Source organism: Oceanibaculum pacificum (assembly GCF_001618175.1).
GTDB lineage: Bacteria > Pseudomonadota > Alphaproteobacteria > Oceanibaculales > Oceanibaculaceae > Oceanibaculum > Oceanibaculum pacificum.
In genome coordinates, this window is the sequence record NZ_LPXN01000046.1 from 1 (window position 1) to 53,144 (window position 53,144).

48 protein-coding genes and 1 riboswitch are annotated in these 53,144 nt (G+C 67.4%); of the genes, 35 read left to right on the forward strand and 13 right to left on the reverse strand.

Annotated elements, in window-relative coordinates:
- Positions 1–168 precede the first annotated feature (168 nt).
- Positions 169–2,382: a ComEC/Rec2 family competence protein gene (locus AUP43_RS03785; RefSeq protein ID WP_084462539.1), complete on the forward strand. Its 2,214-nt coding sequence runs from the start codon at positions 169–171 to the stop codon at positions 2,380–2,382.
- Here AUP43_RS03785 and lexA read toward each other — a convergent pair.
- Entirely contained in the window at positions 2,379–3,113 is a 735-nt protein-coding gene (lexA, locus tag AUP43_RS03790; RefSeq protein ID WP_067552910.1) for a transcriptional repressor LexA, read from the reverse strand. The two genes, AUP43_RS03785 and lexA, sit on opposite strands and share 4 nt — an antisense overlap.
- Positions 3,114–3,402: 289 nt before the next feature.
- Here lexA and AUP43_RS03795 point away from each other — a divergent pair, with 289 nt between their 5' ends.
- The 3 genes from AUP43_RS03795 (at position 3,403) to AUP43_RS03805 (ending at position 5,730) form a co-directional block, all read left to right on the forward strand.
- Positions 3,403–3,951: a sigma-70 family RNA polymerase sigma factor gene (locus AUP43_RS03795; protein WP_067552912.1), complete on the forward strand. Its 549-nt coding sequence runs from the start codon at positions 3,403–3,405 to the stop codon at positions 3,949–3,951.
- Positions 3,948–4,679: an anti-sigma factor gene (locus AUP43_RS03800; RefSeq protein ID WP_067552914.1), complete on the forward strand. Its 732-nt coding sequence runs from the start codon at positions 3,948–3,950 to the stop codon at positions 4,677–4,679. Before AUP43_RS03795 ends, AUP43_RS03800 begins: the two co-directional genes overlap by 4 nt.
- Before the next feature lie 259 nt (positions 4,680–4,938).
- On the forward strand, positions 4,939–5,730 hold the full coding sequence (locus AUP43_RS03805) for a DUF4394 domain-containing protein (RefSeq protein ID WP_067552916.1): 792 nt from the start codon (positions 4,939–4,941) through the stop codon (positions 5,728–5,730).
- A 61-nt stretch (positions 5,731–5,791) separates the two neighbouring features.
- On the opposite strand, the gene AUP43_RS03810 is transcribed toward AUP43_RS03805, so the two are convergent.
- Together AUP43_RS03810 and AUP43_RS03815 are read right to left on the reverse strand one after the other, a co-directional pair.
- On the reverse strand, positions 5,792–6,049 hold the full coding sequence (locus AUP43_RS03810; RefSeq protein WP_067552918.1) for a DUF3297 family protein: 258 nt from the start codon (positions 6,047–6,049) through the stop codon (positions 5,792–5,794).
- Between the two features lie 64 nt (positions 6,050–6,113).
- Positions 6,114–7,460, reverse strand: a complete 1,347-nt coding sequence (locus AUP43_RS03815) for a hypothetical protein (protein ID WP_067552920.1) — start codon at positions 7,458–7,460, stop codon at positions 6,114–6,116.
- Between the two features lie 175 nt (positions 7,461–7,635).
- A riboswitch (SAM riboswitch) is annotated at positions 7,636–7,714 on the forward strand.
- A gap of 48 nt (positions 7,715–7,762) precedes the next feature.
- Here AUP43_RS03815 and metZ point away from each other — a divergent pair.
- The 3 genes from metZ to AUP43_RS03830 all read left to right on the forward strand — a co-directional run bounded on the left by metZ (position 7,763) and on the right by AUP43_RS03830 (position 10,461).
- Positions 7,763–8,953, forward strand: coding sequence for an O-succinylhomoserine sulfhydrylase (gene metZ / locus AUP43_RS03820; protein WP_067552922.1), 1,191 nt, complete (start codon positions 7,763–7,765; stop codon positions 8,951–8,953).
- A gap of 132 nt (positions 8,954–9,085) precedes the next feature.
- Positions 9,086–9,505 (forward strand): OsmC family protein, encoded by a 420-nt coding sequence (locus tag AUP43_RS03825; RefSeq protein ID WP_067552924.1) that lies wholly within the window; start codon positions 9,086–9,088, stop codon positions 9,503–9,505.
- Complete coding sequence (locus tag AUP43_RS03830) at positions 9,505–10,461, forward strand: ATP-grasp domain-containing protein (protein ID WP_067552926.1); 957 nt, start codon at positions 9,505–9,507, stop codon at positions 10,459–10,461. The genes AUP43_RS03825 and AUP43_RS03830 overlap by 1 nt, the downstream gene beginning before the upstream one ends.
- A 38-nt stretch (positions 10,462–10,499) precedes the next feature.
- On the opposite strand, the gene AUP43_RS03835 is transcribed toward AUP43_RS03830, so the two are convergent.
- Positions 10,500–11,267 carry a response regulator gene (locus AUP43_RS03835; RefSeq protein WP_198154816.1) on the reverse strand — a complete coding sequence of 256 codons (768 nt, stop codon included), beginning with the start codon at positions 11,265–11,267 and terminating at the stop codon, positions 10,500–10,502.
- An 85-nt stretch (positions 11,268–11,352) separates the two neighbouring features.
- Entirely contained in the window at positions 11,353–12,507 is a 1,155-nt protein-coding gene (locus AUP43_RS03840) for an NAD(P)/FAD-dependent oxidoreductase (RefSeq protein ID WP_067552930.1), read from the reverse strand.
- Between the two features lie 198 nt (positions 12,508–12,705).
- Between AUP43_RS03840 and AUP43_RS03845 the strand changes: the two genes are divergently transcribed.
- The 4 genes from AUP43_RS03845 to pseC all read left to right on the forward strand — a co-directional run bounded on the left by AUP43_RS03845 (position 12,706) and on the right by pseC (position 17,783).
- The gene (locus AUP43_RS03845; RefSeq protein ID WP_067552932.1) at positions 12,706–13,494 is read left to right on the forward strand and encodes a DUF1217 domain-containing protein; all 789 of its coding nucleotides are present in this window, start codon (positions 12,706–12,708) and stop codon (positions 13,492–13,494) included.
- Between the two features lie 3 nt (positions 13,495–13,497).
- Complete coding sequence (locus AUP43_RS03850; protein WP_067552934.1) at positions 13,498–15,207, forward strand: tetratricopeptide repeat protein; 1,710 nt, start codon at positions 13,498–13,500, stop codon at positions 15,205–15,207.
- Positions 15,208–15,483: 276 nt separating this feature from the next.
- Positions 15,484–16,554: a UDP-N-acetylglucosamine 4,6-dehydratase (inverting) gene (pseB, locus tag AUP43_RS03855; RefSeq protein WP_067552936.1), complete on the forward strand. Its 1,071-nt coding sequence runs from the start codon at positions 15,484–15,486 to the stop codon at positions 16,552–16,554.
- A complete protein-coding gene (gene pseC, locus AUP43_RS03860; RefSeq protein WP_067552938.1) occupies positions 16,551–17,783 on the forward strand; it encodes a UDP-4-amino-4,6-dideoxy-N-acetyl-beta-L-altrosamine transaminase in 1,233 nt (410 codons plus the stop codon). The genes pseB and pseC overlap by 4 nt, the downstream gene beginning before the upstream one ends.
- On the opposite strand, the gene AUP43_RS03865 is transcribed toward pseC, so the two are convergent.
- Entirely contained in the window at positions 17,770–21,060 is a 3,291-nt protein-coding gene (locus tag AUP43_RS03865; RefSeq protein WP_067552940.1) for a tetratricopeptide repeat protein, read from the reverse strand. The two genes, pseC and AUP43_RS03865, sit on opposite strands and share 14 nt — an antisense overlap.
- Positions 21,061–21,246: 186 nt before the next feature.
- Between AUP43_RS03865 and AUP43_RS03870 the strand changes: the two genes are divergently transcribed.
- From AUP43_RS03870 to AUP43_RS03960, 19 genes are all read left to right on the forward strand, one after another.
- A complete protein-coding gene (locus AUP43_RS03870; protein WP_067552942.1) occupies positions 21,247–22,290 on the forward strand; it encodes an N-acetylneuraminate synthase family protein in 1,044 nt (347 codons plus the stop codon).
- A gap of 7 nt (positions 22,291–22,297) precedes the next feature.
- On the forward strand, positions 22,298–23,131 hold the full coding sequence (locus AUP43_RS03875; protein ID WP_067552944.1) for an NAD-dependent epimerase/dehydratase family protein: 834 nt from the start codon (positions 22,298–22,300) through the stop codon (positions 23,129–23,131).
- Complete coding sequence (neuC, locus tag AUP43_RS03880; protein WP_067552946.1) at positions 23,128–24,348, forward strand: UDP-N-acetylglucosamine 2-epimerase; 1,221 nt, start codon at positions 23,128–23,130, stop codon at positions 24,346–24,348. Before AUP43_RS03875 ends, neuC begins: the two co-directional genes overlap by 4 nt.
- Positions 24,336–25,409: a nucleotidyltransferase family protein gene (locus AUP43_RS03885; RefSeq protein WP_067552948.1), complete on the forward strand. Its 1,074-nt coding sequence runs from the start codon at positions 24,336–24,338 to the stop codon at positions 25,407–25,409. Before neuC ends, AUP43_RS03885 begins: the two co-directional genes overlap by 13 nt.
- Before the next feature lie 18 nt (positions 25,410–25,427).
- Positions 25,428–26,426, forward strand: coding sequence for an SDR family NAD(P)-dependent oxidoreductase (locus AUP43_RS03890; RefSeq protein WP_232314866.1), 999 nt, complete (start codon positions 25,428–25,430; stop codon positions 26,424–26,426).
- Complete coding sequence (locus AUP43_RS03895; RefSeq protein WP_269746856.1) at positions 26,423–27,649, forward strand: class I SAM-dependent methyltransferase; 1,227 nt, start codon at positions 26,423–26,425, stop codon at positions 27,647–27,649. The genes AUP43_RS03890 and AUP43_RS03895 overlap by 4 nt, the downstream gene beginning before the upstream one ends.
- Positions 27,649–28,194: a dTDP-4-dehydrorhamnose 3,5-epimerase gene (gene rfbC, locus AUP43_RS03900; RefSeq protein WP_067552950.1), complete on the forward strand. Its 546-nt coding sequence runs from the start codon at positions 27,649–27,651 to the stop codon at positions 28,192–28,194. Before AUP43_RS03895 ends, rfbC begins: the two co-directional genes overlap by 1 nt.
- The gene (locus AUP43_RS03905) at positions 28,194–29,135 is read left to right on the forward strand and encodes a Gfo/Idh/MocA family oxidoreductase (protein ID WP_067552952.1); all 942 of its coding nucleotides are present in this window, start codon (positions 28,194–28,196) and stop codon (positions 29,133–29,135) included. Before rfbC ends, AUP43_RS03905 begins: the two co-directional genes overlap by 1 nt.
- A 28-nt stretch (positions 29,136–29,163) precedes the next feature.
- Entirely contained in the window at positions 29,164–30,120 is a 957-nt protein-coding gene (locus tag AUP43_RS03910; protein ID WP_067552954.1) for a Gfo/Idh/MocA family oxidoreductase, read from the forward strand.
- 12 nt (positions 30,121–30,132) lie between these two features.
- Positions 30,133–30,903 carry a glucose-1-phosphate cytidylyltransferase gene (gene rfbF, locus AUP43_RS03915; protein ID WP_067552956.1) on the forward strand — a complete coding sequence of 257 codons (771 nt, stop codon included), beginning with the start codon at positions 30,133–30,135 and terminating at the stop codon, positions 30,901–30,903.
- Entirely contained in the window at positions 30,900–31,742 is an 843-nt protein-coding gene (locus AUP43_RS03920) for an NAD-dependent epimerase/dehydratase family protein (RefSeq protein ID WP_067552958.1), read from the forward strand. Before rfbF ends, AUP43_RS03920 begins: the two co-directional genes overlap by 4 nt.
- Positions 31,743–31,835: 93 nt before the next feature.
- On the forward strand, positions 31,836–32,912 hold the full coding sequence (locus AUP43_RS03925) for a radical SAM protein (protein ID WP_067552961.1): 1,077 nt from the start codon (positions 31,836–31,838) through the stop codon (positions 32,910–32,912).
- A gap of 28 nt (positions 32,913–32,940) precedes the next feature.
- Complete coding sequence (locus AUP43_RS03930) at positions 32,941–34,173, forward strand: glycosyltransferase family 4 protein (RefSeq protein WP_067552963.1); 1,233 nt, start codon at positions 32,941–32,943, stop codon at positions 34,171–34,173.
- On the forward strand, positions 34,170–35,336 hold the full coding sequence (locus AUP43_RS03935) for a class I SAM-dependent methyltransferase (protein WP_067552965.1): 1,167 nt from the start codon (positions 34,170–34,172) through the stop codon (positions 35,334–35,336). Before AUP43_RS03930 ends, AUP43_RS03935 begins: the two co-directional genes overlap by 4 nt.
- 35 nt (positions 35,337–35,371) lie before the next feature.
- On the forward strand, positions 35,372–36,499 hold the full coding sequence (locus AUP43_RS03940) for an FkbM family methyltransferase (protein WP_067552967.1): 1,128 nt from the start codon (positions 35,372–35,374) through the stop codon (positions 36,497–36,499).
- Positions 36,492–37,685, forward strand: coding sequence for an FkbM family methyltransferase (locus tag AUP43_RS03945; RefSeq protein ID WP_067552969.1), 1,194 nt, complete (start codon positions 36,492–36,494; stop codon positions 37,683–37,685). Before AUP43_RS03940 ends, AUP43_RS03945 begins: the two co-directional genes overlap by 8 nt.
- Positions 37,675–38,487, forward strand: coding sequence for a cephalosporin hydroxylase family protein (locus AUP43_RS03950; protein WP_067552972.1), 813 nt, complete (start codon positions 37,675–37,677; stop codon positions 38,485–38,487). Before AUP43_RS03945 ends, AUP43_RS03950 begins: the two co-directional genes overlap by 11 nt.
- Position 38,488: 1 nt before the next feature.
- Positions 38,489–39,496: a TIGR00180 family glycosyltransferase gene (locus tag AUP43_RS03955; RefSeq protein ID WP_067552975.1), complete on the forward strand. Its 1,008-nt coding sequence runs from the start codon at positions 38,489–38,491 to the stop codon at positions 39,494–39,496.
- On the forward strand, positions 39,483–41,075 hold the full coding sequence (locus AUP43_RS03960; protein ID WP_067552977.1) for a glycosyltransferase family 29 protein: 1,593 nt from the start codon (positions 39,483–39,485) through the stop codon (positions 41,073–41,075). Before AUP43_RS03955 ends, AUP43_RS03960 begins: the two co-directional genes overlap by 14 nt.
- Here AUP43_RS03960 and AUP43_RS03965 read toward each other — a convergent pair.
- From AUP43_RS03965 to rfbG, 6 genes are read right to left on the reverse strand one after another with little or no spacing between them, the layout of a single operon-like run.
- Positions 41,052–41,945: a class I SAM-dependent methyltransferase gene (locus tag AUP43_RS03965; protein WP_067552979.1), complete on the reverse strand. Its 894-nt coding sequence runs from the start codon at positions 41,943–41,945 to the stop codon at positions 41,052–41,054. The two genes, AUP43_RS03960 and AUP43_RS03965, sit on opposite strands and share 24 nt — an antisense overlap.
- A 21-nt stretch (positions 41,946–41,966) precedes the next feature.
- A complete protein-coding gene (locus tag AUP43_RS03970; protein WP_067552981.1) occupies positions 41,967–42,755 on the reverse strand; it encodes an SDR family oxidoreductase in 789 nt (262 codons plus the stop codon).
- A complete protein-coding gene (locus tag AUP43_RS03975) occupies positions 42,752–43,471 on the reverse strand; it encodes an acylneuraminate cytidylyltransferase family protein (RefSeq protein WP_198154818.1) in 720 nt (239 codons plus the stop codon). Before AUP43_RS03975 ends, AUP43_RS03970 begins: the two co-directional genes overlap by 4 nt.
- The gene (locus AUP43_RS03980) at positions 43,468–44,457 is read right to left on the reverse strand and encodes a Gfo/Idh/MocA family protein (RefSeq protein WP_067552985.1); all 990 of its coding nucleotides are present in this window, start codon (positions 44,455–44,457) and stop codon (positions 43,468–43,470) included. Before AUP43_RS03980 ends, AUP43_RS03975 begins: the two co-directional genes overlap by 4 nt.
- Before the next feature lie 10 nt (positions 44,458–44,467).
- Complete coding sequence (locus AUP43_RS03985; RefSeq protein ID WP_084462551.1) at positions 44,468–45,238, reverse strand: sulfotransferase domain-containing protein; 771 nt, start codon at positions 45,236–45,238, stop codon at positions 44,468–44,470.
- A gap of 4 nt (positions 45,239–45,242) precedes the next feature.
- Positions 45,243–46,322 (reverse strand): CDP-glucose 4,6-dehydratase, encoded by a 1,080-nt coding sequence (rfbG, locus tag AUP43_RS03990; protein ID WP_084462552.1) that lies wholly within the window; start codon positions 46,320–46,322, stop codon positions 45,243–45,245.
- 139 nt (positions 46,323–46,461) lie between these two features.
- Here rfbG and aepX point away from each other — a divergent pair, with 139 nt between their 5' ends.
- The 3 genes from aepX to AUP43_RS04005 are packed head-to-tail and all read left to right on the forward strand — an operon-like array spanning position 46,462 to position 50,017.
- On the forward strand, positions 46,462–47,763 hold the full coding sequence (gene aepX / locus AUP43_RS03995; RefSeq protein ID WP_067553003.1) for a phosphoenolpyruvate mutase: 1,302 nt from the start codon (positions 46,462–46,464) through the stop codon (positions 47,761–47,763).
- On the forward strand, positions 47,760–48,896 hold the full coding sequence (gene aepY / locus AUP43_RS04000; protein ID WP_067552989.1) for a phosphonopyruvate decarboxylase: 1,137 nt from the start codon (positions 47,760–47,762) through the stop codon (positions 48,894–48,896). Before aepX ends, aepY begins: the two co-directional genes overlap by 4 nt.
- Positions 48,893–50,017: a phosphonoacetaldehyde reductase gene (locus AUP43_RS04005; RefSeq protein ID WP_067552991.1), complete on the forward strand. Its 1,125-nt coding sequence runs from the start codon at positions 48,893–48,895 to the stop codon at positions 50,015–50,017. The genes aepY and AUP43_RS04005 overlap by 4 nt, the downstream gene beginning before the upstream one ends.
- A 1-nt stretch (position 50,018) precedes the next feature.
- Here AUP43_RS04005 and AUP43_RS04010 read toward each other — a convergent pair whose 3' ends face one another.
- A complete protein-coding gene (locus AUP43_RS04010; RefSeq protein ID WP_067552993.1) occupies positions 50,019–50,924 on the reverse strand; it encodes a nucleoside-diphosphate sugar epimerase/dehydratase in 906 nt (301 codons plus the stop codon).
- A 96-nt stretch (positions 50,925–51,020) separates the two neighbouring features.
- Between AUP43_RS04010 and AUP43_RS04015 the strand changes: the two genes are divergently transcribed.
- Positions 51,021–51,962, forward strand: coding sequence for a PseG/SpsG family protein (locus tag AUP43_RS04015; RefSeq protein ID WP_067552995.1), 942 nt, complete (start codon positions 51,021–51,023; stop codon positions 51,960–51,962).
- The gene (gene pseI / locus AUP43_RS04020) at positions 51,959–53,005 is read left to right on the forward strand and encodes a pseudaminic acid synthase (RefSeq protein WP_322096366.1); all 1,047 of its coding nucleotides are present in this window, start codon (positions 51,959–51,961) and stop codon (positions 53,003–53,005) included. The genes AUP43_RS04015 and pseI overlap by 4 nt, the downstream gene beginning before the upstream one ends.
- Positions 53,006–53,144 lie beyond the last annotated feature (139 nt).

Genomic DNA, 53,144 nt, shown 5'->3' on the forward strand with positions numbered 1-53,144 from the left:
CTAAGCTCCTTCGTCGCTAAGCCTCGCCAACCCTCTCCCCTTCCGGGGCGAGGGATTCTCCTACTTTTTCTTTTTCTTTTTTCTTCTACGTGAACCTAAAGCGCCAGGGGCGGGGCGGGCTGGCGGGCGAGGAGCCCTCTTCGCGCATGTTTTGCTTATGGAGGATGCATGGCCCGTGCGGCTGGGCTAGGCTTCGCCCGTGGGTTGCGGGGTGGGTTGCGGGGCGGGGCGATGCGGCAGGAAGCGGCCATCGGGGCGGGCGAAGGGCGGGGGGTTGCGCGCCCGCTCGCCTGGCTGGCCGGCGAATTCCTGGCGGAGCGCAGCCGCTGGCCGCTCTGGCTGCCGGTGCTGCTGGGGCTGGGCATCGGCGGCTATTTCCTGCTGCCGATGGAGCCGCCGGTCTGGCTGGGCGCGGCGCTGCTGCCGCCCTTCCTGGGGCTGGCGATCCTGGCGGGGCAGGGCAGCGCGCTGCGTCTGCTGGGGATAGCGCTGGTCGCAGTGGCGCTGGGCTTCGCGGCGGCGCAGCTGCGCACGGCGACCATCGGCACGCCGCTGCTGGAAAAGCGCATCGGGCCGGCGGCGGTGCAGGGGCGCGTGATCGAGATCGAGGCGCGCGCCGGCGATTGGCGGCTGACGCTGGACCGCCCGGTGCTGGCCCGCCTGTCGCCGGAGCAGACGCCCCGGCGCATCCGCTTCACCGCCCGCGCGGCGCCCGATGATCTGCGGCTGGGCGATATTGTCCGGGTGCGCGCGGTGCTGCGCCCGCCGCCGGGACCGGCCGCGCCCGGCGCGTTCGATTTCCAGCGCCACGCTTTCTTCGAGGGCATTGGCGGCGTCGGCTACGCGGTCGGCCGGGTCGAGCGGGTGGCCGGCGAGGCCTCGGTGCGGGCCGATTTCTGGATCGCGATGGACGAGCTGCGCCGGCTTGTCACCGGCCGCATCCGCGCCGCCGTGCCGGGGGAGGCGGGGGCGGTGGCCGCCGCCCTGGTCACCGGCGACCGGGCGGCGATCTCCGAGGAGACGCTGGAGGCGATGCGCGGCTCCGGCCTGTCGCATCTGCTGTCGATCTCCGGCCTGCATATGACGCTGGTGGCCGGCACGGTGTTCTTCTGCGTGCGCTTCCTGCTGGCGCTGACGCCGCTGGCGCTCAGCCGGCCGATCAAGAAATGGGCGGCGCTGGCCGCCATCCTGGCCGCTTTCTTCTATCTGCTGCTGTCCGGCGCCACGGTGCCGACGCAGCGCTCCTTCGTGATGACCGGGCTGGTGTTCGCCGCCGTGCTGATCGACCGGGTGGCGATCTCCTTCCGGCTGATCGCCTGGGCGGCCGCCATCGTCATGCTGATCATGCCCGAGGCGCTGCTCGGCCCCAGCTTCCAGATGTCGTTCGCCGCCGTGCTGATGCTGATCGCCTTCTACGAGGCCAACCGCGACCGGCTGGCGAGCCAGCGGCGCGCCGGACCGCTGCGCTGGATCTGGCTCTATGCGCTGGGGCTGGCGATCACCTCGGTGCTGGCGACCATCGGCACCACGCCCTACAGCGCCTATCACTTCAACCAGGTGGCGGTCTATGGCACGGCGGCGAACATGGTCGCGGTGCCGCTGACCGGCATCTGGGTCATGCCGCTGGGCGTGCTGGCGCTGCTGCTGATGCCGCTGGGGCTGGAAGGCTGGGCGCTGACGCCGATGGGCTGGGGCATCGAGGCGATCATCGAGACCGGCCGCGTCGTGGCCGCCTGGCCCGGCGCGGTGCTGGCGGTGCCGGCCATGCCGGATCTGGCGCTGGCGGCGCTCAGCCTGGGCGGGCTGTGGCTGCTGTTGTGGCGGCGGCCCTGGCGGCACGCGGCGGTGCCGGCGATCATCCTGGCGATGGCCTCGCCCTGGCTGGTCGAGCGGCCGGCGCTGCTGGTCGATGACGAGGGCAAGCTGGCGGCGATCCGCGCCGGCCCGGCGCGCGATGCGCCGCTGCTCTTCACCTCCGGCGTCGCGGCGCGATTCACCGGCGATGTCTGGTTGCGGCGCGAAACGCAGGAGCGACGCCGGTTGCTGCCGCGCTCCGGAATGGGGGTGGATGAGGGCATCGCCTGCGACCGGCTGGGCTGCATCGTCCGGCGCGACGGGCTGACCCTGGCCCTCGCGCGCGACGCGGCGGCCCTGCCGGAGGATTGCCGGATCGCCGATCTGATGGTGTCGCTGGTGCCGGTGCGGCGGCGCTGCCCATCGGCCCGCGCGGTGATCGACCGGTTCGATCTGTGGCGCGATGGCGCCCATGCGGTCTATATCGACCTTGGCGGCGGGCCGCAGGGCATCAGGCTGGACAGCGTGCGCGCCCGGCGCGGCGACCGGCCCTGGACGCCGGTGCGGCCGGCCTCGCGCCGCCGCTAGTAGCGGCGCATCAGGCCGATCAGCTTGCCCTGCACCTTCACCCGCTCAGGCCCGAAGATGCGGGTCTCGTAGGCCGGGTTGGCCGGCTCCAGCGCGATCGAGCCGCCCTTGCGGCGGAAGCGCTTCAGCGTCGCCTCGGCCTCGTCGACCAGGGCGACCACAATGGTGCCGTTCTCGGCCGTCTCGCAGCGCTGGATGATGATGGTGTCGCCATCCTGGATGCCGGCCTCGATCATCGAATCGCCTTCGACCTCCAGCGCGTAATGATCGCCCTTGCCGAGCAGCGCCATCGGCACCTGGATCGAGGCGTAATCGTCGCGCAGCGCCTCGATCGGCGTGCCGGCGGCGATCTTGCCGTAGAGCGGCAGCGGCATCGCGCCGGCATCCTCGTCGCTGTCGCGGGTCGTCCTGGCCGGCGCGCCGGTCAGGGCGGGGGCGAAATTGCCCTTGATGACGTTGGGCTGGAAGCCGCCAGGCTCGGCCCCGGCTTCCGGGCGGGATTTGCGCGCCGCGACTTCCTCGGGCAGGCGCAGCACTTCCAGCGCCCGCGCCCGGTGCGGCAGGCGGCGGATGAAGCCGCGCTCCTCCAGGCCGGTGATCAGCCGATGAATGCCGGATTTGGATTTCAGCCCCAGCGCCTCCTTCATCTCGTCGAAGGAGGGCGACACGCCACTGTCGTTCAGCCGCTTGTTGATGAAGGTCAGCAGCTCGAACTGTTTGCGTGTCAGCATGCCGGGTATCCTCCGCTTGCGCGCCGGTGAGGCGCTGTGTTCCCCCTGCCGCCGCAAGGTCTGGGCATCTTCCCGGCGGTGGAAACAAGATATGGAACAAAACAAAAACCGATGCTGATGTTTTAGTTTTGTTCCTGTCCGGGGTCAAGCCGTAACTGCTCGCCTGGCGATAAAATCGCGGGCGTGGTCATCCAAGCTGCTGTTTCGCGGTTATTTCCGTTAAGCTGCCGGCATCCATCGTGTCGCCGTCGGCGCGCGAGACGTCCGAAGGAGGCCCCGAGGGACCCCCATGCCGAATCCCTTTGCCGATCACGAGGCGGCGCTGGCCGCGTGCGCGCGCGGCGATGGCGGCGCGTTGCGCGCACTGTACGACGCGGAATCCGGCAGCATGCTGGGGCTGGCGATGCGGCTGGTCCGGCGGCGCGATGTCGCGCAGGACGTGGTGCAGGATGCTTTCGTGATGATCTGGCGCAACGCCAACCGTTTCGACCCGCAGAAGGGCTCGGCCCGCGCCTGGATGTTCGCCATCCTGCGCTACCGGGCGCTGAACGCGCTGCGCAAATCCTCGCGCGAGGTCGAGCTGGACGAGGGCGCTGCGGAGGCGGTGCCCGACGATGCGCCCGACCCGCAGCAGGCGCTCGGCCAGATGCAGGAGAGCGCCGCGCTGCGCCGCTGCCTGGAAGGGCTGGACGAGCCGCGCCGCAAGCCGATCCTGCTGGCCTATCTGGACGGGCTGACGCATATCCAGATCGCCGACCGGCTGGCCGCCCCGCTGGGCACCATCAAGAGCCGCATCCGCCTGGCGCTGCGCGATCTGCAGGAGTGCCTGCAATCATGATTCCCCCCGAAATCCTGTCCGACCCGAAGGAACGCCGGGCGCTGATCGGCGAATATGCGCTGGGCCTGCTGGACGAGGCCGAGGCCGCCGAGGTGCAGGCGCTGATCGACAGCGACGCGGCGGCGGAGCGCGACTATCTGTTCTGGTCGCGGCACTTCCTGGCGCTGGCCGATATCGTGCCGGCGCAGCAGCCGGCGGCGGAGCTGTGGGCCCGCATCGAGGCGGAGACCGGGCTCGCCGCACGCAAGGCGGCGGCATCGCCCGCGCTGACCGAGCGGCTGTGGAACAGCCTGGGCCTGTGGCGCATCGCCGCCATCGGCGCGCTGGCGGCGGCGCTGCTGGTGTTCGTCACGCCGATCTTCGACCGCGCGCCGCCCACCGGCGGCTATGTCGCCGTGCTGCAGCAGCCGGGCGAGAGCGCGCGGCCGGGCTGGATCGTGCGCGTCGCCGCCGATGGCGGGCTGAGCCTGTCGCCGCTGGTCGACACCGCGGTGCCGGCCGACCGCTCGGTGCAGTTCTGGACGCTGGTCGACCCGGCCCAGGGGCCGCGCTCGCTGGGCCTGGTGCAGCCGGGCGGCACGGTGGAAATCCCGGCCGACCGGATTGGCCCGGTCATCCCCGGCCAGCTGTTCGAGCTGACGCTGGAGCCCCAGGGCGGCTCCCCCGGCAGCCGGCCGACCGGTCCGGTCCTGTTCATCGGCCGCGCGGTGCAGGTCGCCTCGAACTGATTTCCGATTTGCCGGCTTTCCTTTCGAGCCGTCGCTGACGCGCCTCGGCGATCTTCCGCGCCTCGACGCATTGGGCCGCGCAAAAAAAATCGCATCCGCCGTCATCCGTCCGCCTGGCAGCCGGGTAGTCAGTATGCAGGGCCGCGCACGATCCCCCTTTCGACCGCGCGGCACGGGGAGGCGCAGGGCGGATAGGCCCCCTTATCCGCCCGTCTTTCCCGGTCCTGCATGGAATTGAACCGCAAACGGGAGAACGAACATGAAGAAGCTCACCCTGGGCGCCCTCGCCGCCGCCGCCCTGCTGTCCAGCACCGCCATCGCCAGCGCCGCCAGCGTCGTCGCCCTGACCGAAGACGGCTCGCTCGTCACCATGAACACCGAATCCCGCATGGCCGCCAAGACCGTGAAGGTCAGCGGCGCGTCGGGCAAGCTGGTCGGCATCGATGTGCGCCCGGCCAACGGCCTGCTGTACGGCGTCGACACCACCGGCGGCATCTATGTGATCGACCTGGACAGCGGTTCGGCCAAGATGGTCTCCAAGCTGGACAAGACCTTCCCGGCCGCCGGCAAGGCGACGGTCGACTTCAACCCGGCCGCCGACCGGCTGCGGCTGATGTCCAGCGACGGCACCAATTTCCGCGTCAATGTCGATACCGGCGCGGTCACGCTCGACGGTTCCACCGCCTACGCCAAGGACGGGCCGATGATGGGCAAGAAGGCCACCATCGCGGCTGGCGCCTACACCAACTCGGTCAGCCCGAAGCCGGAGAAGACGGCGCTCTACACCGTCAGCGCCGAGACCGACATGCTGTATCTGCAGAGCCCGCCGAATGACGGCATCCAGCAGCCGGTCGGCAAGCTGGGCGCGGATATCGGCACCGATGTCGGCTTCGACATCATCGCCGACGGCAAGGGCGGCAACATGGCCGTGCTGTACGCCATGGATGCGCTGCACGAGGTCGATATGACCACCGGCGCGGTGAAGACCATCGGCAAGGTGCAGGGCGTGTCCGGCAAGCTGGTCGATTTCGCCTTCCTGCCGGCGATGTAATCCCGTCTTCGCCGGTACGGGCGAGCGGTCGGGCCGTTCCTTCGGGGACGGCCCGTTTCGTTTATGCGCCCTCGGAATCGCCCGCCGGTTCCCGCAGATAGGGCTCGACCGGCCCTTGCAGCTTCACCGTCATCGGCTTGCCGAACCGGTCTTTCGCCGTGCCGGCGGCCACGCGCACCCAGCCCTCGGACACGCAATATTCCTCGACATTGGTTTTCTCCACCCCCTTGAAGCGGATGCCGACGCCGCGCTCCAGCAGGGCGGCGTCATAATAGGGGCTGCTCGGATCGTTCGACAGGCGGTCGGGGAGGTCGGTCATGGTGATGGCCCTTGCTTGCAACGCGGTGGGCCTGTCCTAGCGAGGATCGGCGACGCCCGCAAGCCTAGACCAGCAGCAGCACCCCCGCCGAGAACCCCGCTGACAGCGCCAGCATGAAGCGCAGATTGCGACCGAAGGCGAGGCGGCGGGCCGGCACCTCGAACAGCTTGGCGCAGATCAGAAACGAGATCGAGCCCATCGAGGCGATGGCGCCGAACGACCAGCCGATCAGGGCGGCCAGCGCCAGCAGCGTCATATGCGTGGCGTCCGGCATGGCGGGGCCGAACAGGGTCAGCAGCACCGTGGTCGGCACCACCATGTGCAGCCCCATCGAGCTTACCCCGGCGATGCCGACCAGGGTGGCGACGATCATCGCCTCCGGCCCCAGGACCGGCGCCAGACGTCGGATGGCCTCAGTGATCTCCGGCGTTGCCGTCACGCCGGCGGCGAAGCACAGGGCGGCGACGAACACGGCGGTCTCGCCATCGGTGCCGGCGGCGGTCTGGCGGATCATCCGCGCCATGACCAGCCCGCGCCCGGCCAGCGCCGGGCCGGACAGCGCGGCGATGCCGGCCAGCACCAGGGCCGAGGCCGGCACCACCAGCGTCGCCGATTGCACCGTGGTCAGCCCCAGCGCGAAGATCGCCGTGATGTTCACCGCCACGATCAGCGTCACCGGCAGCATCACTCCGGCGAAGGCGCGCCAGAAGCTGGCCGGCAGATGGCGCGGCAGCCGGCATTGGCCGAGGGCGTGGGTCGCCAGGATCATCAGCACCGCCAGCGCCAGCCCGGCGCCCATCTGCACCGGCAGGTCGAGCAGCGGCAGGCAGGAGGCGACCATCCCCATCGCCACCGTGAAGGGCGAGAACAGGTTGGCGTGCGCCATGCCGCGCATGGTCCAGGAAGCGCCCTCCAGCCGGGCGGCGGGGTCTTCCTCGCGGGTGACGAAGGGGGCGATGACGCTGATCGCGCCGATGCCCAGCGGCAGCGAGAACAGGGTGGAGAGAATTTGCAGCGCGCCGTTCTTGGCCTGCGGCCGCAACGCGATAAAACCGTCCTGCACGCGGGCCAGCAGCGGTTCGGTCAGCACGATGGTGCGCAGCAGATGCAGGCAGGTAACGAAGGCGGTGAAGCGCGCCGCCTTTTCCAGCGCCGCCATGCCGTCGCCCCAGGCCCCGCTGCGCCAGAGCAGCAGGAACCCGGTCCCGCCGAACACGATGGCCGCCAGCCGCGGCACCCCGCCGCGCGAAACCGCGCCCCACAGCGCCAGCAGCAGCGCCACCGCCCCGGCCAGCGTGCCGGCCGCGCGCCAGCCGCTCGCCACCTCCAGCGCCGCCAGCGCCCAGAGCAGCAGCATGATCCCGGCAACCGCCGCATCGACCCAGGCGGGCCGCCTTGCCGTCTCAGCCATGAAGCCCGCGCATCGCCTGTTCCTCGTTTCCCTTTGTGCGCATGATACCGGCGTTCCGGCCGCTGTCGGCTGCGATTTGCTCAACCCCCTCGCGCGACCGGGTGGGGGAGGGGCCTGCCGCGCGCCATTTCTGAGAGGGCGCCCATCCGCTTGACACCCCGATGCGGCGCTCCTACCGTCGCCTCGTGGTGATTTGAGCCGACCGGCTTGCGGCCACTTTAAAGAAATCGCTAAAAGGTCGGTGTCTCCGCCGGAGCCCTGACCTTGGCATGGTTGGGGTTTTTTCGTTTCTGGAGTGGGCGATGGCGGATCACAAGGGCAAGGGCTGGAAGCCGCAGACGCAGCTGGTGCGGGGCGGGCAGGTGCGCAGCCCGTTCCAGGAAACGTCGGAGGCGCTGTATCTGACCTCCGGCTTCGTCTATGGCTCGGCCGAGGAAGCCGAGGAGGCGTTCAAGAACGAAGGCTCGCGCCACGTCTACTCGCGCTATTCCAACCCCACCGTCTCGATGTTCGAGGAAAGGCTGCGCCTGCTGGAAGGGGCGGAGACCTGCCGCGCCACGGCCAGCGGCATGGCGGCGGTCGCGGCCTCGCTGCTGTGCTTCCTGAAGGCAGGCGACCGGGTGGTTTCCTCGCGGGTGCTGTTCGGCTCCTGCCACTGGATCGTCTCCACCCTGCTGCCGCGCTACGGCATCGAGACGGTGCTGGTCGATGGCGGCGATCTGGATGCCTGGCGCGAGGCGCTGAAGCCGGGCGCACAGGCGGTGTTCTTCGAAACGCCGTCGAACCCGATCCTCGGGCTGGTCGATATCGCCGCCGTGTCGGAGCTGGCGCATGCGGCGGGTGCCCGCGTTATCATCGACAATGTGTTCGCCACCCCGATGCTGCAACGCCCGCTGGAGCTGGGGGCGGACATCGTCGTCTATTCCGCGACCAAGCATATCGACGGCCAGGGCCGCTGCATGGGCGGCGCCATCCTGGGGTCGGCCGAGTGGCACAAGGAATTCCTCTGGCCGTTCTACAAGCATACCGGCCCGTCGATGAGCCCGTTCAACGCCTGGGTGCTGCTGAAAGGGCTGGAGACGCTGGATCTGCGCGTGCAGCGACATTGCGCCAACGCGCTGACCGTCGCCAAGGCGCTGGAAGCGCATGAGAAGGTGGGGCGCGTGCTGTATCCCGGCCTGCCCAGCCACCCGCAGCACGATCTTGCGGTCCGGCAGATGGCCGGCGGCGGCAATCTTGTCGCCTTCACCGTGCCGGGCGGCAAGGAAGGGGCGTTCCGCTTTTTGAATGGCTTGTCGCTGGTCGATATCTCGAACAATCTAGGCGACACCAAGAGCCTGATCACCCATCCGGCGACAACCACCCACCGCGCCGTGCCGGCCGCCCAGCGCGCTGAATTCGGCATTGAGGAGGGGCTGGTGCGCATCTCGGTCGGGCTGGAGGATGTCGACGATATCGTCGGCGACCTGAAAGTGGCGTTGGAGGGGGTGTAAGCGGCTACCCCCCACCCCAACCCTCCCCCGCAAGGGGGGAGGGAGCGCGGTTGCGCCCTATACTCCCTCCCCTTGACGGGGGGAGGGTTGGGGGGCGTGGGGCCGCTCGCGATATCGGTAAGGAAAAAGGGCATGAAAGCGCGCGTAAAATGGGTCGAAGGCATGGCCTTCCTGGGCGAGAGCGGCACCGGCCATGCCGTGGTGATGGATGGCGCGCCTGAATATGGCGGCAAGAATCTCGGGCCCCGACCGATGGAGATGCTGCTGCTGGGGCTGGGCGGCTGCACCGCTTTCGACGTGGTGCTGATCCTGAAGAAGGGCCGTCACGCGGTCGAGGATTGCCAGGTCGAGATGGAGGCCGAGCGCGCCGAAACCGACCCCAAGGTCTTCACCAGGATCCACATGCGCTATCTGGTGAAGGGCCGGGGGCTGAAGCCGGAAGCGGTCGAGCGCGCCGTCGGCTTGTCGGTCGAGAAATACTGCTCGGCCACACATATCCTGAACAAGACCGCCGAGATCACCCACGACATCGTCATTGAGGAAACCGCGTGATGGCGCATATCCACATCCTCTACGAGAATGCCGACTGGCTGGCCCCGCTGGCCGAGACCTTCGATGCCCGGGGCCTGCCCTGGCACGGCTGGGACATGGCGGATGGCGCGTTCGACATTTCCGCCCCGCCGCCGGACGGCGTGTTCTTCAGCCGCATGAGCGCCTCGGCCCATACCCGCGACCACCGCTTCTCGACCGACCTGACCGCCGGGGTGCTGACCTGGCTGGAGCGCCATGGCCGCTATGTCGTGAACGGGGTGCGGGCGCTCGACCTCGAACTTTCCAAGGCGCGGCAATATGCGGCGCTGGAGAAGGCCGGCATCCGCACCCCGCGCACGCTGATCGTGCTCGGCCGGCACAGGCTGTTGGAGGCGGCCCAACAAGCCTTCGGCGACGGCCCGTTCATCTTGAAGCCGAATCGCGGCGGCAAGGGTCTCGGCGTTCAATTATTCAATAGTTTAAATGGGCTTCAGGCTTATATTGAGAGCCCGCTGTATGATGAGCCGGTCGATGGCATCCATCTGCTGCAGCAATATGTGAAGGCGCCGGAGCCCTACATCATCCGCGCCGAATTCATCGGCGGGCGTTTCCTCTATGCCGTGCGGGTTGATACCAGCGACGGGTTCGAACTGTGCCCGGCCGATGCCTGCCCCATCGGCGACGCCTTCTGCCCGGTGGGCGAGGAAGCCGCCCGACCGAAATTCGAGATCATCCCCGGCATCGATCCGGCGCAGAAAGCCGCCTATGAGCGGTTGCTGGAAGCTGCCGGCATCGACGTCGCGGGGATCGAGTACGTGCTTGACGCCGAGGGTGTGGCCTTCACCTACGACGTCAACACCAACACCAATTACAACACGGACGCGGAGGCCAAGGCCGGCATCTCCGGCCGCGCCACCCTCGCCGACTTTCTCGGCGGCGCGCTGGCCCGGCTGTACCCGCCCCAGGCGGCGGAGTAGCGGTAGGCAGGAGAATTCCCTGCGCAGCCACGACGAGACTAGGCTGCGCGGGTGCCGACGATACGGTCGACGGTCTGGCCGATCTCGCGCAGGTTCAGCGGCTTCAGATACAGCTCAACCACGCTGCGGCGCAGGCGCGACCAGGTCAGTTCGCTGATCGGGTTGCCGGTGACGACGATGACCGGCGGGCGGTTGGACGCGCTCTTCAACTCGGCGATCAGGCTTTCGCCGTCCAGCATCGGCATGTCGAGATCGGTGATGACGATGTCGGCAGGGTCGCCGCGCAGCCGCTCCAGCGCGTGCCGGCCGTTGGGCACGGCGGTCACGCGGTAGCCGCGCCAGGCCATGAAGCGCGACAGAATCTCCGCCGTCGCCGGCTCGTCCTCGACAATCATGACATGCGGCTCGCGCAGCGCCCGGTGGCGCGGGCCGGCGGTCAGCACGGCGCGGATCGTGGCGGCGAGGCCGGCGGCGTCCTGCTGCTCCAGCAGCAGGCACCGGTCGGCGCCGATGCGCAGCGCCCGGCCGGCTTCGTCGCCCTCCATCATCGGCAGCACGGCGAGCAGCGCCGCGGGCCCGGCCAGCCGGCGAAGCGTCGGGATCGCGCCGACATCCAGGTCGGTGCCTTCCCGGGTATCGATGATGATGGCGTCGCACGCGGCCGCGCCCAATATATGGGCTCCGGTGGCGATGCTGTCGGCGGTATGGACGACGAAATCCGCCGTTTCGCCGAGCATCTCGGTCAGCGTGGCCCGCCGGCTGGCGAGCGCGCCGATGACGAGAATGGAAGAGCGCGGGGTGGTCACAATCATTGTCCTTGGGCCGGCGTCCGTAGCGACGCGATTTCCCAGGACGTTACGCGCAAAAGATTGAGAATTAGTTGCTTACACTTCAGTCAGTTGCCGGATTGGCCTGGCGCGCCAGGCCGGGCCGGTCCGGCGACAGCGCCGCCGCGGTGACGCCGAAACCCGCGATATCCGCCGGCACCGCTGCGTCGACGATCAGCCCGGCGGCCAGCTTGCCCATTGCCGGCGCGGTCTGGATGCCGTAGCCGCCCTGGCCGGCCAGCCAGAAGAAGCCGGGGGCCTCGGGCGCGAAGCCGGCCACCATCGTCCTGTCGGCCACGAAGCTGCGCAACCCGGCCCAGCGCGAGGCCAGCCGGCGAATCTGGAAGATCGTCGCCTGCTCGATGCGGTCGACGGCGATGGCGATGTCCATCTCCTCCGGCTGCGCATCGCAGGGCGGGGAGGGTATCTCGTCCGCCGGGCTGCCCATGATGCGGCCGGATTCCGGCCGGAAATACCAGTCCTCGGCAATATCGATCACCGCCGGCAGGACATGCACGTCGATGCCGTCCGGCGCGTCGAAGGTGAAGGCGGTGCGCCGCTTCGGCGCCAGCCCGACCGGGCGCGCGCCGGCCAGCGCCGCGATCTCATCGGCCCAGGCCCCGGCGGCGTTCACCACCACGCCGGCGGCGAAGCTGCCGGCCGCCGTCTCGACCCGCCAGCCATCGCCCTCGCGCGCCAGGCCGGTTATGCCGGCATCGGTGACGATCCGCCCGCCCCGGGCGCGGATGCCGCGCAGATAGCCCTGGTGGATCGCATTCACATCCATGTCGCGCTCGCCGGGGTTGAGGAAGCCGCCGGCGGCGTAGCCGGGGCGCATCACCGGGGCGATGCGCAGCACCTCCTCGGCACTCAGCCGCGTGATCTCCGGCAGGGTTGCGCGGGTCTCCTCGAAGGCGGCGTCCAGCATCTCCATCTGGTCCGGCCGCGCCACCATCAGCGCGCCGCGCGGGGCCAGCAGCGGCGTATCGGCGAAGCCCTCCGGCGGGCTCTCGAAGAAGCCTCGGCTGGCGCGGGTCAGCGCGCGGATCGCCGCATTGCCATAGCCTTCCGCGAACAAGGCGGCCGACCGCCCGGTGGTGTGATAGCCGGGCTGGCTCTCCTTTTCCGCCAGCACAACCGTGCCGTGCCGGGCCAGCTCATAGCCGGCCGACGCCCCGGCGATGCCGGCGCCGATGACCAGAAAATCGCAGCGTTCCATGGAAACCCCTGTTGAGTCAGCCGGATAGAGGGCAGTTCTTGCCGACCCGTGGGAGGAAATTGCCGCCTGCGGCCGGTCGCCGTCAACCCCAGGCCCGCGCAAAGCGGGGCGGAGGCTAGCTTGAGCGCCGGACGCCGCCCTTGGCCCCATCCTTGCTTGAGTGGTGGGAAATCGGTCAATCACGCGAAGGACGGCGACATGCAGATCAATTCGGGAATGCCGGCGCTGCTGGTTTTCAAGAGCCTGCAAAAAACCGGCGAGGCGCAGGAACAGCAATTCGCCAACCAGCCGATGGTGAAGCGGGAGGTCGAGTATTTCCTGAAGAAGGCCAAGGAGGTCGAGTCGGTCGACGATTTCTTCAAGGATCCGCGCCTGCTGAAGGTGGCGCTGGGCGCTTATGGGCTGGAAGGCGACGCGAATTACACCGCGCGCACCAAGGCGATCATGACCGAGGATCCGGACAGCAAGGACTCGCTGGTCAATAAGCTGGCCGAGCCGCGCTACAAGGAGATCGCCAAAGCGTTCGATTTCTTCAAGTCGGGCACCGCCAATCTGCAGAGCGACGAGTTCCTGCAGGGCGTGGCCGATAAATACCTGACCAACGAATTCGAGAAGAGCCTGGGCGGCGGCAATGATGCGCTGCGCGAGGCCGCCTATTTCCGCCGCAAGGTCGCCGAGGTGGCGTCCGAGGACGATCTCTACAAGCTGATGGGCGACAAGGTGCTGCGCTCGGTCATCACCGACACGCTGCGCATCCCGAAGGAGATCGTGAATCAGGGCATCGAGCGTCAGGCCAAGGTGATCGGGGCCAAGGTGAAGCCGGAGGATTTCAAGGATCCGGAATTCGTCGACAAGTTCCTGGAGCGCTTCCTGGCCCAGAAGGATGCCGAGGCGCAGATGTCCGGCATGGGCGGCATCAACATGAACACCCCCGGCGCTCTCGCCTTGCAGCTTCTGCAGGGCGGCAATTTGAACATTCTGGTGTAGACCATGACCGCTTTACCGCTGCCCAGTCACGCGCAATCCCCGCTCTCCACCGCCATTGGCTGGCACCGTGCCGGCAAGCTGAAGGAGGCGGCGGGCATCTACCGGCTGCTGCTGGCGGAAACCCCGGACGATCCCGATATCCTGCATCTGCTGGGCATGGTCGGCCAGCAGCTCGGCCATTTCGATTTTGCCGTGCGCCATATCGTGCGCGCGATCGAGCAGGACCCGTCCAACGCGCTGTATCACGGCAGCCTGGGGCTGGTGTTCCTGGCGCAGCAGGATTACCCGCATGCGGTGATGGCGCTGGGCAACGCGGCGCGGTTGCAGCCGGAGCAGGCGGATTATCTCGCCAATCTGGCCCATGCGCTGGAGAAGGCCGGCGCCGGGGAGGATGCGCTGCGGGCCTATGCCGCGCTGCTGCGCGTGCGCCCCAGCCAGGCCGAGGCCTGCCTCAATGTGGCAAACGCCCTGCCGGCCGGCGCGCAGCGCGACCGGCTGTACCGGCTTGCCCTGGCGTTGAATCCGGCCAATGCGGCCAATCACTACAATGCCGGCCGCAATGCGCGGGAGACCGCGCGCTATGATGAGGCCGAGCGTTACTATCGCCGCGCCCTGGCCATCGATCCGGCGCTGGGCGCGGCGCATGCCAATCTGGCCATGCTGCTGCCGAACCGCCATGCCAGCGGCCGGCTGACGCATTACACCGCCGCCATGGCGCTCGATCCGGCGCATTCCGGCATCCGCACCGATTGCGCGCTGACGCTGCTGGGCCAGGGCGATCTGCCGCGCGGCTGGGCGCTGCACGAGGAGCGGCTGGCGAAAGCCGGCCTGCCGGAGGATCGCGCCACCGGCCGCCCGCGCTGGTATGGCGAACCGCTGGTCGGCAAGACCCTGCTGGTCTGGCGCGAGCAGGGCATCGGCGACCAGATGATGTTCGCCTCCTGCCTGCCGGACCTGATCCGCCATGCCGAAGGCTGCCGCATCCTGCTGGAATGCGATGCCCGGCTGGCGCCGCTGTTCCAGCGTTCCTTCCCGGAAATCGAGGTGATCCAGCCCAGCCAGGTCGCCGCGCTGGCCGAGGCCGTCGATTTCCAGATTCCCATCGGCAGCCTGCCGCTGCATTTCCGCTGGCGGCTGAGCGATTTTCCGCATCATGCCGGCTATCTCAGCCCGGCCCCGGAGCGCCGCGCGGCGATGGCTGGGGCGCTGGCCGGCCTGCCGGGGGAAGTGAAGATCGGCCTGTGCTGGCGCAGCATCCGGCCCGGCCGCAAGACGCTGACGACCGAGCTGGAGGCGCTGGCCCCGATGTTCGACGCCCCGGGCCTGGATTTCGTCAATCTGCAATATGGCGATTGCGACGCCGAGATCGCCGCCGCCGAACGCGACCGGGGCATCCGGCTGCATCGCGTCGAGGGGCTGGATTTGACGCAGGATCTGGATGGGGTGGCGGCGCTGATCGCCTCGCTCGATCTGGTCGTCACCGTCGGCACTTCGGTGGGCGAGATGGCGGGCGCGCTGGGCGTGCCCTGCTGGCGTCTCGGCCGGCCGCACGAATGGACGCTGCTGGGCACCGGGGAGCGGCCCTGGTTCCCCTCCATGCGGTTGTTCTCCCTGCCGCGCCCGCAGCCGCTCGCAGCCCTGGTGCCGGAAATCCGCGATGCCCTGGCCGGATTCAAGCGCGACTGCCGCAGTTTCCGCCTCGGCCAGCGGTAGTGTCCCAGTTTGAACCCGGCCTTTCCTGTTCGTCCTCATGTCATTGCCGGGCTTGGCCCGGCAATCCAGGGGCCGCGTTCCGTGACGTTACAGGCAGGGCACCGCTCCTGGACCCCCGGGTCAAGCCCGGGGGTGACAGACAGCAAGACAGGCCGATCCCGCATGGCGGGATTACAAACTGAGACACTGCTCGGCCAGCGGTGTGCGTGACGCCCGGCGGGCCGGCTGTTATGATTCCGTGAAGGGGACAGTTCACATGAAGGTCAGGGGCGCGGGATGAACCTTACAACGCCATCCGAAGGAACCTTTGGCGGCCCTCTGCCGGACGGCTACCGGGAATTCCTGGACCCGACGATGGATCTGAACGGCAAGGTCATCCTGGTGACCGGCGGCACCGGCTCGTTCGGCAAGCATTTCCTGCAAACCGTGGTGCAGCGCTACAAGCCGAAGCGGCTGATCGTCTTCTCGCGCGACGAGATGAAGCAGTACGAGCTGGCGCAGACCCTGCCGACCGACAAATACCCCTTCATGCGCTATTTCATTGGCGATGTGCGCAATGCCGACCGGCTGGAAATGGCGATGCGCGAGGTGGATTACGTGATCCATGCGGCGGCGATGAAGCATGTCTCCATCGCCGAATATAATCCGTTCGAATGCATCCACACCAATGTGATGGGGGCGGAGAACGTGGTCCGCGCGGCGATCCATAACAAGGTGAAGCGGGTCATCGCGCTGTCGACCGACAAGGCCGCCAACCCGGTGAATCTCTATGGCGCCAGCAAGCTGGCCTCGGACAAGATTTTCACCGCCGCCAACAATCTGTCCGGCTCCAGCGGCTGCCGTTTCGCCGTGGTGCGCTACGGCAATGTGGTGGGCTCGCGCGGCAGCGTGCTGACCTATTTCCAGAAGCTGATCGAAGAGGGGGCGGATCATCTGCCGATCACCGATCCGCGCATGACGCGCTTCTGGATCACCTTGCAGCAGGGGGTGAATTTCGTGCTGTCCTGCATGCAGATCATGCGCGGCGGCGAGATTTTCGTGCCGAAGATTCCCAGCATGCTGATGACCGAATTCGCGCTGTCCCTGGCCCCGCATCTGCCGCACAAGCTGATCGGCATCCGGCCGGGCGAGAAAATCCACGAGATCATGATTTCGTCCGACGACAGCCGCACCACCATCGATCTGGGCGACCGCTACGTCATCCAGCCGGCTTTCGCCTGGTTCAGCCGGACCAGCTACAAGGAGGCGACGCCGGTGGCGGAGGATTTCGTCTATTCCAGCGAGAATAATACCGAATGGCTCGGCCGGCACGATTTCGGCTTCTACCTGAAGGAAGCCGCCCGGTGACCCAAAAGGCCGGCAGCCCTGTCGGCTTTCTGCCCTATGGCCGCCAGAGCATCGAGGAGGACGACATCGCCGCCGTTGTGGCGGCGTTGCGCGGCGAGTATCTGACCACCGGGCCGGAGGTCGAGCGCTTCGAGGCGGCGCTGTGCGGCGTCACCGGGGCGGCCCACGCCGTCGTCTGCGCCAACGGCACGGCGGCCTTGCATATGGCGGCGCTGGCGCTGGGGCTGGGGCCGGGCGACTGGATCGTCGCGCCGAGCGTCACCTTTCTGGCGACCGCCAGTGCCGCGCGCTATGTCGGCGCCGAGGTCGCCTTCGCCGATGTCGACCCCGATACCGGGCTGATGCGCGCGGCCGATATGGCGGCCGCCCTGGCGCGCATTCCGGCGGACGGCCGGGCGCGGGCGGTGTTCAATGTGCATCTGGCCGGACTGGTCGGCGATGTGGAGGGCATTCACGCGCTGGCCCGTCGCCACGGGCTGGCGGTGGTGGACGATGCCGCCCATGCGCTGGGCACGCGCTACCGCGATCCCTCGGGCGGCTGGAACCGGGTGGGGGAGGGCGCGCATGCCGATATGACCAGCTTCTCCTTCCATCCGGTAAAGACCGTGACGATGGGCGAGGGCGGGGCGGTCACCACCAACGATGCGGCGCTGGCCAAGCAATTGCGGCTGGCCCGGAATCACGGCATGAGCCGCGATCCGCTGGATTTCCAGCAGGCCGATCTGGCGCTGGCCGCCGATGGCGCGCCGAACCCCTGGTATTACGAAATGGCCGCGCCGGGCTTCAATTACCGGGCGACCGATATTCAATGCGCATTGGGCCGCAGCCAGTTGGCGAAGCTGGATCGGTTCGTCGCCCAGCGCCGCGATCTGGCGGCGTCCTACGACCGCAAGCTGGCCAATCTGCTGCCATCCGTCCGGCCCATCGCCCGCCGCGACACGCAGGAGGCGGGCTTGCACCTGTATCCGGTGCTGATCGATTTCGCGGCACTCGGCCTGGACCGCGCGGCGCTGATGCATCGCTTGCGCGCGCGCGGCATCGGCACGCAGGTGCATTACATCCCGGTGCATCTGCAACCCTATTACCGCCAGCGCTATGGCGCGCTCGATCTGCCGGGCGCGCGGCTTTACTACCAGCGCTGCCTTAGCCTGCCGCTTTATGCCGGCATGGCGGAAGTGGATGTGGAGCGGGTGACGGCCGCGCTGGCGGACACGCTCAACGCCGGATGAGCGCCGCCAGGGCGTCGGTCAGCTCAGCGATCACCTTTTCGACCGCGCCCCGGCCGGTCGGCATGACGCTGGGCTGAAACGGGAAGCCCGGCGTTCCCAGCATCAGCCAGTGGCGCTTCACCAGCAGCGTCGGCACGCCCAGCGCCCCGGCCATTGCCTGCACCGTCGTCGGCGCGGAGATGACGATATCCAGCGCCTGCATCAGCGCCGCCGCGCCGTCCAGATCGTTGCGCTGGTCCAGCCCGGCGAAATCATGGATCGCCACCCCGGTCTCGCGCTCGGCCTGCCGCAGCTCGGCGAGGCAATCGTCATATTGCAGATTGACGAAGGTGGCGCCGGGGGTCTTCAGCAACGGCCCCCAATAGCGCATATCGGTATAGTGGCGCTGCCGTTCGGCGGTCATCAGCCCGCTGCGCCAGCAGATGCCGACCTTGGTGCCGGGCCCCAGCGCCGCCAGCCTGTCGCGCCAGGAAGCCACCTTGTCCTCATCGGCGCGCAGATAGCCCTTCTGGGCGGGGAAATCCTCGATCCGGCTGCGCAGATACAGCGGCAGGCTGCCGATGGGGATGGCGGCGTCCGGCTTGCCGGCGGGATCGAACCAGTCATAGGTGAAGACGCAGCGGCCTTTCTCCAGGCTCATCTGGAACGGCCGGACATCGGCGTCGGGATAGGAGCGCCGGAAGATCGGCGCCAGCCTCGGCTCGACCTCGATGGTGACTTTGCGCGCCTGCGCGATCACATCGGCCAGGCAATTGGCGAAGATAAGCTGGTCGCCCAGCCCCTGTTCGGCCGACACCAGCAGGTGCGTATCGGCCAGGGGTTCGCCCTGCCAGCGCGGCAGGCCATGCCGGTAGATCACGCTCTTCAGCCGGGTGGGCGACAGCCGGTGCTCATATTCCTGCCAGCCCTGGATCAGCCGGCCCGTCGACAGCAGGGTCTGTGCGTAATTGATGCGCAGCTGGGCGTTGTCCGGCATCGCCTCCAGCGCCTTGGCGTAATAGGCCAGGGTCTGGTCCATGTCGCCATCGGCGCGCGACAGCAGCGCCAGATTGCCGTAGGCGACGCCGAAATCAGGCGCCAGGCGCACCGCCTCCTCGTAGAAGATGCGGGCATTGGCGAAGTCGCCGGCCTGTTGCAGCGTCGAGCCCAGATTCATCCATAGCCGGGCTTCCTCGGGCCGCTTGCCGATGGCCTCGCGCAATATCTCGACCGAGGCATCGTACTGGCCCAGCAGGCGATAGACCGTGCCCAGATTATGCGCCGCCTCCAGCGAGTTGGGATCGATCTTCAGGATCGCCACCAGCATGGCCGCGGATTGCTCCAGCTGCCCGGTATCGCGCGCGATGTTTGCCGCGCCCAGCATCGCGCCCAGATTGCCCGGCTCCTCCGACAGGATTTTCCCGTACAGCTCCATCGCGGCCGGAAAGTCCTTGGCTTCGTACAGTTCGGTCGCCTGTCGCAGCTTTTCGTCCTGTCCCTTGTCCGGATTCCGGAACCGGGGGTTCCGTTTTTCGTCATAGCCCAGCGCCGGCGGCCGGTCCGTCGCCGGCGGGGTGGCGGGCAGGGGCTGCGACAGGGTCATCGCCTGCGCCCGCTCGGCCCGCAGCGCCTCGGGCGCTGCCGCCATCGCCGCCAGCGCCTCGGTCAGCGCCTGCACGACCTGCGACCAGGGCGTGCCCGGCACGCGGTGGAACAGGCGCATGCGCGGATACCAGGGGCGGTTGTCGGCGCCCAGCATCGACCAGTCGGTATTCTGCCCGAACCGCCAGGTCGGAATGCCGAGTGCCGCCGACAGCTCGCCCACCGACGTGCCGGCGGTGACGACGAGATCGAGCGCTGAAATCAGCGCCGCCACGCCGTCCAGGTCGCCCTTCAGGTCCAGATCGGGAAACCGCTCGATGCGGATGCCGTATTTCGCCTCGGCCTCGGCGATTTCCTCGGCGCAATCGTCATATTGCAGGTTGAAGAAACGGATGCCCGGCAGGCGCAGCAGCGGGGCCAGCAGGTCCAGATTCATGTAGCCCGCACTTCGCCGCGTGCCCTGGCGCATCGAGCGCCAGCAGATGCCGACGGCCAGCTCCGTCCCGGCCGCCGCCAGCACCTTGTCGCGCCAATAGGCGATACGGTTGGGATCGGCCCGCAGATAGCCTTGATGATCGGGGAAGGCGGCAAGGTCGGGGCGGCAGAATTCCGGCAGGCCGCCGACCGGCACATGGCGGTCGGCGTCGGGAATATGCGTCGCCAGCGAATCGGCCGGACGCACCGTGATCTGCGGCAGGGAGCGCGCGAAGATCGGCACCAGCCGGGCATCGCATTCCAGAATGACCTTGCCCGCCTTGCGCGCGATATCCGCCAGGCAGGTGCCGAACATGATCTCGTCGCCCACCCCCTGTTCGCGCCAGACCAGCAGGCTCTTGTCGGCGATGTCCTCGCCGCGCCAGCGGATGTTGGTGAGCCCCCCGCGCAACGGGTTCTTGTGGCGCTGGAAGCGCATGTCGTACAGCCGCCAGCCGGTCTTCAGATCGCCGAGCTGGAGGGAGCAGGTGCCGTAATTATACGCCGCCGCCTGCATCGCCGGATCGAGGGCGATGGCCCGGCGGTAGAATTCCCGCGCCTCGGCGAAGCGGCGGCGGCGGCGGTACACGCTGCCGACATTCACATAGGCGGTGGCATAGCCGGGGCGCAGCCGCAACACCTGGCGCAGCGCCGCCAGCGATTCGTCCAGCCGGTCCAGGCTGCGCAGGCAGATGGCCATATTATTGAAGGCCTCGGGGAAAGCCGGCCGGATGGCGACCGCCCGGCGATAGGCTTCGATGGCGTCCGCCGGCTTGTCCTGCGCCTGCAGAATGGTGCCGCGATTATACAGCGCGTCGGCATAATCCTTGTTCAGCCGGATGGCCGTGTCGAAGCAGACCAGGGCGGCGTCATAGTCGCCAGTCTGGATCAGCACCGTGCCCATATTGTTGTGCGCTTCGGCATAGGCGGGATCGAGCTTGCGCGCCTTGTCGATCAGCGCCATCGCCGCCTCCAGCTGGCCCCGGTCGCGCGCGATCAGGCCGAGATGGTTGAGGCAGTCCGGATGATCCGGGCGCTGCTGGAGGATGCGGCGATAGATCGCCTCGGCCTCGTCGAGCCGCTGCCGGCGCTGATGCTCGACCGCGATGCGGAAGAGCTGATGCAGCTCCGCCGGAAGCGCCTTAGCCTGGATCGCGGCCCTGCTCGACGGAGAGTTTTTAGGGGCGGCCTTGCCGGCGCTTCGGCGCTGTTTTCTGTTCATCTCGTATCGGATGGCCACGAAAAGGAAATGCGGCGCAAAGCCTAACAGAGAAGCGGAGCGCGTGTCAGCGCGCGAAATCCTCCGGCATCCGGGGATGGACCTCGCTTCCCATCAACCGCCAATCTTCCTATCATGGCGGTGGGTTCTCGAAATCCCGGCTGGAACACGAACTTAAGGATGCGGCGGATGAGCGGCGCGGGTAATTCCTTCCTGATCGGCAACCGCCGGATCGGCGGCGATGCGCCGCCGCTGGTGATCGCGGAAATCGGCATCAATCACGAGGGCAGCGAGGAAAAGGCCGCCCAGATGATCGACGCCGCCGCCGCGTCGGGATGCGAATGCGTGAAGTTCCAGACCCATGTGATCGACGACGAGATGATCCCCAACGATGTCGTGCCGGCGAATGCATCGGAGAGCATCTGGGACATCATGGAGCGCTGCGTGCTATCGGCCGAGGCGGAGGCGCGGCTGAAGGCGCGGGCCGAGGCGCACGGCATGATCTTCCTCAGCACGCCGTTCTCCCGCGCGGCGGCCGAGCAGCTCGACCGGCTGGGCGTCGACGCCTACAAGATCGGCTCTGGGGAGTGCAATAATTACCCGCTGGTCGCGCATATCGCGCGCAAGGGCAAGCCGGTCATTCTCAGCACCGGCATGAACGATATCGCCAGCATCGCCCGGTCCGTCGCGCTGCTGCGCGATGCCGGCGTACCCTATGCGCTGCTGCATTGCACCAGCATCTACCCGACGCCCTATGAGGCTGTCCGGCTGGGCGCGATTGCGGAGTTGCAGGCGGCATTCCCGGATGCGGTGGTCGGCCTGTCGGACCATACGCTGACGAACTATACCTGCCTGGGTGCGGTGGCGCTGGGCGCGGGCATTCTGGAGCGGCATTTCACGGCCGATAAATCCTGGCCCGGTCCCGACATCGCGGTCTCCATGGACCCAAAGGATCTGCGTGACCTGGTCGAAGGCTCGCGCGCCATTCACCTGGCACGCGGCGGCCGCAAGGACATCCTGCCGGCGGAACAGCCGACCATCGACTTCGCCTATGCCAGCGTCGTCTCCATCGCCCCGATCAAGGCGGGGGAGGAGCTGACGATGGCGAATATCTGGGTGAAGCGCCCCGGCACCGGACCGATCCTGGCCGGCCAGTTCGACGCGCTTCTGGGCCGCCGCGCCGCCACCGACATCGCCAAGGATTGCCAGCTCAGCCCGGAGATGCTGGCGTGAGCTTGCGGTGAGCCTCTCCCGGCCGATCTGCGTGACGGGTGCGTCCGGTTTTATCGGCCGGGCGCTCTCGGCGGCGCTGTCGGCGCGCGGCCACCAGGTGCTGGCCTGTGCTCGCCGGCCCTTCGCCGCGCCCGTGGGCGTGCAGGTGGTGACTGTCACGCACTATACCGATGCCCCGCCGGCCGATGTGCTGATCCATCTGGCTGAACCCGCCGCCGTGCCGGGCGACGCCATCGAGGGGGCGGTGACGGCGACGCTGGCGGCGCTGGCCGGGCGCGGCTATCGGCGGCTGGTCTACTTGTCGTCCGCGGCGGTCTATGGCGATATGGAGCCCTATCCACGCAGGCCGGACGAACCGGCGAGGGCGGAGAATGGCTATGGCCGTATGAAACGCGCTGGCGAAGCCGTCGCCCTGGCGGCGGAGGGCGTCGTGGTGCGCCTGACCAACGTCTATGGGCCGGGCATGAGCCAAGGCACGGTGATCGCCGATATCCTGGCGCAGCGCGCTGTTCCGGGACCGATCCGGCTGCGCGATCTTGCCCCGGTGCGCGATTATCTGTGGCGGGACGATGCGGTCGCCGGCCTCGTTGCGATTGCCGAGGGCAGCGCCACCGGCGTGTTCAATTTAGGCTCCGGCGAGGCGGCCTCGGTGGAACGGCTGGCGCAAACCTGCCTGCGGCTGTGGGGGCGCGAGGGCGATGGCGCGGTCGCCACCGCGCCTGGCGACCGCGCCTCTATCCTGCGCCTGGACATAAGCGAGACCCTGCGGCAGTTCGACTGGCGGCCGCGCATTGCGCTGGACGAAGGGCTGGCGCGGCTGGCGGTGGGAGAGGCGGCATGAAGCGGGTGATCGCCGTCTTTACCGGCAACCGGGCGGAATATGGGCTGCAATACCCGATCCTGAAGGCGATCCAGGCGCATCCGGCGCTGGAATACCGGCTGCTGGTGTCGGGCGCGCATCTCGATCCGAATTTCGGCCGCACGCTAAACGAAATCGCCGCCGACGGCTTCGAGATTCATGCGGAGGTGACGATCGACATGGCGGCCGACGATCAGGCCGGCGCCACCGCGAAGGCCATCGGCAGCGGCATCCTGGCGATCAGCGACGCGCTGGCGCGGCTGAAGCCCGACATGCTGGTGGTCTATGCCGACCGGTTCGAGGGCTTCGCGGCGGTCATCGCCGGCAGTCAGATGAACATCCCGACCGCCCATATCGAAGGCGGCGACATCACCGAAGGCGGCGCGCTGGACGATTCCGTGCGGCATGCCATGACCAAGCTGGCGCATCTGCATTTCACCACCAACCAGCAGGCCAGCAATCGCGTGCTGGCCATGGGGGAGGAAGCCTGGCGGGTACATACGGTGGGCTTTCCCGCCATCGACATGATTGCCGCCGGCAATGTCGCAAGCCCCGGGGAGCTGACCGCGCGTTACGCGCTTGACCCTGCGCGGCCGCTGGTGCTCTTCACCCAGCATGCGGTGACCACGGAGGTGGCGGCCGCCGCCGAGCAGATCCGCCCGTCGCTAAAGGCGCTGTCTGCGCTGGCGGCGGACGGCGTGCAGGTGATCGTAACCTATCCGAACAATGATGCCGGCGCGCAGGCGATCATCGCGGAAATCGATGAACTGGGCCGGCAGTCGGTTCCGGGCATCCAGATTCACCGGTCGCTGGGCCGTTATAATTACCACGGGTTGCTGGCGCTGGCGCGCGATCCGGCCTGGCGGGTCTGCTGCGCCGGCAACAGCTCCTCCGGCATCAAGGAGACGCCGGCCTTCGGCTGCCCCACGGTGAATATCGGCTCGCGCCAGCAAGGTCGCCTGCGGGCGGAGAATGTGCTGGATGCCGGATATGATTCGGCGGCAATCGAGGCGGCGATCCGCACCTGCCTGTTCGATGCGGAATTTCGCCTCCTCTGCGCCGGGTGCGAGAATCCCTACGGTATCGGCGATGCCGGCATCAAGGTGGCCGAGGTGCTGGCCAGCGTACCGCTCGACCAACGGTTGATCCGCAAGCGCATGATGCTGGCCGGGGAGGCGCGGGACGGATGGCATCGCTAGAAAATCCGCCGCTCGATCCCGCCGCCACCCTGCGCGACGCGGTGCGCGCGATTGAGGCGACGCATCGGCGCATCGCCGTGGTGGCCGACGCGGCGGGGATGCTGATCGGCACGTTGACCGACGGCGATATCCGCCGCGGCCTGCTGCGTGGCCTGACGCTGGAAGACGGCGTGGCCAGCGCCATGAACGCCGCGCCGACCACGGCGCATGCCGCCAGCGAGCGTTCCTACTTGCTGGAATTGCTGGTCAATCGCGGCTTCGAATCGCTGCCGCTGGTCGATGCGCAGGGGCGCTATGTCGCGGTCGTCAGCCGCTACGATCTCGGCCCGGCGGGTTCCGCCGGCGCGCCGGTCGAGGCGCGGAGCGCCATCGCGCTGGCCGTCATCATGGCGGGCGGCGAGGGCCAGCGCCTGCGGCCGATGACGGAGACCCTGCCGAAACCGATGGTCGATATCGGCGGCATGCCGCTGATCGAGCGGATCGTCCGGTCGCTCATCGCCGCCGGCGTGCCGCAGCTGCGCATCGCGGTGAATTATCTGCATCATGTCATCGAGCAGCATCTGGGCGACGGTTCGGCGCTGGGCGGGCGCATCGATTATCTGCGGGAAAAGACCAAGCTGGGCACCGCCGGCGCGCTGTCGCTGCTGACGGACCGGCCGGACGGGCCGGTGCTGGTGATGAATGGCGATGTGGTGACCAGCTTCGATTGCAACGCCCTGCAGCGTTATCATGCGGAGCAGGAGGCGATGGTGACGGTCGCGGCGATGGAATATCGGGTCGATATCCCCTATGGCGTGATCCAGTCGGACGGCGCGTGCGTCACCGGGCTGATGGAAAAACCGTCGCAGCGCTTCCTGTGCAATGCCGGCATCTACATGCTGTCGCCCGAGGCGCTGGAGCGTATCCCGCCGGACAGGGCCTTCAACATGACCGACCTGATCGAAACCTGTTTGGCCGCCGGGCAGAAGGTCTGCATCTTCCCCTTGCATGAATACTGGGCCGATATCGGCACGCCCAAGGATCTGGCGGACGCCCGCCTGGCCCTGCTGAAACTGACCTGACGGAAGGGACGCCGCACCGTGGAATATCTGCGTGGCAAGAAAACCCTGGTGACCGGCGCGGACGGTTTCATCGGCAGCCATCTGGTCGAAGGACTGGTCGCCGCCGGGGCCGATGTGCGGGCGCTGGTCTATTATAATTCCTGGAACGCGCAGGGCTGGCTGGCCGACCTGCCGGGCGCGATTCGCGCGGAGATCGAGATCGTGCAGGGCGATGTGCGCGACCCCGCCCGGATGCGCGCCCTGGTCGCCGGCTGTGACTATGTGTTTCACCTGGCCAGCCTGATCGCCATTCCCTACAGCTACGAGGCGCCGGATTCCTATGTCGCCACCAATATCGGCGGCACGCTGAACATCCTTCAGGCCTGCCGGGATTCCGACCGGCTGGTCCGGCTGGTCCATGTCTCGACCTCGGAAGTCTATGGCACGGCGCAGCAGGTGCCGATTGCCGAGGCGCATCCCCTGGTCGGCCAGTCGCCCTATTCGGCCAGCAAGATCGGCGCCGACAAGATGGCGGAAAGCTTCCATCTCTCCTTTGGCCTGCCTGTGGTCACCGCCCGGCCGTTCAACACTTTCGGCCCCCGGCAGACCGCCCGCGCGGTGATCCCGACCATCGCCGCGCAATTGCTGGCGGGCACGCCTGAGCTGACGCTGGGGGCGCTGACGCCGACGCGCGACTTCAACTTCGCCACCGACACGGCGGCCGGTATGATCGCGCTGGGCGGCTGCGGCGCGGCGGAGGGGCAGGTGGTCAATATCGGCAGCGGCGAGGAATGGTCGATCGAGCAGACCGCGCGGATGCTGATGGAGATTATCGGCCGGCAGGTGCCCATCGCCTGCGCCGAGGAAAGGCTGCGGCCGGAGAAGAGCGAGGTGAACCGGCTGCTGGCCGATACGACGCGGATCGCCGCCTTGACCGGCTGGCGCCGCGCCGTGCCGTTCCGTGAAGGGCTGGAGCGCACGGCGGAGTGGATCGGCCGCAATATCCGGCTGTTCGAGCCGGAGCGGTATCAGCGGTGACCGGCCTGTCGCGCACTGAGTGCCGGAGCTGCGGGGCGGCATTGGAAGCGCCGTTCCTCGATCTGGGTGCGATGCCGCCCTCGAACGCCTATCTGCCGATGGAAGGCGGGGTTGAGCAGTCTTTCCCCCTGCGCCTGCGCCGCTGCCCGGCCTGCCTGCTGGTGCAGATCGACCATGATGTGCCGCCTGACATCCTGTTCTCCGACTATGCCTATTTCTCCTCCTATTCCGATAGCTGGCTGGCGCATGCCCAGCGCTTCGCCGAGGCGGCGGTGGGGCGGTTCGGCCTGGATGCGCACAGTTTCGTGGTCGAGCTGGCCAGCAATGACGGCTATCTGCTGCGGAATTTCGTAGCGGCAGGCATTCCCTGCCTCGGCGTCGAACCGTCCGATACGGTTGCAGCGGCGGCCCGCGCCATCGGCGTGCCGACGGAGGAGATGTTCTTCGGCCGCAATACCGCCGCCGACATATTGGCGCGCTACCGGCCCGCCGACCTGATCGTCGCCAACAACGTCCTGGCGCATGTGCCGGACTTGAACGATTTCGTCGCCGGCATCGCCCTGCTGTTGGGGAAGGAGGGCGTGCTGAGCGTGGAATTCCCGCATCTGGCGACGATGCTGGAGAAGGTGGCTTTCGATACTGTCTATCACGAGCATTATTCCTATTTCTCGCTGCTGGCGGTGGAACGGTGCTTCGAGCGGCACGGGCTGTTTCTGTTCGATGCCGAGCGCCTGAGCACACATGGTGGCAGCCTGCGGCTCTCCGCCGGCAAGACGCCCCGCCCGGCGACGCCGGGGCTGCAATCGGTACGCGACGAGGAGGCGGTTTTGCGCCTGGATACGCCGGAACCCTACCGGGCTTTCGCCGATAAGGTCGGCGCGGTGCGGACTGGTCTGCTGGCTTTCCTGACCGAGGCGAAGGGGGCGGGGCGGCGTGTCGTCGGCTATGGCGCGGCGGCCAAGGGCAATACCCTGCTGAATTACTGCGGCGTCAGCGAAGCCGACCTGCCCTTCGTCGCCGACCGCAACCCGCATAAGCAGAACAAGCGGCTGCCCGGCAGCCATATTCCCATTGTCGTCCCGGAGCGCATCGCCGAGGCGCGGCCCGATTATGTGCTGATCCTGCCCTGGAACCTGGAGGCGGAGGTCACCGCCCAGCTCGCCTTCGTGCGCGGCTGGGGCGGGCGGTTCGTCACCCCGATTCCCCGACTGAGGGTTAAGTGATGCGGATCGCGCCGACTCCGCTGGCGGGCGTGCATCTGGTCGAACCGGAACCCGTGCCGGATGCGCGGGGATTCTTCGCCCGCCTGGTCTGCGCGGACAGTTTCGCCGCGCACGGCATGGTCGCGGATTTTCCGCAATGCAGCGTCTCCTGGAACCGGGCGGCGGCCACCTTGCGCGGCCTGCATTGGCAGGCAGCCCCCCACGCGGAGGCGAAGCTGGTGCGCTGCACGCGGGGCGCAATCTTCGACGTGGCGGTCGATCTGCGGCCGAACTCGTCCAGCTACCGGCGCTGGGTGGCGCGGGAGCTGACGGCGGAGAACCGGCTGGCGCTGTATATTCCCGCCGGCTGCGCCCATGGCTTCCTGACGCTGTCGGACGACACCGAAGTGTTCTACCAGATTTCCGCGCCGCATATGCCCGACGCGGCGCGGGGATTGCGCTGGGACGATCCCGACATCGGCATTGACTGGCCGACGACGCCGGCGGTGATGTCGGAGCGTGACGCCGCCCTGCCGGGCTGGGCCGATGCGATGGGGCAGGGCTGATGCGGGTTCTGCTGTTCGGCACGGGCGAGATGGGAAGCCGCCATCTGCAAGGGCTGTCCCACCTGCCGCCCGGCAGCGAAATTCTGGCGCTGGAGCCACGCGATGATGCCCGCGCCCTGGCCCTGTCGCGCTGGCAGGCAATGCCGGGGCATGAGCGGGTGAGCCTACGCTTCGATGCGGCGGCGGCGCTGCCGGAGGGGTTCGACGCCGCCATCCTGGCGACGGCGGCGCCAGCCCGCCTGGCCCAGTTGCGCCGGGTGCTGGAATCAGGCATCCGGCATGTGCTGGCGGAGAAGGTGCTGTTCCAGTCGGTCGCCGACTACCGCGCGGCGCTGGAGATGGCCAGGCAGGCCGGGGCCGATGTGCGCGCCCATGTGCCGCTGCGCTATGTTCCCGTCTTGCAGGCGCTGCGGGCACGGATCGCCGGGCGGCCTTTCACGCTCGACGTCACGGTCGGCAATCGCGGGATGGGCTGCAACGCCATCCATTTTCTCGATCTCTTCCAGTTTCTGGCCGGCCAGCCGCCCATCGACATGACTGCGGCCATCGACCGTCCGGTGCAGCCTAACCGGCGCGACGCCGCGTTGGTCGAATTCACCGGCGTGGCGCGGGCGCGCACCGCAACCGGCGCGCAGGCCAGGATCGCCTTCGTGCCCGACCATGAGCGGCTGGCGGTGCTGACCCTCGATATCGACGGCAGGCGCACGATCATCGACCAGGCCGGCGCGGTCAGCAGCGACGATGCGGCCCTTGCCGGCGCGCGATTCGAGATGCCAATGGCAAGCGCGATGACCGCCGGCATGATCCGGGATATCCAGGGCGGCCTGTCGGTGCTGCCCGATCTGGCCGAGGGGTTCGAGACCAACCGGCTGATGCTGGACGCCTATAATCGGGCATTGACCGGACATCATGCCGACGACCAGACCTGCCCAATTACTTAGGGCCCGATCACATAAGGAAGAGTCGGCCATGCGGATTTTGCTGATCGGGGCGGGGCGCATCGCCGGCGAGTATGTAAAGGCGCTGCAGGCCCGCGGCCCTGTCGAGATCGACATCCTGTCCCGCACCGAGGCATCGGCCGCCGGCTTGCGGCAGCGCCACGGGCTGGCGCAAGCGTTCTGGGGCGGGCAGGACCGGCTGGCGAGCCTCGATCTCTCCTATGACGGCTATATCGTCGCCACGCCGATCGAGACGCTGTTGCCCTATCTCGTCCAACTGACGCGGCAGGGCGCGCGGCGCATCCTGGTGGAAAAGCCGGTCTGCCTGTCCAGCGCCGAGTTGCGGGCGTTTCTGCACGCCCACCCGCAGGCGACGGCGATGGCGGCGCTGAATCGGCTCTATTACCCCTCCGTGCAGGCGCTGGCCGACCGGCTGGCGGTGGAGCCGGCGACATCCGCCAGCTTCTCCTTCGGCGAGATGCTGCCGCGCATCGAGGCGGCCAACCTCGCCCCGCCGGTACTGGCGCGGCTGGGGCTGGCCAACAGCATCCATGTCATCGCCACGGTTTTCTCCCTGATCGGCCTGCCGCGCCTGTTGCATCCGCTGGTGTCGGGGCAGGGCAGGATCGACTGGCATCCGTCGGGGGCTGTGTTCGCCGGCGCGGGATCGACGGAGTCCGGCATCTGCTTCACCTATCTGGCCGACTGGCTCAGCGCCGGGCGCTGGTCGATGACCGTCAGGACCGGGCGCGGCGTCTATATGCTGGAGCCGGTGGAGACGCTGAGCTTCCAGCCGCTGGCGGGCGGGCCGGCGGAAATGCTCGTGCCGCCGGTGTCGGACGGGCTGAAATGCGGCTTCCCGCAGATGCTGGAGGCCTGGCTTGCGGCCGACGCGCCGGATGCCAAAGCCAGCCTTTACAGCCTGCTGGCGTATCTGGAGGCGATAGAGGCTATGATGGGATATCGCGGCGACGGGGTCGCGCGATAGGGAGGGGGAAGCATGAAGGCCGTCATTCTGGCGGGTGGGCTGGGGACGCGAATCTCCGAGGAAACCCATCTGAAGCCGAAGCCGATGCTGGAGATCGGCGGCAAGCCGATCCTCTGGCACATCATGAAGCTGTATTCGGCCCATGGGGTGAACGAATTCGTCATCTGCTGTGGCTATAAGGGCTATGTGATCAAGGAGTATTTCGCCAACTACTTCCTGCACATGTCCGATGTCACCTTCGACATGGCGAATAACCGGATGAAGGTGCATCAGCGCCATGCCGAACCCTGGCAGGTGACGCTGGTGGATACCGGCGACGACACCATGACCGGCGGCCGCCTGAAGCGCGTGCGCGACTATGTGAAGGATGAGGAAGCCTTCTGCTTCACCTATGGCGATGGGCTGTCGGACCTGGACATCACGGCTTCCATTGCCTTCCACAAGGCGCATGGCAAATGGGGAACGGTCACCGCCGTCCAGCCGCCCGGCCGCTATGGCGCGCTGGAGATCGACGGCAGCCGGGTCGCCAGTTTCCGGGAAAAGCCGCGCGGCGATGGCGGCACCATCAATGGCGGCTTCTTCGTGCTGTCGCCTTCCTGTCTCCAGGTTATCGAGGGGGACCGGTCGAGCTGGGAGGCGGAATCGCTGCTCAGCCTGGTCGAGCGCGGGCAGTTGATGGCCTTCGAGCATGACGGTTTCTGGCAGCCGATGGATACGCTGCGCGACAAGGTAATGCTGGAGGAACTCTGGGCGTCCGGCCGCGCCCCCTGGAAGATCTGGTGAGCCAAACCTGCCTGGTAACGGGCGGGGCCGGTTTTGTCGGCCGGCAGATACTGCGCGCCTTGGCGGAGCGGGATATCCGCCTGCGCCTCGTGTTGCGCGAGGGCCAGCCGCCCCCGGATGTGCCGGTCGAGCGCATTATCCGCACCCCCGACCTGTTCGCCGAGAGCGCGGCCTGGTGGCGCGATGCCTGCGTCGCCGTGGACATCATCGTGCATGCCGCTTGGTATGCTAAGCCGGGGCGCTATCTGGAGGCGGCGGAGAATCTTGCCTGCCTCAGCGGCACGCTGGCCCTGGCGCAGGGGGCGGCGGATGCCGGCGTGGGTCGCTTCGTCGGGCTGGGCACCTGTTTCGAGTATGATCTGGCCGGCGTAGCCCCGGCTGACGTAGCCCCCCTGGCGGTCGACGCGCCATTGCGGCCGCGCACGCTCTATGCGGCGACCAAGGCGGCGAGCTATCTGGCGCTTCAGGCATTCTTCGCCGGGCAGCCCGCCGGTTTCGCCTGGTGCCGCCTGTTCTACCTCTATGGCGAGGGCGAGGATGAGCGGCGCTTCGTGCCCTATCTGCGCCGCTGCCTAGCCGATGGCGTGCCGGCCGATCTGACTGAAGGCAGCCAGGTACGAGATTATCTGGATGTGCGCGACGCCGGCGCACAGATCGCCGAGGCGGCCTTGTCCGACCGGCAGGGGGCGCTGAACATCTGCTCCGGCGTGCCGGTCAGCTTGCGGGCCTTGGCCGAGCGGCTTGCCGACGCCCAGGGCCGGCGCGATCTGCTGCGCTTCGGCGCGCGGCCGACGCCGCCGCATGATCCGCCCTATGTCGTTGGCATCCCGTCTTTTTGATCTGGACCGGGTAGCCTGCCCCACGGGAGATGGTGGTTGATAAAAAGCCGTGTAAATGGCACTATGCCGGTCGATCTGCCAGGAGGGCGCGCTATGAAGGCGAAGATCAAGCCCCGGATCAATCTTGAAGGCAGAACGCCTTTACAGGATGTGATCCCGTTAAATACACCGTTCGTTGTTTTCGTCGATCCGGCGAGCGCTTGCAATTTCCAATGCCCGTTCTGTCCGACCGGGCACCGGAACATGATTGACGAGACAGGGCGCTATCAAGGCGCCATGAAGTATGACGTCTTCACCAAAATCATCGATGACCTGTCGGAATTCGACAGGCCGATCAAGGTGTTGCGTATGTACAAGGACGGCGAGCCGTTCCTGAACCGCAATCTGGCGAAGATGATCGCCTATGCCAAGGCCAGCGGCCGGGTGGAGTATATCGACACCACCACCAACGGCTCCCTGATGACGCCGGAGCGGCTGGGGCCGATCCTGGAAGCCGGCCTCGACAAGATCAACATCTCGGTCGATGGCATGAATCCGGAGCAGTACAAGAAGTTCACCGGCTTCAAGTTCGACTTCGAGAAGTTCGTCGAGAACGTGAAGTGGCTGTACGCCAACAAGGGCAATTGCGAAATCGTCGTGAAGATTCCGGGCGAACTGATCAGCGAGGCCCAGCGGCAGGAATTCTACGACACGTTCGGCGATCATTGCGACCGCATCTTCATCGAGAATTTCGCCCCCTGCTGGCCGGAATTCGATGTCGAGGCGCATACCGGCTTCAAGATCACCCAGGGCATATATCAGCAGCCGGTGCAGCCAACCGATACCTGCCCGTATATCTTCTACTCGATCTCGGTGAATGCCGATGGGCTGGTCAGTTCCTGCTTCCTTGATTGGGGGCGCAAGCTGGTGGTGGGCGATGTGCGCCAGCAGAGCCTGAAATCGATCTGGCATTCCGATTCCCTGAACGCGCTGCGCCAGCTGCATCTGGAAGGCAAGCGCCGCCAGCATCCGGTGTGCGGCAGTTGCGGCCAGCTCAGCCATTGCCTGCCGGACAATATCGATGCGCATCGCGAGGCGCTGTTGCCGCGCTTCCGGGAATATGCGGCCGGCAATATCAGCCCGGAGGTGCCGGGCATGACGGTCAGGAAGCGGCTTCCCGAACCGGTTTGACGAGGCCGGGGCGGCGGGGGCGCGCACCATGAGGCTGGTCCATATCACACCGCATCTGGGCGGCGGCGTCGGCAAGGCGGTCGCCACGCTGATCCGGCAGGCGGCTGTCTCGCGCAGCGACGTGCGGCACAGCGTGCTCTGCCTGGAACAGCCGGAGAAACGCCACGCCGTCGACGCGCTGTGCGCCGTCGGCTGCCCGGTGACCATCGCCCCGTCGCTGGAAGAGGCCCGCCGCGCCATCGCCGAGGCGGATATGGTGCAGCTGGAATTCTGGAACCATCCGGAAATACCAAGGTTGCTCTGCGCCCTGGGGCCGGTTTCCCTGCGGCTGCTGGCCTGGTGTCATGTCTCGGGCCTGCACGCGCCAGCAATCCCGGCCGGGTTGTTGGAGTCCGACGCGCTGGTCGTCTTCACCTCGCCCTGCTCGCTAGCCAATCCAAGGGTACGCCGCCAGGGCAGGGACCATCCGGTGGTCTCCAGCGGCTGCGTCGACGAATTGCCGGCCTGGAACGGGCCGAACCCGCCGCGAATCGGCTATGCCGGGACGCTGAACTTCGCCAAGCTGCATCCCGATTTCGTCGGCTATCTGGCGGAATTACCCGCCGACGCCACGCCGGTGCATCTCTATGGCGATGCGGTGAACCGCGACCATCTGGAAGCGCAATGCGCCGCCGCCGGCCGGCCCTCCCTGCTGCGGTTTCATGGCTATGCCGACGATATGCCGGCGGCGCTGCAACAATTGGGAATCCTTTGCTACCTGCTGCACCCGCAGCATTACGGCACGGCGGAGAATGCGCTGATCGAGGCGATGGCGATGGGCGTTGTGCCGGTGGTGCTGGATAATCCGGCGGAGCGCGCCATCGTGATGGATGGGGATACCGGCTTCGTGGTCGCCGACAAGGCGGGCTTTCGCGCGGCAATGCTGAAGCTGTTGGGCGATCCCGCGCTGCGCGGGCGGATGGCGCGGCGCGGGGCCGCATCGGTGCGGTCCCGGTTCACCGCCGCACGCATGGAGTCCGGATTAGCAGCGCAGTATAAACATCTGATAAAACAGGATAAGAAGGAATTCCGGTTCGAGCGTGTTTTCGGCGCGACGCCGGGCGAATGGTTCGCCAGCTTCCAACCGGCCGGTCCGGTGGCGACCGCGCTGGATGCTCCGTCAGAACGCCGCAAGGGCAGTCTGCATCACTTCCTGGAGAAGTTTCCCGACGATCCGACGCTGCGGCGCTGGGCGGACGATCCGCATGGGGCGCTGCTATGAGTTGCCCGGCCTGCGGCGCCACGCTGGCATCCGTCGGAAGCGTTCCAGCGAAGGATTTCGACGGATCGATCTTCACCTTCGACGGCCAGTTCCGGCATTGCCCGGCCTGCGGCTTCACGCGGGTGGAGACCGGGCTGTCGGACCGCGAAATCTCCCGCCATTACGCCGAGGTCAGCCTGTACGTGGCGCTGTCCGGCGTCGGCGTTGGCGGCGACAGCGCGCAGGATCGCGCGCGCTATGCGCAATATCTCGCCTTGATGCGGGCGAATCGGGTGTCGGAAGGTCGCCATGCCGATATCGGCTGCTCGCGCGGCGGTTTCGTGCGGTACCTGGCGGCGCAGGCCCCGGCCATCGTCAGCACCGGGGTGGATTGCGACGCGCGCAGCCTGGCGGGATTGGCGGCGGACGGCTTCGGCGCGCTGGAGGGCGATGCCTTCGCCCTTCCCTTCGCCGATGGGGAGAAGGATGTGCTGTCCTACTTCCATGTGCTGGAGCATCTGTACGATGTCGATTCCGCCCTTGCCGAGGCGGCGCGGGTGCTGAAGCCGGGCGGGGCGCTGATCGTCGAGGTGCCGGACGCCCTTGGCTATTTCCAGCCGGAAACCTATGTCGGGCCGATGTTCTGGCTGGCGATGAAGGAGCATGTGAACCACTTCACGCCGCGCGCCTTGCGGCATTTCCTGCGGCGCAACGGCTTCGCGACGGTGGATGTCCTGCAGTCGCGCCAGCCGATGAAGGGCGACAAGCATTACCCCTCGCTGCTGCTCTGCGCGCGCAAGGACGCCGCTGCGGATATTGACGCGGCGGTGGCGGACGGCCCCGATTTTCCCGCCGCCTTCCGGCGCGATACCGCGATCATGCAGCGTTACGCCCGGGAGATCGCGGCCGACCCGTCCGAACCGCTGTGCTTTTGGGGCATCGGGCTGGAATTCTTCGCCTTGTACGGCTATGCCGGCCCGCTGCTGGCCGGAAGGCAGGTCCGGCTGCTCGACCGCAACCAGACAAAGCTGGGACTCACGGTCGATGGGCGGCCGGTCGAGGCGCCTGAAGCCGCCGCTGGGCAGGGCCGTCTGATCTGTTGTTCCTACATGGCCGGCCCGGAAATCCGGGAGCAGGCGATGGCGCTGGGCTGGCCGGCGGAGTCGATCCTGTGCCTGTCCTGAGGGAGCGTCATTTCCCCGCCCCGCCGGATGCGGCGATGGCGGCCGCTTTGCTGCGGGAGATCGCCGACTATCCCGCCGATCCGCGCCCCCGCGCCATCGACCGGCCGCTGGCGCTGTATGGTGCTGGCGATCTGGGGCGCATGGCGCGCGACCATCTCGATCATCTAGGCATCCCCGTAGCGCTGGTGGTCGATCGCGATGCCGACCGGCTGGCCGCATCCCCGGCCTGGCAGGGGATGCGCCTGCTGACGCCGGATCAGGTGCCGGAATCGGCGAAGCGGGAGATGCTGCTGGCGGTCTGCGTCGCCACCGCGCCCTATGCGCCGCTGGAGGCGGATTTGTCTGCGATGGGCTGGCTGGATATCGTGCCCTTCTATGATATCGCGGAGGCTTATCGCGACCGCCATCCCCTGTCCAACGGCTGGATCGCGCCGCCGCTCGATGCCCGCGACAGGACCGGCATCGCCACCGTTCTCGATGCTTGGGACGACGATCTGTCGCGCGCGCATCATCTGCAATTCCTGGCCTGGCGCCGGTTGCGGCAGGAATGGCGTTTCACCGGCGCGCCGGTCACGCTCGACGACCGGTATTTCATCCCCGAACTGCGCGGCCTGCTGACCGGCGGCGAGCGCTTCGCCGATATCGGCGCGCATGAGGGCGGCGTGATCCGCCGGTTTCTCGATGTCGTCGGCGGACAGTGCGCGGCGATCTGGGCGGTGGAGCCCGATCCGCGAAACCGCGCCCGGCTGCGCATGGCCGTTGCCGGCGATGGCCGGGTGACGATCATCGACAGGGCCGTGGCCGATGGCGAGCGGCGGGCCGCCTTCGCCGCCGGGCTGGGCTATGCCTCGCAGCTTTCCGGGATAGGGGGGAAGCCACTGGACGTCACCACCATCGACCGGCTGGGCATCGATCCCAGCGTCATGAAGCTGCATCTGGAAGGCGGCGAGCTGGCGGCCCTGCGCGGCGCGCTGGAAACCATTATGCGCTGCCGGCCGTTGCTGGCGCTCACCAGCTATCATAACGCGCTGGGGCTGTGGGAGTTGCCGCGCTGGCTGATGCAGGCGCTGCCGGAGTATCGCTTCCTCCTGCGCCTGCATAGCTGGGTCGGCACCGGAGCGGTGATCTATGCAATCCCGAACGAGCGGGGCCGCGATGGATAATCGGGAAGCGGCCTTGTTCCGCCCGCTGGCGTCCCTGCGTGACATGCGGGGGCTGTGGCCGCTGGTCGATACGGCCATCGCGGCGCGTGCGGCGGAATTTGCCGGTCGAAGTGCGGCAGAGGCGTTGGCCGCTGCGTCCGGCGTGGTGCTGTATGGCGCCGGCGATTTCGCGCGCGCCGTGCTGGATGCCTGGCGCGATCAGGCAGTCCCCGTGCGCTATCTGGTCGATGGCAATGCCGGGAAATGGGGTAGCGACTGGCAGGGCCACCCGGTGGTCTCCCCCGACAAGCTGGCGGCCGATGGATCGCGTCCCTTGGTCGTGGTCGCGGCGATGGATACCCGGGGGATCGGGCCAAGGCTGGAGGCGCTCGGCGTGCCCTGCCTGTTCGCCGAGCGGGACGGTTCCGTCGGTTTCCTGCCGGGCAGCCTGCTGGCGCGGCGTCGGCAGGCCTGCGACGCCGTGTTCGATAGCCTGGCGGACGACCGGTCGCGCTTCGCATTTCTCTCGGTGGTGCTGGCGCGGCTGTTCCAGGATTTCCATTTCCCGATGAGGGGCAATCTGTTCACCGACCGCTGCGCCACCTATCCGCAATATTTCCCGGACGATATCCTGCGCCTGGGGGAGGGCGAATGCTTCATCGATTGCGGCGCGTTCGACGGCGATTCGCTGACCGGCTTCGCCGCCGAGGCCGGGCGTCTGGGGCTTAGCACCTGGTCGGCGCTGGGCATCGAGGCGGACCCCGCCAACGCGGCGCGTGCGCGGGCCAATCTGGCCGCGCTGGGGCTGGGCGACATCGCCATCCATGAGGCGATCCTGGGAACCGGTCGGGAAGGGGTGGGCAGCTTGCATCTGCATAATTGCCAGGGCGGGCGGATCGAGGGGAGCGAGCACAGCACTGCGCTCGACGACATCCTGGCCGACCGGCGGCCGACCTTCATCAAGATGGATATCGAGGGGGCGGAACTGCCGGCCCTGGCCGGGGCGCGCGCGACGATAGCCCGGCATCGCCCGAAGCTGGCAATCTGCACCTATCACACCACCGCCGACCTGATCGAGATACCGCTTTTCCTGGCGGATAATTTTCCCTTCTATGATCTGTATCTGCGCCATCATCGGGGCGGCTCCCTGTGGGAGACCGTCTGCTACGCCTTGCCCCGCCGAACCGGAGAGTCCCATGACGCCTGAAGAAGAATTCGCCCAGCGGGTGCAGGGCAATATCCGCCGGCTGGGCGCGGATACGGATTTCCGGGGGCTGACCAATGTGTGGGTTCGGGAATCGATCCGCCATTCCTATGCGCAGAATTTCACCTGGCTGGGTCGTCCGGTGATCCAGGTGCCGCAGGATGTCTACGCGATCCAGGAGCTGATCTGGCGCATCCGGCCCGATCTGGTGATCGAGACAGGCATCGCCCGTGGCGGCTCGCTGGTCCTCAGCGCTTCAATGCTGGCGTTGCTGGATTACACCGAGGCCGTCGAGGCTGGCGCGCCGCTGGTTCCGGCGGACTCGAAGCGGCGGGTGCTGGGCATCGACATCGACATCCGGCCGCATAACCGTGCGGCCATCGAGCGCCACCCGATGGCGCATCTGATCGAGATGATGCAAGGCTCCTCCATCGATCCCGATATCGTCGCGGCGGTGCGCAAGCGCGCGGCCAGCTTCAAGCGCGTCATGCTGTTCCTGGACAGCAATCACACGCATGACCATGTGCTGGCCGAGCTGGAGGCCTATGCGCCGCTGGTTTCGCCCGGCAGCTATTGCGTGGTCTGGGATTCCGGCGTGGAGGATCTGCCGGAAGGCTTCGTGACCGACCGGCCCTGGGGCAAGGGCGATAATCCGAAGACTGCGCTGTTCGCTTATCTTGAAGAACTGCGCGGCGCGGGACGGCAGGCGGCCGATGGCGCGCCGCTCAGCCTGGAGATCGACAAGGATATCGAGCACAAGATCATGATCACCGCCTCGACCGACGGGTTTTTGAAAAGGGTCTAGGATGCGTGCTGCCGCGCAGGATCTGACGCTGATTCTTCCCACCTATAACCGGGCGCATTTCCTGGCCCGGTTCTTCGATTATGCGCGGGCCAGCGGCTTCGACATGCCGATTCTGGTCGCCGACGGCAGCGAGGCGCCGGGGGCGGAGGCCAATGCGGCTATCATCGCCCGCCATGCCGAGGGGCTGACGGTGCGGCACCAGCGCTACGATTCGTCGGTGACGCCGGGCCTCAGGGTCGGCATGGCGCTGATGACGCTGGAGACGACCTATTGCCTGATGTGCGCCGACGATGATTTCGTCTTTCCCTCCAAGGTGCGCGAGGCGGTGGCGTGCCTGGAGGCCGATCCCGATGCCGTGGCCTGCGGCGGGCCGATGATCGTCTTTACCGCCAATCCGGCCAAGGGGCCGGCGCTGCGGGTGCATGTCTCGCATGATGTGCAGGGGCCGACCGCCTTGCAGCGGATCGATGCACATATGACGCAATACCGGCCGACCTTCTATTCGGTCTATCGCACGGCGGCCATCCGCACCGCCTATGGCGAGGGCGTGCAGGCGTTCAATTTCTGGCCGCGCCTGGCGGAACTGGTGCTGTCGTCAAGCCTGCTGGCGCAGGGCGGCTATCGGGCGCTGGACGGTTTCTACGGGATGCGCGAGATGCATCCGACACAAGAATCGAAAACCGGGGCGCAGTGGCTCGACATGATTATCGACCCCGCCTTTTCCACCCATCTCGATGTCGCGGCCGGGCTGGTCGCTGATCTGGCGGCCCCGCGCGACGGCGTGTCCCGGCAGGTGGCGCTGGATGCCGTCAAGCTGTCTTTCTTCCGCTTCATCCATGCCAATTACGGCAAGGTGCTGCGCGGCAACCCGTCGGCGCGCGTGCTGGAACGCCACGGCCGGCAGCGCGACGCGCTCCAGCCTATTCTGGCCGCCCCGCCCGAGGAGATTGCGGCGGCGCTGATCTCCGTCGGGGCGCGGCAGCCAATGGCCGTCGATGCCGGACAATAGGCCGACGCTGTACTGGCGGGGGCGGCGGCGGCAGCGCGCCAGGGACTGGCGTGGTGCCGCCGAGGCCTATCTGGCGGCCTTGCCGTCCGAGACCGACGAGGCGGCGGCGGATTCGGCTTTCCGCCTCGGCTATGCGCGGGAAAAACTGAACGATCTGGCCGGCGCCAGGGATGCCTATGCTCAGGCGGTGGAAATCGCCCCCGGCACGCCGATTCGGCATTATCGCCTCGGCTTCGTCGCCGACGCCTTGCAGGAGTGGGAACTGGCGGCCCGCGCCTATCGCGCCGCCATCGATGCCGGCGGGACGGTGCCGAACTGGTTCTACCGCCTGGGCCGGGCGCTGGAGCGTCTGCGGCACTGGGAGGCGGCGGGGGCGGCCTATGCGGCGGCGATCCGGCGCAGCGGCAATCGCCCGGCCTGGCAGACCCGCCTGATGCGCATCAGCGTAATGACCGGCGACTGGCGGGATGTGGCGGCGCTTTACCCAGGACGATCGGGCGTACTGCTCGACGCGCCGGCGGATGCCTTGACGGAAGAGGCGCTGCGCGATGCACTGGCCGACGGCGCGACGGACCGGGAACGCCCAGCCGGCTGGTGGCAGGCCGCCTACATGCGGCTGTTCAATCTGGGCCAGTTGCGGGCGGCCTATGCGGCGAAGCGGATCGCTGTGCGGCGCAGCCGGGAGGATGCGGCGCAGGGCGGCACTGCCCGCCAGCGGCTCGATCTGGCGGCGGCCTGCATCGACCAGGGCGATTATGCGGTGGCCTATAGCCTGCTGGCCGGCCAGCCATCCGAGGAAGCGGCGGAGATGGCAGCCGGGGCGGCGCTGCTCGATGGCCGGCCGGAGGAGGCCGCCTGCCTCTGGCGCTCCGTGCCTGCCGACCGGGCGTTTCGCACGCTGATCGAGGGTCGCCGGGTGGCGATTGTCGGCGCGGCTAATACCGGTCTGGAAATGGGGGCGGAGATTGATGCCGCCGATGTGGTGATCCGCACCAATTACCTGAATCCCGACGCCATCGAGGCCCGCGCCGCTTATACCGGCCGCCGCACCGACATCGCCTATTATAATTTCGCTTTCGAGGAGAAGAACCGGGACCGGATTCTGAGTCTGTTGCGGGTCCGGCCGTTGGACTGCGTCGTGCTGCATCCGACCGGCTACAAGGCGGCGGCCGCGCGCTATCGCGGCGTGCTGCCGGTGCGCAAGCATTACGGGTTTCGCGGATTCTACGGGCTGACGGCCTATGCGATACCGCGCATCCTCTACGATGTGCTGCGATTCCGCCCGGCCGCGGTGCGGGTCTATAACAGCGACTTCTTCCTGGGGAAGGACATCCATTACAGCGGCTATCTGAAGCCCGAGGATTTCCCCGATCACGACCCCGATTTCGTCTTCATGATGGGGTATCACGATATCCTGCGGAATTTCCTGTTCACGCAGATCCTGCACCGGCGCGGTTATTGCGGTGGCGACAGCGTATTCGAGGCGGTGATGGCGCTGTCGCCTGACGATTTCCTGGACCGCATGTCGCTGCGGGTGCGGGCCCTGCTGGCGGCGTCAGAGCGGGCGGCGCGCCCGTAGATACAGCGTATCCGCCTGGCCGGTCGCCTCCAAATAGGCGCGCCACTGGCTGTCGGCGGTGCGGTCGATGCCCGGCAGCGTGCGGTGGCCGGTCGGCTTGCGGTCGCGCAGCCAGGACAGCGCATTGGCCATGCCGAAGCCATGCACGAAACGTTCTTCATTCACGGTGAAACCGGCCTTTTCGGCGCAGAGGCGCAGGCTGTCGGCGGCGAAATACCAGCGATGGACCTGGCGATAATAAAAGGCGGGAAATTCGTCCGGCAGCAGCGTCATCAGGATATCGGCGCGGTTTGGCGTGGCGATGACGATCTCGCCGCCAGGCTTCAGCAGCGCATGGATGTCGCGCAGGAAGCCGACAGGGTCGGATACATGCTCGATGACCTGGAAAGTGACGGCGATATCCACGCTGGCCGGCCGCGCCGCCGCCGCGTCCGAGGCATAGGCGAAATGCGCATAGCCGCGCTGGCCCAGCGAGTCGCGATAGAGCGGCGTGGGTTCGATGGCGATGATCTCCGCCGCCAGCCCGCTGACATGATCGAGGAAGCTGCCGGCGCCGCAGCCGATATCGGCCAGAATCTTGCCGCGCAGCGACAGCGGCCAGAGCGCGGTCAGATTCTGCAACTGGGTGGGATCGGCATGGGCGAAGAAGGCCTCGGTGCTGAGGCCCTGGCCGAGGGCTGCCCTGTAGGCCTCGCTTTCATAGGCGGCGGAATCTATCGAGCAGGCCTCGTCCAGCCGCTCGACGCCGCAGCCGCCGCAGCGCCCGACCCGGCCAGCCTCGTAAGTCTGCCCGAAGCCGCCGGCGCGGATGCGGCCTTCATAGACCACGCTCCAGCCGGTATCGCCGCAAATCTCACACGCATCGAACATCGGGATATCCTCGCAGGCTTCCTACCAGGCGGTCAGGCCGCCATCTATCGCGAAATTCTGCCCCGTGCAGTAGCGCGAGGAATCGCTCAGAAGGTAGATCAGTATGCCGGTGATTTCATCCTTGTCGGCCATGCGGCCCATCGGCGTGCGGTTGCCATAGGCCTCGGCGAAGCGGGCATCGTGGCCGTTATAGACCCCGCCGGGGGAGACTGAATTCACCCGCACCTGGCTTTCCGCCCACCAGGTCGCCAGCCAGCGCGTCAGGCCGATCAGGCCGGCCTTTGAGGCGGCATAGCCGGGGAAGGATTTGAACGGCTGGCCGTCATAGATGCGATGGTCGGGGCCGACGATGCCATAAATGCTGGCGACGTTGATCAGGCTGCCGCCGCCCTGCGCCTTCAGCGCGCGCCCGGCCTCCCGCGCGAACAGGAAGGCGCCGGTCAGATTCACATCCATCGTCGTCTGCCATAGCGAGAGCGGATACTCCTCGAAGGGCGGGAACGGGTCGCCGCCCTGCCGGGCCAGCGCCTCGCCGGTGACGGCGGCGTTGAAGATCGCGCCGTCCAACCCGCCCAGGGCACCCACCGCCGCCGCCACGCCGGCGACCATCGCCGCCTCGTCGGTCGCGTCGATCTCGATGCCGTGCGCCCCCAGTTCGGCGGCCAGCGCCATCACGTCGCTGCCGGGACGGTCGGCGATGGCGAGGCGCGCGCCATGCTCGGCCAGGATGGCGGCATGCCGCCGCCCCAGCACGCCGCAGGCCCCCAGCAGCAGGACGCGCTTGCCGTCGATATCGGTGCGCAGGCTCATGGCGCTATCCCCAGCTTGCGTTTCATCAGGAATTCGATGATGGCGAAATCCAGCTCGGAATCGACGTCGAAGCTCTTTTCCGGGCCGATATCGTAGCCCTCCATATGACCGTCCAGCAGGTAGCCGGCCTGGCGCACATAGTCCGGCGTCATGATGTAGATGCTGGCGACATGCTCATAGACCGGCGGCGCGTCCTGCCGGCGCACCACCGTGCCGGGCAGCGTCTTGGAGAGCTTCAGCGCGCCGGTCGCGTCCGGCTCCACCATGTTGAAATAGGGGTTCTTGCGGGCCTCGCAGATGGCGAAGACGCCATCCACCCCGTATGGCCGCCGGGCGCGGAACTGGGCGATGGCGGCCGAGATATCGGCTGTGTCGCGCAGCGGGTTAGTGCAGTCGAGGTCGAGGAAGAATTCGTATTCCTCGCCATAGTGATCCTCGCAGGCTGCCAGCGCGTGCTGGAACACGGCGAATTTACCGGCTTCGGAAGTCGCCAGCTCCGGCGGCCGCGTGAACGGCGTTTCCGCCCCGGCGGCGCGGGCGGCGGCGGCAATCTCCTCCGAATCGGTGGAGACCACGACGCGGTCGATCTCCGGCGTCGCCAGCGCCTGCTCGACGGACCAGGCGATCATCGGCCGGCCCAGCAGCGGGCGGATATTCTTGCCCGGCACGCCCCGGCTGCCGCCGCGCGCGGATATGACGCAAAGCCCTGTCATCATGGCTTCTCCAAGGTTACGAAGCGATTTTCCGCCTGCGACCGCCGGGCCGCCAGCACGATATCCAAGGCCGAGATGCCGTCCGCCAGCGAACACAAAGCGGGCAGGGCGGGGTCGTCCAGCCGGGCCAGGAAATGGCGCATGTGGGACAGGAACAGATCGTTGCGCTGAAACGTCTCCGGCGTGCTGTCGATGACATCGACATTGTCGCCTTGGGCGCGGCTCAGCACCCCATCGCGCAGCGACCAGCGGTAGATATGGTCGGCGGTCACGATCTCCGCCTCGCCGCGATAGGCGGGGGCGAGCATGTCGAGCTGGATATGGCCGACGACGCCGCTGTCGTGCCGCAGCAGCAGATTGCTAAAATCGTCGCCCGCGATCTCCAGCGGCCCGCGCCGGTCCAGCATCGCGGCGACCTGCCGGACCGGGCCGAACAGCCAGAGCGCCAGGTCGATCTGGTGGATCAGATCTGACAGCGCCCCGCCACCGCGGGCTGACTGGGCGCTGTAGCCGGCCCGGTAGTCGCTGCCGGGCCGCCATTCATCCAGCCGCTGGCCCATCGCCAGCCGATAGCCCGCGACCGCGCCATCGCCCAGCTCCCGGCGCAGCCGCGCCAGATTGGGGTGGGCGCGCAGCTGGCAGCCGATTTCCACGATCTGCCCGGCCGCCAGTCTTTCCAGCGAATCGACATCCTCGCGATCATGCGAGACCGGCTTCTCCAGGAACAGCGGTTTGCCCCGGCGCATGGCGGCCAGGGCCAGGGGCATGTGCCGGTCGGTCGCGGTGGCGACGACGATTGCGCGGGCTGCATCGAGCGCCGGTTCGAAATTCGTCACGGTGTCGATGCCGAACTCCCGCGCCAGATCGCCCACCAGCTCCGCGCGTTCCCGCCAGGCGATCACCGGCGCGCCCAGGCGCTGGAGGTTGGCGATATGCCGCCGGCCGATGGAGCCGGCGCCGCAGACCAGGATGTGAGGTTTGTCGTCCATCGACCCGCTGCTACAGGCCTAGAGGGGAAAAATCGACATGAGGATAGTAGGCGGCGAAGTCCCATACTCTCTGTTTAGCGGATTCGGGTACAGCGATTCCACGCCCGGTGACGGCTGCGTTCTTGCGGGTGCGCGCGGCCTCCGTCTTCTCGATGGCGGCGAGAATCTCGGCATCGCTGACCGGAATTCCGGCATAGGAGGCGATGGTGCGCAGAGTGTCAGCCCTGTCCTTCAGCAACGCCTCGTAGGAGATGGTCAGCCGGTCCGGATACTCCAGCCAGCCCAGATAGAAGTTGAAATACCAGGGCATGACCATGTCGGCGATGAAGCCGAACAGCCTGTCATCCGGCCAGCCCTTCATCTCCTCGGTCGCGTAGGCTCCTGAGCTGATCAGCGATTCGTTCAACAGATGGTCGCGGATGCTGACCATGATGTCGAAGATGTTCCGTATCTGCACAACGACGCGCAGATCGTGACGCTCGATCAGCATCCGGGTCGGCAGAGAATTGCGCAGATGCATTTGGCTGACATAGCCGACGGGGCGCTGCGGATCGCTCAACTGGCCAGTACGCCACAGATAGCGCATCAGCCCTTCCTTATAAGCCTCTTCATCGAGCCGTTTTTCGCTCAGCTCCTGCTCGCGGCGGTCGAAGCCCGGCACCAGGATCGCTTTGCGCATGCCGGGCAGGCGCGCGATCAGCGCCGATAGGTAGGTGGAGCCGCTTTTTGGCATGCAAGCCAATAGCAGCCTGACAGGTTTCTGCGCCTCTGTATTGCTCATCCCCTCATCCCCCTACGATGCCATAGTCGCGCATCTGTGCTGCCGTCAGCGCGGAGGCGTCCTCACCCGCATGCCAACGTCGATACCACGCGACGGTGCGGTCCAGCGCGGTTTCAACGTCCCAGCGCGGAGCCCAGCCGAGCAGTTCTCGCGCCTTGCCGCTGTCGATTGCCAGCAGTCCGGCCTCGTAGCCACCCTCGTCGGGAATGTGCCGCCAGCTTGCGCCCGGCCAATGCGCGGCGAGACGGTCGGCTACCCAGCCGACCGGCCGGCTGTCGCCCTCGGCGGGGCCGAAATTCCAGGCCTGGTCGGCCAGCCCCGGCTGCTCCAGCGTCAGCCGGCCCAGCAGCAGCGTGGCGCCCACCGCTTCCAGCACATGCTGCCAGGGGCGCACGGCATCGGGACGGCGTATGATCAGCGCCTGCCGGTTGGAGAAAGCGCGGATCGCATCGGGCACCAGCCGGTCCGCCGCCCAGTCGCCGCCGCCGATGACATTGCCGGCGCGGAGGGTTGCGATGGCGAGGCGCCGACCGGATTCTCCGAAATAGGCCTGGCGATAGGAATCGATGGCCTGCTCGCTGCCGACCTTGCTGGCGCTGTAGGGTTCGAGACCGCCCAGCGCGTCGCCCTCCCGGTAGGCCTGCATGGTTTCGTGGTTGCGATACACCTTGTCGGTGGTGAAGGCGACGATGCCGCGCACGCTACCGGTGCGCCGGGCGGCTTCCAGCAGATGCACTGTGCCCATGACGTTGCTGGCGAAGGTGTCCACCGGATCGTGCCGTGCGGCGCGCACCAGGGGCTGTGCCGCCAGATGCAGGACAATTTCCGGCCGGGCATCGGCCAGGGCGGCGAAGGTTGCCTCCAGGTCGCGCAGGTCGGCATGGCGATGGGCGATGCGCGTCGACAGCGCCGCCGTCTCGAACAGTGACGGCGTGGTGGGCGGCGGCAGGCTCAGCCCCGTCACCTCTGCGCCAAGCTCGTGCAAGGCGAGTGACAGCCAGCCGCCGATGAAGCCGGTATCGCCGGTTATAAGTACCCGTCGGCCCCGCCAGAAGCTTCGTGTGTCCCCGTCGATTGCCGGCACGCGCGCGCCCTTTTATGCTCTGCGGATCGGCGTCCGCTTTTCCCAGTCAAAATACACAGCCCGCCCGAGATAGTATATTCTCGGCAATAATTTATCGTCGGATATCCAGACGGCTGCACCAGAACGGATGGAGTTGCAGATGACCAAAACGGTATATGTCGGCATGAGCGCGGACCTGGTGCATCCCGGTCACCTCAATATCCTGAAAAAGGCGGCGGAGCTGGGCGAGGTGACGGTCGGGCTGCTGACCGACGAGGCCATCGCCAGCTACAAGCGGCTACCCTACATGACCTACGAGCAGCGCCTGGTGGTGGTCGAGAACATCAAGGGCGTGGCGCGCGTCGTGCCGCAGCGCACGCTCGATTACGTGCCGAACCTGCGCGAGCTGAAACCCGATTACGTCGTGCATGGCGACGACTGGAAGACCGGCGTTCAGGCCACGGTGCGCCAGCGCATCATCGACGCGATGAAGGAATGGGGCGGCGAGGTGGTCGACGTGCCCTACACCCAGGGCATTTCCTCCACCCAATTGAACCGGGTGCTGCGCGAGATCGGCACCACGCCGGAAATCCGCCAGCGCCGGCTGCGCCGGCTGATCGAGGCCAAGCCGATCGTGCGGCTGATGGAGGTGCATAACGGCATCACCAGCCTGATCGTCGAGCATGCCCAGGTGCCGAGCGACAAGGGGCCGCGCGAATTCGACGGCATGTGGGGATCTAGCCTGACTGAATCTGTCTCCAAGGGGAAACCGGACATCGAGGCAGTCGATTTGACCGCGCGGCTGAGCATGATCAACGACGTGCTGGAGGTTTCCACCAAGCCCATCGTGTTCGACGGCGATACCGGTGGCCAGCCGGAGGTCTTCGCCTTCACCGTGCGCACGCTGGAGCGCCTCGGCATCTCCGCCGTGGTCATCGAGGACAAGGTGGGGCTGAAGAAGAACTCGCTGTTCGGGACCGAGGTCGACCAGCTTCAGGACAGCATCGAGGGTTTCTGCAACAAGATATCGATGGGCAAGAAGGCCCAGGTGACCGACGATTTCATGATCGTCGCGCGCATCGAGAGCTTGATCCTGGGGCAGGGCATGGAGGATGCGCTGGCCCGCGCCAAGGCCTATATCGAGGCCGGGGCGGATGGCATCCTGATCCATAGCCGGGCCAAACAGCCGGACGAGGTGCTGGAATTCTGCCGCCGCTATGCCGAATTTCCGCAGAAGGCGGTGCTGTTCGCCGTGCCGACGACCTATAATTCGATCACCGAGGACGAGCTGGCGGCGGCCGGCGTGCAGGTGACGATCTACGCCAACCATCTGATCCGCAGCGCCTACCCGGCGATGTGGGAGACCGCGACATCGATACTGACGCATGGACGCTCGCTGGAGGTGGACGATAAGATCATGTCGATCAAGGACACGCTGGCCCTTATTCCCGGCACGAAATGACGAAGCTGAACCCGCAGGATTTCCTGGACCCGCTGCTGGCGGCGGGGGTGGATTTCTTTGCCGGCGTGCCGGATTCGGTGCTGAAGGATTTCTGCTGGGCGGTGGATGCCGCTCTGCCGGCGGGCCGTCACATCATCGCCGCCAATGAGGGGGCGGCCGTCGGGATGGCGGCCGGCCATTATATCGGCACCGGGCATGTGCCGGCGGTCTATCTGCAGAATTCCGGGCTGGGCAATGCGATCAACCCGCTGCTGTCGCTGGCCGACGCCGAAATCTATGGCGTGCCGCTGCTGCTGATCGTCGGCTGGCGCGGCGCTCCCGGCCTGAAGGACGAGCCGCAGCATCTGAAGCAGGGCCGCCTGACCCCGCCGCTGCTCGACGCGATGGAGATTCCCTGGTGGGTGCTGCAGGACCATCTGGACGATATTCCCGGCCTCGTCGCGGCGGCGCTGGCGAAGGCGGTGGGGCGTCTCGGCCCGGTGGCGATCCTGGTGCATAATGGTCTCTTCGCCGCCTATGACGGGCCGAAGCCGGCCAGCCCGGTGCAGCCGCCCTTGGCGCGCGAGGCGGCGCTGAAGCTGGTGCTGGACAATCTGCGGCCGGACGATCTGGTGGTCGGCACCACCGGCATGATCTCGCGCGAGCTGCACGATCTGCGGGTCGCTTCGGGCAAGGGCCATGCGCAGGATTTCATGATGGTCGGCTCAATGGGCCACGCGATGAGCCTGGCGCTGTCGCTGGCCCTGGCGCAACCGGAGCGGCGGGTGATCTGCCTGGATGGCGATGGCGCGGCGCTGATGCATCTGGGCGGCCTGTCCAATATCGGCGCACTCGCCCCGGATAATCTGCTGCATGTGATCGTGAATAACGGCGCGCATGATTCCGTCGGCGGCCAGCCCAGCCTGGGTTTCCATGTCGACTTTCCGCAGATCGCGCTGGCCTGCGGCTATCGCCATGCCGACCGGGCGGAGACGGAAGCGGAGATCGCGGCCCTGCTGGGCTCGCACCAGACCGGCCCGTCGCTGATCGACCTATGGGTCGCCAAGGGCGCGCGCGCGGATCTGGGACGGCCGAAGATCGGCCCGCGCGAGAATATCGACCTGCTGATGCGCCATCTGGGGACCGCCGAATGATCGCCTGGGACTGGCAGGCGCCGGGCCGGCTGATCGTCGGCCCCGGCAGCCTCTCGCGCCTGGGCGAACTGCTGACCGAGGAGCGGGTGCTGCTGGTCACCAGCCAGGGCTGGCGGCGGCGCGGCATCGTCGGGCAGGTCTGCGGGCTGCTCCCGGGGGTCGAGGTGGCGGCGTTCGACGAGGTTGAACCCAACCCCGATATCGATGCGCTGGACGCGGTGCTGCCGATGCTGCGCGAGGCCAGGGCGGCGCTGATCCTGGCGGTCGGCGGCGGTAGCGCGATCGACACCGCCAAGGGCCTGGCGGTGGCGCTGCCCGCGCCGGGCTGGGGGTTCGATGCACATTTTCGCGGCGGCAAGAAATTGCCGAAGCACGGTCCGCTGCCGATCCTGGCGGTGCCCACCACGGCGGGCACCGGCGCGGAGGTGACGCCCTTCGCCACCATCTGGGACAAGGCGGCGCGGCAAAAGCATTCCCTGCAAAGCGACCTGCTGATTCCGCGCGGCGTGATCCTGGATGCGGAGCTGACGCTGGGCCTGCCGCGCGCCACGACGATCGCCTCCGGCCTGGATGCGCTGTCGCACGCCTTCGAGGCGTTGTGGAACGTAAACGCCAGCAACCTTTCGGACGGTTTTGCGCTGCAAGCCCTGCGGCTGCTGTTCCGGCATCTGCCGATGGTGGTGGAGCAGCCCCGCGCCCTGGCTGGCCGCGCGGCGATGCTGGAGGCGAGCCTGCTGGCCGGCATGGCGATTGCCCAGACCCGCACCGCACTGGTGCATTCCATGTCCTATCCGCTGACCGCCGTGCTGGGCGTGCCGCACGGCCTGGCCTGCGGGGCGTTCCTGGCCGGCGTGCTGGCCTATAACGTCGAGGCCGATGATGGCCGCATCGCCCGCGCCGCGCAGGCCCTGGGGTTCGGCGACATAGCGGGGCTGCGCCGGGCGCTGGACGATCTGCTGGCGCGGCTGGGGCTGGCCGATGCGTTGGCGGCGGCAGGCGTCAGCCGCGCCACGGTGGAGCCGCTGGCCGGCCAGATGATCAATCCGGCGCGGGCCGGCAATAATCTGCGATCCGCAGATATGGCGGATGTGCGCCGGCTTCTGTCGGCCTCGCTGGGCTGAGCTATTTCACGAAACCGCTGGGGAATATGGTCTCGATATTCCCGTAATCGGTATAGCTCCAATGCTCGTTCGGTGTGCGCCAGTCGCCATACATCTCGGCCAGATAGGCTTCATGGTCGATCGGCACGGGAATCTTGCGGCCCTTGAAATTCATGTAGTCGACCTCCCGGTAATAGCGCTCCGGGAATTTCAGCAGGATCGGGCCGACGCACCAATAGACATGCTCGCCGCGCACGATCTTGCGATGCGCGTCGAACAGCTGCGAGGCGGATTTGAGCATGTTGATATCGGATTTCGACCACAGCTCGTAATCATTATTGTAATAGACCGTGGTGAAGTCGAACTCATTCGCCAAGATGGCCCCGGCCTTCTCCAACGCCACATCCTCGCCGCCGACAATGGCGAGATCGACCTCTATTTCCCAGGGAATGAAGTCGCCGGTCCGCGCCAGGCCCAGCAGGAAGGAGTGGTCGGCGAAGTAGCGCACCTTGCAGGAATCTAGCACATCGAACACGGCGTCGAAGTCGGCCGGGGTGAGGTTGGCGCTGGACGGAATGGTCCGCCCTTCCTTGAAAAGCTGCTTCGGCGCCGGGCGGATGCGGCTGCGCGCCATGCCGTAATGGCCGGTCAGCACGCCCATGATTTCCTGCTGGAACATGCTGGTGATGACGATGAAATCGTAGCCGCCGCCGGGGATGTCGCCGAGCGGCAGGATGGGCACGCCCGCCACGCGCGTGGCGTGCTTGGCGCTGTCGCTGTCGGTGAAGGCGACGATCTGGAAATGGCGCGACAGGACGGTATGGGCGTGCTGCCCGGCCGACCCGGCGCCGAACAGCACGATGCGGCTGCCCGGCGGCATGTTCAGCATGGCGAGCAGCTGATCGTGCCGGCTATCGTCCTGGTTCATGATTCGCGCTGCCGCGGAGTGTGCATTATCTATGCTCTGGTCCCGATCCGGGAATAGTATCGGGGTGGTAGGGCCAGCACAAAGAAGAATAGCGCCATGGACACGATCATCCTTGCCGATTGCGGATCGGAAATCGGCCTCGGCCATCTGCGCCGGTGCCTGGTGTTGGCGACGGCGCTGGCCGGCCAGGGGGCGGTCTGCCGGGTGCTGACGCCGGAAGCCAGCGGCGCGGAATTCGCCTTCGCCGCCGGCTTCGAGGTGGAGGCCTGGCCGGAGGATCTGGCCGCGCTGCCGCCGGCGACCCTGCTGGTGGCCGACAGCTACCGCCTGCCGATCGAGACGATGCGGGGCTGGCGCGATCTCTTCGCCTGCCGGGTGCTGATCGACGATCTGGCGGACCGGGATATCGATGCCGATCTGGTGCTGAACGGCAATCTCTACGCTGCCGGGCTGGACTATGCCGCGCCGTCGCTGCTGGGGCCGGAATACGCGATGGTAGACCCCGCCTTCTTCGCCCTGCGCGGGCAGGAACGGGCCGATCCGCCGCGCGCGCTGATCGCCTTCGGCGGCACCGATGACGGCCATATCGGTGGCGCGGTGGCAACCTCGCTGCTGGCGCTGGACGGGCAATTGCGGGCGGATATGGTGATCTCCCCTCTGCATGCCGAACCGCATCTGCCGGACGGGCTGTCGCATGGCCGTCTGAAACTGCATCATGGCGCCGACATGGTGGCGCTGATGGCCAGCGCCTCGCTCTATATCGGCGCCGCCGGTTCGACGGTGCTGGAGGCGGCGGCGGCCGGCCTGCCGATGGTGGTGACCGAGCTGGCGGATAATCAGCGGCTGAATATCCAGGCGCTGCGTGAACTGGGCGTCACCGCCTTCGACGCCCTTGAGACGACGGCCCTGGCCGAGGCCGCCGGGGCGGCGCTCCGGCAGGGCGAATCGCCCTTGCTGGCGCTGATGCAGCCCGGCGGGGCGGACCGGGCGGCTGCCGCGATCCTCGCTCATATGGCGGAACGGGGGAGCGGCAGGTGAGCGACATCCGCATCGCCGGCCAGCCGATCGGGCCGGGCCATCCGCCCTATGTCATCGCCGAAATGTCGGGCAACCATAATGGCGATATCGGCCGCGCTTTCGCGCTGATCGAGGCCGCCGCCGCCGCCGGGGCCGACGCGGTGAAGTTGCAGACCTACACCGCCGACACCATCACGCTGGATCATGACGGACCGGAATTCCTCATCCAGGGTGGGCTGTGGAATGGCCGCCGGCTGCATGCGCTGTACCAGGAGGCGCATACGCCCTGGGACTGGCACGAAAAACTGTTCGCCAAGGCCCGCGAATCCGGCATTGCGATCTTCTCCTCGCCCTTTGATCCGACCGCCATCGAGCTGCTGGAGGGGCTGGGCGCGCCGGCCTACAAGATCGCCTCCTTCGAGATCGTCGATCTGCCGCTGATCCGGCTGGCGGCCCGGACCGGCAAGCCGCTGATCATCTCCACCGGCATGGCGATTCCAGCGGAGATGGAAGAGGCCGTCGCCGCCGCCCGCGCGGCCGGGGCAAGGCAGATCGTGCTGCTGCATTGCGTGTCGGGCTACCCCACCCCGCCGCGCGAGAGCAATTTGATGACCATTCCCGACATGGCGGCGCGCTTCGGCGTGCCCATCGGTCTGTCGGACCACACGATGGGCACCGCCGTGCCGGCCGCCGCCGTGGCGCTGGGCGCGGTGCTGATCGAGAAACATTTCACCCTGCGCCGCGCCGATGGCGGCCCGGATTCCGCCTTCTCCCTGGAGCCGGAGGAGCTGGCCGAGCTGGTGCGCAATTGCCGCATCGCCTGGGAGGCGCGCGGGGCGGTGGATTACGATCTCAACCCCAGCGAGGCCGGCGCGCGCGCCCATCGCCGCTCGCTCTACGCCGTCGCCGACATCGCCGCCGGGGAGGTGCTGACGGCGGCCAATATCCGCTCCATCCGTCCCGGCCTGGGCCTTGCCCCCAAGCATCTCGACGCCGTGCTGGGCCGCCGCGCCAAGACCGCAATCGCCCGAGGCACGCCATTGAGCTGGGAATTGCTGGAGTAGGGCGGTCAAGTCCGGCAATGGCGGGCGCTCCCGGGTGCCGCCCTTTGCGCCCTTCCTGATCACCGCCGTTGAGACCGCTATCCTTGCCGTCCACACAAACCGTCACCCCCGGCCTTGTGCCGGGGGTCCATGCTTCCGC

Coding starts and splice junctions, on each gene's coding strand:
- AUP43_RS03950 (WP_067552972.1), top strand. CDS start 37,675: ATGACGCCTGAAGAAGAATTCGCCCAGCGGGTGCAGGGCAATATCCGC.
- AUP43_RS03840 (WP_067552930.1), bottom strand. CDS start 12,507: ATGGAACGCTGCGATTTTCTGGTCATCGGCGCCGGCATCGCCGGGGCG.
- AUP43_RS03810 (WP_067552918.1), bottom strand. CDS start 6,049: ATGACCGACCTCCCCGACCGCCTGTCGAACGATCCGAGCAGCCCCTAT.
- AUP43_RS03940 (WP_067552967.1), top strand. CDS start 35,372: ATGGCGGCCGCTTTGCTGCGGGAGATCGCCGACTATCCCGCCGATCCG.
- AUP43_RS03870 (WP_067552942.1), top strand. CDS start 21,247: ATGAGCGGCGCGGGTAATTCCTTCCTGATCGGCAACCGCCGGATCGGC.
- AUP43_RS03910 (WP_067552954.1), top strand. CDS start 29,164: ATGCGGATTTTGCTGATCGGGGCGGGGCGCATCGCCGGCGAGTATGTA.
- AUP43_RS04005 (WP_067552991.1), top strand. CDS start 48,893: ATGATCGCCTGGGACTGGCAGGCGCCGGGCCGGCTGATCGTCGGCCCC.
- aepX (WP_067553003.1), top strand. CDS start 46,462: ATGACCAAAACGGTATATGTCGGCATGAGCGCGGACCTGGTGCATCCC.
- AUP43_RS03935 (WP_067552965.1), top strand. CDS start 34,170: ATGAGTTGCCCGGCCTGCGGCGCCACGCTGGCATCCGTCGGAAGCGTT.
- AUP43_RS04010 (WP_067552993.1), bottom strand. CDS start 50,924: ATGAACCAGGACGATAGCCGGCACGATCAGCTGCTCGCCATGCTGAAC.
- AUP43_RS03845 (WP_067552932.1), top strand. CDS start 12,706: ATGCAGATCAATTCGGGAATGCCGGCGCTGCTGGTTTTCAAGAGCCTG.
- neuC (WP_067552946.1), top strand. CDS start 23,128: ATGAAGCGGGTGATCGCCGTCTTTACCGGCAACCGGGCGGAATATGGG.
- AUP43_RS03795 (WP_067552912.1), top strand. CDS start 3,403: ATGCCGAATCCCTTTGCCGATCACGAGGCGGCGCTGGCCGCGTGCGCG.
- AUP43_RS03925 (WP_067552961.1), top strand. CDS start 31,836: ATGAAGGCGAAGATCAAGCCCCGGATCAATCTTGAAGGCAGAACGCCT.
- AUP43_RS03945 (WP_067552969.1), top strand. CDS start 36,492: ATGGATAATCGGGAAGCGGCCTTGTTCCGCCCGCTGGCGTCCCTGCGT.
- AUP43_RS03975 (WP_198154818.1), bottom strand. CDS start 43,471: ATGATGACAGGGCTTTGCGTCATATCCGCGCGCGGCGGCAGCCGGGGC.
- metZ (WP_067552922.1), top strand. CDS start 7,763: ATGGCGGATCACAAGGGCAAGGGCTGGAAGCCGCAGACGCAGCTGGTG.
- AUP43_RS03785 (WP_084462539.1), top strand. CDS start 169: ATGGCCCGTGCGGCTGGGCTAGGCTTCGCCCGTGGGTTGCGGGGTGGG.
- AUP43_RS03930 (WP_067552963.1), top strand. CDS start 32,941: ATGAGGCTGGTCCATATCACACCGCATCTGGGCGGCGGCGTCGGCAAG.
- AUP43_RS03830 (WP_067552926.1), top strand. CDS start 9,505: ATGGCGCATATCCACATCCTCTACGAGAATGCCGACTGGCTGGCCCCG.
- AUP43_RS03955 (WP_067552975.1), top strand. CDS start 38,489: ATGCGTGCTGCCGCGCAGGATCTGACGCTGATTCTTCCCACCTATAAC.
- AUP43_RS03885 (WP_067552948.1), top strand. CDS start 24,336: ATGGCATCGCTAGAAAATCCGCCGCTCGATCCCGCCGCCACCCTGCGC.
- AUP43_RS03965 (WP_067552979.1), bottom strand. CDS start 41,945: ATGTTCGATGCGTGTGAGATTTGCGGCGATACCGGCTGGAGCGTGGTC.
- aepY (WP_067552989.1), top strand. CDS start 47,760: ATGACGAAGCTGAACCCGCAGGATTTCCTGGACCCGCTGCTGGCGGCG.
- AUP43_RS03985 (WP_084462551.1), bottom strand. CDS start 45,238: ATGAGCAATACAGAGGCGCAGAAACCTGTCAGGCTGCTATTGGCTTGC.
- AUP43_RS03850 (WP_067552934.1), top strand. CDS start 13,498: ATGACCGCTTTACCGCTGCCCAGTCACGCGCAATCCCCGCTCTCCACC.
- lexA (WP_067552910.1), bottom strand. CDS start 3,113: ATGCTGACACGCAAACAGTTCGAGCTGCTGACCTTCATCAACAAGCGG.
- AUP43_RS03980 (WP_067552985.1), bottom strand. CDS start 44,457: ATGGACGACAAACCTCACATCCTGGTCTGCGGCGCCGGCTCCATCGGC.
- AUP43_RS03805 (WP_067552916.1), top strand. CDS start 4,939: ATGAAGAAGCTCACCCTGGGCGCCCTCGCCGCCGCCGCCCTGCTGTCC.
- AUP43_RS03865 (WP_067552940.1), bottom strand. CDS start 21,060: ATGAACAGAAAACAGCGCCGAAGCGCCGGCAAGGCCGCCCCTAAAAAC.
- AUP43_RS04015 (WP_067552995.1), top strand. CDS start 51,021: ATGGACACGATCATCCTTGCCGATTGCGGATCGGAAATCGGCCTCGGC.
- rfbF (WP_067552956.1), top strand. CDS start 30,133: ATGAAGGCCGTCATTCTGGCGGGTGGGCTGGGGACGCGAATCTCCGAG.
- AUP43_RS03825 (WP_067552924.1), top strand. CDS start 9,086: ATGAAAGCGCGCGTAAAATGGGTCGAAGGCATGGCCTTCCTGGGCGAG.
- AUP43_RS03970 (WP_067552981.1), bottom strand. CDS start 42,755: ATGAGCCTGCGCACCGATATCGACGGCAAGCGCGTCCTGCTGCTGGGG.
- rfbC (WP_067552950.1), top strand. CDS start 27,649: ATGCGGATCGCGCCGACTCCGCTGGCGGGCGTGCATCTGGTCGAACCG.
- AUP43_RS03815 (WP_067552920.1), bottom strand. CDS start 7,460: ATGGCTGAGACGGCAAGGCGGCCCGCCTGGGTCGATGCGGCGGTTGCC.
- pseB (WP_067552936.1), top strand. CDS start 15,484: ATGAACCTTACAACGCCATCCGAAGGAACCTTTGGCGGCCCTCTGCCG.
- AUP43_RS03960 (WP_067552977.1), top strand. CDS start 39,483: ATGCCGGACAATAGGCCGACGCTGTACTGGCGGGGGCGGCGGCGGCAG.
- AUP43_RS03800 (WP_067552914.1), top strand. CDS start 3,948: ATGATTCCCCCCGAAATCCTGTCCGACCCGAAGGAACGCCGGGCGCTG.
- AUP43_RS03905 (WP_067552952.1), top strand. CDS start 28,194: ATGCGGGTTCTGCTGTTCGGCACGGGCGAGATGGGAAGCCGCCATCTG.